The organism is Enterococcus sp. AZ009, from assembly GCF_050548785.1.
Classification (GTDB): Bacteria; Bacillota; Bacilli; order Lactobacillales; family Enterococcaceae; genus Enterococcus_D; species Enterococcus_D entomosocium.
Map to the genome: position 1 here is coordinate 1 of NZ_CP172960.1, position 57,671 is coordinate 57,671.

General features: G+C 44.3%; 54 protein-coding genes and 1 other annotated feature (1 of these 55 running past the window's edge). Of the genes, 40 read left to right on the forward strand and 14 right to left on the reverse strand.

The window, feature by feature from the left end:
* From dnaA to IGJ74_RS00070, 14 genes are all read left to right on the forward strand, one after another.
* Positions 1 to 1,338, forward strand: coding sequence for a chromosomal replication initiator protein DnaA (dnaA, locus tag IGJ74_RS00005; RefSeq protein WP_015508676.1), 1,338 nt, complete (start codon positions 1 to 3; stop codon positions 1,336 to 1,338).
* A gap of 159 nt (positions 1,339 to 1,497) precedes the next feature.
* On the forward strand, positions 1,498 to 2,628 hold the full coding sequence (dnaN, locus tag IGJ74_RS00010) for a DNA polymerase III subunit beta (RefSeq protein ID WP_005226354.1): 1,131 nt from the start codon (positions 1,498 to 1,500) through the stop codon (positions 2,626 to 2,628).
* Positions 2,629 to 2,850: 222 nt separating this feature from the next.
* Positions 2,851 to 3,090 (forward strand): S4 domain-containing protein YaaA, encoded by a 240-nt coding sequence (yaaA, locus tag IGJ74_RS00015; protein WP_008376781.1) that lies wholly within the window; start codon positions 2,851 to 2,853, stop codon positions 3,088 to 3,090.
* Positions 3,077 to 4,189 (forward strand): DNA replication/repair protein RecF, encoded by a 1,113-nt coding sequence (gene recF / locus IGJ74_RS00020; RefSeq protein WP_077453246.1) that lies wholly within the window; start codon positions 3,077 to 3,079, stop codon positions 4,187 to 4,189. The genes yaaA and recF overlap by 14 nt, the downstream gene beginning before the upstream one ends.
* Before the next feature lie 5 nt (positions 4,190 to 4,194).
* Positions 4,195 to 6,144: a DNA topoisomerase (ATP-hydrolyzing) subunit B gene (gene gyrB / locus IGJ74_RS00025; RefSeq protein ID WP_005232922.1), complete on the forward strand. Its 1,950-nt coding sequence runs from the start codon at positions 4,195 to 4,197 to the stop codon at positions 6,142 to 6,144.
* A gap of 23 nt (positions 6,145 to 6,167) precedes the next feature.
* Entirely contained in the window at positions 6,168 to 8,693 is a 2,526-nt protein-coding gene (gene gyrA, locus IGJ74_RS00030) for a DNA gyrase subunit A (protein ID WP_218193019.1), read from the forward strand.
* A 263-nt stretch (positions 8,694 to 8,956) separates the two neighbouring features.
* Positions 8,957 to 9,256 carry a 30S ribosomal protein S6 gene (rpsF, locus tag IGJ74_RS00035; RefSeq protein ID WP_005226363.1) on the forward strand — a complete coding sequence of 100 codons (300 nt, stop codon included), beginning with the start codon at positions 8,957 to 8,959 and terminating at the stop codon, positions 9,254 to 9,256.
* A gap of 43 nt (positions 9,257 to 9,299) precedes the next feature.
* The gene (gene ssb, locus IGJ74_RS00040; protein ID WP_005232920.1) at positions 9,300 to 9,824 is read left to right on the forward strand and encodes a single-stranded DNA-binding protein; all 525 of its coding nucleotides are present in this window, start codon (positions 9,300 to 9,302) and stop codon (positions 9,822 to 9,824) included.
* 23 nt (positions 9,825 to 9,847) lie between these two features.
* A complete protein-coding gene (rpsR, locus tag IGJ74_RS00045; protein ID WP_005226367.1) occupies positions 9,848 to 10,084 on the forward strand; it encodes a 30S ribosomal protein S18 in 237 nt (78 codons plus the stop codon).
* Between the two features lie 239 nt (positions 10,085 to 10,323).
* Positions 10,324 to 11,772, forward strand: a complete 1,449-nt coding sequence (locus tag IGJ74_RS00050; protein WP_005232918.1) for a DHH family phosphoesterase — start codon at positions 10,324 to 10,326, stop codon at positions 11,770 to 11,772.
* A gap of 15 nt (positions 11,773 to 11,787) precedes the next feature.
* Positions 11,788 to 12,240 carry a 50S ribosomal protein L9 gene (rplI, locus tag IGJ74_RS00055; RefSeq protein ID WP_005226371.1) on the forward strand — a complete coding sequence of 151 codons (453 nt, stop codon included), beginning with the start codon at positions 11,788 to 11,790 and terminating at the stop codon, positions 12,238 to 12,240.
* Between the two features lie 108 nt (positions 12,241 to 12,348).
* Positions 12,349 to 13,719: a replicative DNA helicase gene (dnaB, locus tag IGJ74_RS00060; protein WP_005226374.1), complete on the forward strand. Its 1,371-nt coding sequence runs from the start codon at positions 12,349 to 12,351 to the stop codon at positions 13,717 to 13,719.
* A gap of 247 nt (positions 13,720 to 13,966) precedes the next feature.
* Positions 13,967 to 15,259, forward strand: a complete 1,293-nt coding sequence (locus tag IGJ74_RS00065) for an adenylosuccinate synthase (RefSeq protein ID WP_005232916.1) — start codon at positions 13,967 to 13,969, stop codon at positions 15,257 to 15,259.
* 140 nt (positions 15,260 to 15,399) lie between these two features.
* Entirely contained in the window at positions 15,400 to 16,275 is an 876-nt protein-coding gene (locus IGJ74_RS00070; protein ID WP_086316720.1) for a DegV family protein, read from the forward strand.
* Positions 16,276 to 16,374: 99 nt separating this feature from the next.
* Here IGJ74_RS00070 and IGJ74_RS00075 read toward each other — a convergent pair whose 3' ends face one another.
* Entirely contained in the window at positions 16,375 to 17,997 is a 1,623-nt protein-coding gene (locus IGJ74_RS00075) for an ABC-F family ATP-binding cassette domain-containing protein (protein WP_005226380.1), read from the reverse strand.
* Between the two features lie 208 nt (positions 17,998 to 18,205).
* Here IGJ74_RS00075 and IGJ74_RS00080 point away from each other — a divergent pair, with 208 nt between their 5' ends.
* Positions 18,206 to 19,024, forward strand: coding sequence for a ZIP family metal transporter (locus tag IGJ74_RS00080; RefSeq protein WP_005232914.1), 819 nt, complete (start codon positions 18,206 to 18,208; stop codon positions 19,022 to 19,024).
* 57 nt (positions 19,025 to 19,081) lie between these two features.
* Here the strand turns inward: IGJ74_RS00080 and IGJ74_RS00085 are convergent, their stop codons facing one another.
* Entirely contained in the window at positions 19,082 to 19,285 is a 204-nt protein-coding gene (locus tag IGJ74_RS00085; RefSeq protein ID WP_008376766.1) for a hypothetical protein, read from the reverse strand.
* A gap of 151 nt (positions 19,286 to 19,436) precedes the next feature.
* Between IGJ74_RS00085 and IGJ74_RS00090 the strand changes: the two genes are divergently transcribed.
* Positions 19,437 to 19,838, forward strand: coding sequence for a DUF4809 family protein (locus IGJ74_RS00090; protein WP_016611671.1), 402 nt, complete (start codon positions 19,437 to 19,439; stop codon positions 19,836 to 19,838).
* 106 nt (positions 19,839 to 19,944) lie between these two features.
* Here IGJ74_RS00090 and IGJ74_RS00095 read toward each other — a convergent pair whose 3' ends face one another.
* On the reverse strand, positions 19,945 to 21,189 hold the full coding sequence (locus IGJ74_RS00095) for a glutamate-5-semialdehyde dehydrogenase (RefSeq protein ID WP_016619441.1): 1,245 nt from the start codon (positions 21,187 to 21,189) through the stop codon (positions 19,945 to 19,947).
* On the reverse strand, positions 21,186 to 22,001 hold the full coding sequence (gene proB / locus IGJ74_RS00100) for a glutamate 5-kinase (protein ID WP_218193018.1): 816 nt from the start codon (positions 21,999 to 22,001) through the stop codon (positions 21,186 to 21,188). The genes IGJ74_RS00095 and proB overlap by 4 nt, the downstream gene beginning before the upstream one ends.
* A gap of 188 nt (positions 22,002 to 22,189) precedes the next feature.
* On the opposite strand from proB, the gene IGJ74_RS00105 reads away from it, so the two are divergent.
* The 12 genes from IGJ74_RS00105 (at position 22,190) to IGJ74_RS00160 (ending at position 32,491) form a co-directional block, all read left to right on the forward strand.
* Positions 22,190 to 22,699 (forward strand): dUTP diphosphatase, encoded by a 510-nt coding sequence (locus tag IGJ74_RS00105; protein WP_005232909.1) that lies wholly within the window; start codon positions 22,190 to 22,192, stop codon positions 22,697 to 22,699.
* Positions 22,700 to 22,743: 44 nt separating this feature from the next.
* On the forward strand, positions 22,744 to 24,114 hold the full coding sequence (gene radA, locus IGJ74_RS00110; RefSeq protein WP_005226394.1) for a DNA repair protein RadA: 1,371 nt from the start codon (positions 22,744 to 22,746) through the stop codon (positions 24,112 to 24,114).
* A gap of 163 nt (positions 24,115 to 24,277) precedes the next feature.
* On the forward strand, positions 24,278 to 25,417 hold the full coding sequence (locus IGJ74_RS00115) for a PIN/TRAM domain-containing protein (protein WP_005232908.1): 1,140 nt from the start codon (positions 24,278 to 24,280) through the stop codon (positions 25,415 to 25,417).
* A gap of 169 nt (positions 25,418 to 25,586) precedes the next feature.
* Entirely contained in the window at positions 25,587 to 27,044 is a 1,458-nt protein-coding gene (gene gltX / locus IGJ74_RS00120; RefSeq protein WP_005232907.1) for a glutamate--tRNA ligase, read from the forward strand.
* Positions 27,041 to 27,239, forward strand: a binding site (T-box leader). (Overlaps the previous gene by 4 nt.)
* Before the next feature lie 65 nt (positions 27,240 to 27,304).
* The gene (gene epsC, locus IGJ74_RS00125; protein ID WP_034872105.1) at positions 27,305 to 27,841 is read left to right on the forward strand and encodes a serine O-acetyltransferase EpsC; all 537 of its coding nucleotides are present in this window, start codon (positions 27,305 to 27,307) and stop codon (positions 27,839 to 27,841) included.
* Positions 27,834 to 29,246 carry a cysteine--tRNA ligase gene (gene cysS, locus IGJ74_RS00130; RefSeq protein WP_005232905.1) on the forward strand — a complete coding sequence of 471 codons (1,413 nt, stop codon included), beginning with the start codon at positions 27,834 to 27,836 and terminating at the stop codon, positions 29,244 to 29,246. Before epsC ends, cysS begins: the two co-directional genes overlap by 8 nt.
* A complete protein-coding gene (locus IGJ74_RS00135) occupies positions 29,243 to 29,665 on the forward strand; it encodes a Mini-ribonuclease 3 (protein WP_218193017.1) in 423 nt (140 codons plus the stop codon). The genes cysS and IGJ74_RS00135 overlap by 4 nt, the downstream gene beginning before the upstream one ends.
* Positions 29,631 to 30,470, forward strand: coding sequence for a 23S rRNA (guanosine(2251)-2'-O)-methyltransferase RlmB (gene rlmB / locus IGJ74_RS00140; protein WP_005232903.1), 840 nt, complete (start codon positions 29,631 to 29,633; stop codon positions 30,468 to 30,470). The genes IGJ74_RS00135 and rlmB overlap by 35 nt, the downstream gene beginning before the upstream one ends.
* Entirely contained in the window at positions 30,467 to 30,985 is a 519-nt protein-coding gene (locus IGJ74_RS00145) for an NYN domain-containing protein (RefSeq protein WP_005232902.1), read from the forward strand. The genes rlmB and IGJ74_RS00145 overlap by 4 nt, the downstream gene beginning before the upstream one ends.
* Positions 30,986 to 31,080: 95 nt before the next feature.
* Positions 31,081 to 31,644, forward strand: coding sequence for a sigma-70 family RNA polymerase sigma factor (locus IGJ74_RS00150; protein WP_016619444.1), 564 nt, complete (start codon positions 31,081 to 31,083; stop codon positions 31,642 to 31,644).
* Between the two features lie 87 nt (positions 31,645 to 31,731).
* Positions 31,732 to 31,977 (forward strand): Veg family protein, encoded by a 246-nt coding sequence (locus IGJ74_RS00155; protein WP_005226417.1) that lies wholly within the window; start codon positions 31,732 to 31,734, stop codon positions 31,975 to 31,977.
* Positions 31,978 to 32,038: 61 nt separating this feature from the next.
* Positions 32,039 to 32,491 carry a GNAT family N-acetyltransferase gene (locus tag IGJ74_RS00160; RefSeq protein WP_005232899.1) on the forward strand — a complete coding sequence of 151 codons (453 nt, stop codon included), beginning with the start codon at positions 32,039 to 32,041 and terminating at the stop codon, positions 32,489 to 32,491.
* A 96-nt stretch (positions 32,492 to 32,587) separates the two neighbouring features.
* On the opposite strand, the gene mscL is transcribed toward IGJ74_RS00160, so the two are convergent.
* Complete coding sequence (gene mscL / locus IGJ74_RS00165; RefSeq protein ID WP_005232898.1) at positions 32,588 to 33,034, reverse strand: large conductance mechanosensitive channel protein MscL; 447 nt, start codon at positions 33,032 to 33,034, stop codon at positions 32,588 to 32,590.
* A 161-nt stretch (positions 33,035 to 33,195) separates the two neighbouring features.
* Between mscL and yfmF the strand changes: the two genes are divergently transcribed.
* The 8 genes from yfmF to IGJ74_RS00205 all read left to right on the forward strand — a co-directional run bounded on the left by yfmF (position 33,196) and on the right by IGJ74_RS00205 (position 42,404).
* A complete protein-coding gene (gene yfmF, locus IGJ74_RS00170; protein ID WP_016611660.1) occupies positions 33,196 to 34,464 on the forward strand; it encodes an EF-P 5-aminopentanol modification-associated protein YfmF in 1,269 nt (422 codons plus the stop codon).
* On the forward strand, positions 34,457 to 35,755 hold the full coding sequence (gene yfmH, locus IGJ74_RS00175) for an EF-P 5-aminopentanol modification-associated protein YfmH (RefSeq protein WP_005232896.1): 1,299 nt from the start codon (positions 34,457 to 34,459) through the stop codon (positions 35,753 to 35,755). Before yfmF ends, yfmH begins: the two co-directional genes overlap by 8 nt.
* 464 nt (positions 35,756 to 36,219) lie before the next feature.
* On the forward strand, positions 36,220 to 37,122 hold the full coding sequence (locus IGJ74_RS00180; protein ID WP_005232895.1) for a helix-turn-helix domain-containing protein: 903 nt from the start codon (positions 36,220 to 36,222) through the stop codon (positions 37,120 to 37,122).
* A 132-nt stretch (positions 37,123 to 37,254) separates the two neighbouring features.
* On the forward strand, positions 37,255 to 37,836 hold the full coding sequence (pgsA, locus tag IGJ74_RS00185) for a CDP-diacylglycerol--glycerol-3-phosphate 3-phosphatidyltransferase (RefSeq protein WP_005232894.1): 582 nt from the start codon (positions 37,255 to 37,257) through the stop codon (positions 37,834 to 37,836).
* Between the two features lie 127 nt (positions 37,837 to 37,963).
* A complete protein-coding gene (locus IGJ74_RS00190; protein WP_005232893.1) occupies positions 37,964 to 39,202 on the forward strand; it encodes a competence/damage-inducible protein A in 1,239 nt (412 codons plus the stop codon).
* Between the two features lie 102 nt (positions 39,203 to 39,304).
* Positions 39,305 to 40,348 carry a recombinase RecA gene (gene recA, locus IGJ74_RS00195; RefSeq protein WP_008376737.1) on the forward strand — a complete coding sequence of 348 codons (1,044 nt, stop codon included), beginning with the start codon at positions 39,305 to 39,307 and terminating at the stop codon, positions 40,346 to 40,348.
* Between the two features lie 242 nt (positions 40,349 to 40,590).
* Positions 40,591 to 42,165 (forward strand): ribonuclease Y, encoded by a 1,575-nt coding sequence (gene rny / locus IGJ74_RS00200; RefSeq protein ID WP_005232891.1) that lies wholly within the window; start codon positions 40,591 to 40,593, stop codon positions 42,163 to 42,165.
* A gap of 110 nt (positions 42,166 to 42,275) precedes the next feature.
* Positions 42,276 to 42,404 carry a hypothetical protein gene (locus IGJ74_RS00205; RefSeq protein WP_005232890.1) on the forward strand — a complete coding sequence of 43 codons (129 nt, stop codon included), beginning with the start codon at positions 42,276 to 42,278 and terminating at the stop codon, positions 42,402 to 42,404.
* A gap of 63 nt (positions 42,405 to 42,467) precedes the next feature.
* Here IGJ74_RS00205 and treR read toward each other — a convergent pair whose 3' ends face one another.
* The 3 genes from treR to IGJ74_RS00220 are packed head-to-tail and all read right to left on the reverse strand — an operon-like array spanning position 42,468 to position 46,531.
* The gene (treR, locus tag IGJ74_RS00210; protein WP_005226457.1) at positions 42,468 to 43,184 is read right to left on the reverse strand and encodes a trehalose operon repressor; all 717 of its coding nucleotides are present in this window, start codon (positions 43,182 to 43,184) and stop codon (positions 42,468 to 42,470) included.
* A 54-nt stretch (positions 43,185 to 43,238) separates the two neighbouring features.
* A complete protein-coding gene (gene pgmB / locus IGJ74_RS00215; protein WP_005232889.1) occupies positions 43,239 to 43,889 on the reverse strand; it encodes a beta-phosphoglucomutase in 651 nt (216 codons plus the stop codon).
* 14 nt (positions 43,890 to 43,903) lie between these two features.
* Positions 43,904 to 46,531, reverse strand: a complete 2,628-nt coding sequence (locus IGJ74_RS00220; RefSeq protein ID WP_005232888.1) for a glycoside hydrolase family 65 protein — start codon at positions 46,529 to 46,531, stop codon at positions 43,904 to 43,906.
* A 336-nt stretch (positions 46,532 to 46,867) separates the two neighbouring features.
* Between IGJ74_RS00220 and treP the strand changes: the two genes are divergently transcribed.
* Positions 46,868 to 48,868 carry a PTS system trehalose-specific EIIBC component gene (gene treP, locus IGJ74_RS00225; RefSeq protein ID WP_087664736.1) on the forward strand — a complete coding sequence of 667 codons (2,001 nt, stop codon included), beginning with the start codon at positions 46,868 to 46,870 and terminating at the stop codon, positions 48,866 to 48,868.
* Positions 48,869 to 48,993: 125 nt separating this feature from the next.
* Here the strand turns inward: treP and IGJ74_RS00230 are convergent, their stop codons facing one another.
* Positions 48,994 to 50,367 carry an MFS transporter gene (locus IGJ74_RS00230; RefSeq protein ID WP_016619499.1) on the reverse strand — a complete coding sequence of 458 codons (1,374 nt, stop codon included), beginning with the start codon at positions 50,365 to 50,367 and terminating at the stop codon, positions 48,994 to 48,996.
* 258 nt (positions 50,368 to 50,625) lie between these two features.
* Between IGJ74_RS00230 and IGJ74_RS00235 the strand changes: the two genes are divergently transcribed.
* Positions 50,626 to 51,111, forward strand: a complete 486-nt coding sequence (locus IGJ74_RS00235) for a hypothetical protein (protein ID WP_005226468.1) — start codon at positions 50,626 to 50,628, stop codon at positions 51,109 to 51,111.
* 292 nt (positions 51,112 to 51,403) lie between these two features.
* Here IGJ74_RS00235 and IGJ74_RS00240 read toward each other — a convergent pair whose 3' ends face one another.
* The 3 genes from IGJ74_RS00240 to IGJ74_RS00250 are packed head-to-tail and all read right to left on the reverse strand — an operon-like array spanning position 51,404 to position 52,468.
* Positions 51,404 to 51,568, reverse strand: coding sequence for a hypothetical protein (locus tag IGJ74_RS00240; RefSeq protein ID WP_005232885.1), 165 nt, complete (start codon positions 51,566 to 51,568; stop codon positions 51,404 to 51,406).
* Positions 51,565 to 52,155, reverse strand: coding sequence for a DUF1700 domain-containing protein (locus IGJ74_RS00245; RefSeq protein ID WP_005232884.1), 591 nt, complete (start codon positions 52,153 to 52,155; stop codon positions 51,565 to 51,567). Before IGJ74_RS00245 ends, IGJ74_RS00240 begins: the two co-directional genes overlap by 4 nt.
* On the reverse strand, positions 52,142 to 52,468 hold the full coding sequence (locus IGJ74_RS00250) for a PadR family transcriptional regulator (protein ID WP_005232883.1): 327 nt from the start codon (positions 52,466 to 52,468) through the stop codon (positions 52,142 to 52,144). The genes IGJ74_RS00245 and IGJ74_RS00250 overlap by 14 nt, the downstream gene beginning before the upstream one ends.
* A gap of 224 nt (positions 52,469 to 52,692) precedes the next feature.
* Here IGJ74_RS00250 and IGJ74_RS00255 point away from each other — a divergent pair, with 224 nt between their 5' ends.
* Positions 52,693 to 53,394, forward strand: coding sequence for a TetR/AcrR family transcriptional regulator (locus IGJ74_RS00255; protein ID WP_035006404.1), 702 nt, complete (start codon positions 52,693 to 52,695; stop codon positions 53,392 to 53,394).
* A 74-nt stretch (positions 53,395 to 53,468) separates the two neighbouring features.
* Here IGJ74_RS00255 and IGJ74_RS00260 read toward each other — a convergent pair whose 3' ends face one another.
* Both IGJ74_RS00260 and IGJ74_RS00265 read right to left on the reverse strand, forming a co-directional pair.
* On the reverse strand, positions 53,469 to 55,172 hold the full coding sequence (locus IGJ74_RS00260; protein ID WP_140405528.1) for a sensor histidine kinase: 1,704 nt from the start codon (positions 55,170 to 55,172) through the stop codon (positions 53,469 to 53,471).
* Positions 55,166 to 56,671: a response regulator transcription factor gene (locus tag IGJ74_RS00265; RefSeq protein ID WP_087664737.1), complete on the reverse strand. Its 1,506-nt coding sequence runs from the start codon at positions 56,669 to 56,671 to the stop codon at positions 55,166 to 55,168. The genes IGJ74_RS00260 and IGJ74_RS00265 overlap by 7 nt, the downstream gene beginning before the upstream one ends.
* A 205-nt stretch (positions 56,672 to 56,876) precedes the next feature.
* Here IGJ74_RS00265 and IGJ74_RS00270 point away from each other — a divergent pair, with 205 nt between their 5' ends.
* Positions 56,877 to 57,671 carry the start of an extracellular solute-binding protein gene (locus tag IGJ74_RS00270; protein WP_016611650.1) on the forward strand. The gene runs 876 nt beyond the window's last position, so 795 of the gene's 1,671 nt are visible here — the first part of the coding sequence; it begins with the start codon at positions 56,877 to 56,879; its stop codon lies beyond the right edge, outside the window.

Sequence of the window (57,671 nt, forward strand, 5' to 3'; positions counted from 1 at the left end):
ATGCCATCTGCTGATTCTATTTGGCAAGATCTTCAACGTTCCTTTAAAGAAGAGCTGAATCCGGCCAGTTATAGTGCTTGGATCGAGACTGCCAATGTCTTGTCGTTTGAAAAAAATCAGCTGCTGATCGAAGTACCCAGCGATCTTCATAAATCTTATTGGGAAAAAAATCTAGCTGCCAAAATTGTTGAAATGGGATTTATGAAAACTGGTGAAGAATTGATTCCTAGTTTTGTGACTGTCGAAGAAGCAGAAGCTTTAAAAACAGCCCCTTCTACTATTCAAACAGCTGCAGAAGAAAACGAGCGGCCGCCGAAATCGATCTTAAATGAAAAATACACATTTGATACCTTTGTCATCGGGAAAGGCAATCAGATGGCCCACGCTGCTGCTTTAGTTGTTGCAGAAGATCCTGGGTCTATTTATAATCCGCTGTTCTTCTATGGTGGCGTTGGTTTAGGGAAAACTCACTTGATGCACGCGATCGGTCATCAAATGTTGCTGAAACGTCCCAATGCCAAAATCAAGTATGTTAGTAGTGAAAATTTCACCAATGATTTCATTACTTCTATTCAAAAGAACAAAATGGAAGATTTTCGAAACGAATACCGCAATGTTGATCTTTTGCTGGTGGATGATATTCAATTCTTAGTCAATAAAGAAGGAACCCAAGAAGAATTCTTTAATACCTTCGAAGAACTGTATCGCAATAATAAACAGATCGTCCTGACAAGTGATCGTTTGCCAAATGAGATCCCGACTTTGCCGGAACGTTTGGTTTCCCGTTTTGCTTGGGGCTTATCCGTTGATATCACCCCGCCGGATCTAGAGACGCGGACTGCGATTTTGCGGAAAAAAGCCGAAGCCGAACGCTTGGAGATCCCCGACGATACCTTAAGTTATATCGCTGGGCAGATCGATTCGAATATCCGAGAACTTGAAGGAGCACTCGTGCGGGTGCAAGCTTTTGCTACGATGCAAAACTCAGACATTACAACGAGCTTGGCAGCTGAAGCCATCAAAGCCTTGAAATCAAGCCATGGCTCGACCCAAGTTTCGATTTTGCAGATCCAAGAAGAAGTCGCAAAATACTATCACATTCATGTCAATGATCTAAAAGGGAAAAAACGGGTCAAAGGCATCGTTGTCCCACGCCAGATCGCGATGTATCTCTCTCGAGAATTGACCGATAGTTCTTTACCAAAAATCGGCGGCGAATTTGGCGGCAAAGACCATACAACGGTCATTCATGCCCATGAAAAAATTCAGCATTTAGTCGAAACAGATCCCACGATCAAAAATGAGATCGCTGAAATCAAACAAATCCTCTTCAGCTGATCTGTGGATAAGAAAAGAAGAACCAAAAAAGTTGTCCACAAGTTATTCACAGGCATTTTCGTTAGTCTAATCACTCTTTTCTCGAGTTATCCACATTACTAACAAGCCTATTACTACTATTACTTTTATTTAATAACTATAAATTAAAGGAGTATCGCTATGAAGCTAACTTTAAACCGAACAGAGTTCATGCAAGAATTACAAACTGTCCAACGGGCGATTTCAACCAAAACCACCATCCCGATCTTAACCGGAGTAAAATTGTCCCTTTCAGAAAAAGGATTGACCATGACTGGGAGCAATGCCGATATTTCCATTGAAACTTTTTTAAGTGTGGAAAACGAAAAAGCGCAAATGCAAATCGAAAAAACAGGAGCAATCGTTTTACAAGCACGTTTCTTCAGCGAAATCGTTCGTCGTTTGCCTGAAAGTACCTTAACGTTAGAAGTTTTAGACAATAATCAAGTAGCGATCACTTCTGGAAAAGCTAACTTTACCGTCAACGGCTTGGATGCCGATAGTTATCCACATTTACCAGTTGTCGAAAGTCAAGATTCGATCGAGATTCCAGCGCACGTGTTGAATAAGGTTGTTAGTGAAACGGTCTTTGCGGTTTCGCAACACGAAAGCCGTCCAATCTTAACTGGGGTCCACTTTGTCTTAGAAAATCAAAAATTATTAGCTGTTGCGACGGACTCACACCGTTTGAGTCAACGGGTGATTCCCTTGGAAAGCGGGGAAACAGCCTTCAATATCGTGATTCCCGGCAAAAGCCTAACGGAACTTTCTCGTTCCTTAACAGATGAAGAAGAAGCGATCCAAATCAGCATTATGGATAACCAAGTATTGTTCCAAACGAAAACTATGAAATTCTATTCTCGTTTATTGGAAGGAACTTACCCAGATACCAACCGTCTGATCCCTTCAAGCTTCAATACTGAAATTGAATTTTCTGTGCCAGAATTGTTACAGGCTATCGAACGGGCGTCATTGCTTTCCCATGAAGGCCGTAACAACATCGTTCGTTTGGCAATCTCCGAGGAAGCTGTTGTCTTATATGGAAACTCACCAGAAATCGGGAAAGTGGAAGAAGACCTTTCTTTTGAAAAAGTGACCGGCGACCCATTAGAGATCTCTTTCAATCCTGATTATATGAAAGCTGCACTACGAGCATTTGGTGACACCAGCATCGTGATCCGCTTTATCTCAGCGATCCGTCCCTTTACGTTGGAGCCAACAGAGAGCAAAGGCAGCTTTATCCAGCTGATCACACCGGTGCGCACCAACTAGTTTTTCATGTCTTTTGAAAAAAGTTGAAACAATCATCTGAAAATGAATAAATGAGTTAAAAGGGCTTAAAATCGTTTTTAAGCCCTTTTTTCTATTTTGGCTTCTTTTTTGTCTAAAAGCAGTAAGTCTTCTGAGAATGAAAAATATGCCGATGAATTTGTTTTCTTGGCAAAAAAAGAGTATAATAGAGCTAAACGCTCTTTGATAGAATTGAGGGGAATTATGAAAATGCAAATACCGTTAGAAACGGAATATATGACACTTGGACAAATGCTCAAAGAAGTCAGTGTGATCAGCAGCGGCGGCCAAGCGAAATGGTACCTTGCAGAGCACACCGTTTTTGTCGACGGCGAGCCAGAAAATCGACGAGGGCGCAAATTGTATGCGGGAATGCGTGTTGAGCTACCTGATGAAGGTACTTTTTTTATGGTGAAGAAGGAAGACGCCGATGCGGCTGAATGAGTTGCATTTAAGCAATTATCGGAACTATGATTCGCTGACACTGACTTTTGAGAAAGGTCTGGTCATTTTTTTAGGCGAAAACGCGCAAGGAAAAACCAATATTTTAGAAAGTATCTATGTATTGGCGATGACCAAAAGCCACCGCACCTCCAGCGAGCAAGAACTTATCCGCTGGGACACAGAAGGTGCGCGGATCTCTGGCAGTGTCAGTCGGGGACGCTCAACGATCCCGTTAGAACTGTTTTTGTCAAAAAAAGGACGAAAAACGAAAGTAAACCACATTGAGCAAAAAAAGCTCAGTAGTTACATAGGGCAGTTGAATGTCATTTTATTTGCTCCAGAAGACCTCTCCCTTGTAAAAGGAAGTCCCCAAGTCCGCCGCAAATTTCTCGATATGGAAATTGGGCAGATCGATCCAATCTATCTCTATGATCTCGTTCAATACCAATCCGTTTTGAAACAGCGCAATCAATACTTAAAACAGCTGAATGAAAAAAAACAGACCGATGAGATCTATTTAGATGTTTTGACGGAACAGCTGGTGGCTTTCGGCAGTAAAATCATTTTAGCCAGACAACGGTTTGTTCAGCGCTTGGCGTATTGGGCAAATCAGCTGCACCAAAAGATCAGCCAAGGAAAAGAAACCTTGCAGATCGACTACTTATCGAATGTGCCCGGTGAGGCGAATACGCTGGAGGAGATCCAACAGCAATTTGTCAAAGCCTTGGCACAAGTCAAAGACCGTGAACGATTTCGGCAAGTCACGCTGGCAGGCCCCCATCGAGACGATCTGGATTTTTTGATCAATGAGAAAAATGTTCAGACCTTTGGTTCGCAAGGACAGCAGCGAACGACGGCCTTAAGTGTTAAATTGGCAGAAATCGATTTGATGAAAGAAGAAACGGGAGAATATCCCGTCCTTTTATTAGATGACGTCATGAGTGAGCTGGATGATTCCCGACAACTGCATTTATTGGAGACCATTGAAGGAAAAGTTCAGACCTTTCTGACAACGACGACATTAGAACATGTGAAAGACAAAATGTCTGTGGAAGCAGAGATTTTTTATGTAGAGCAAGGACATATTAAAGGAGAATAGACTGAATGACAGAAGAAGAAAAAAGCTTAGTTGAACGTGCGAAAGCCTATGATGCCAGTCAGATCCAAGTGCTGGAAGGGCTAGAAGCCGTCCGCAAACGACCTGGGATGTACATTGGTTCTACCAGTTCAGAAGGTTTGCACCACTTAGTATGGGAAATCGTCGATAACTCGATCGATGAAGCACTAGCAGGCTTTGCCTCAAGTATTCAAGTGATCATTGAACCAGATAATAGTATTACGGTCGTCGATGACGGTCGGGGGATCCCCGTTGATATCCAAGCCAAGACAGGCCGTCCAGCGGTAGAAACCGTCTTTACGATCCTGCATGCCGGCGGGAAATTTGGCGGCGGCGGCTACAAGGTTTCCGGCGGACTTCATGGGGTAGGTTCCTCCGTCGTTAATGCGTTGTCCACGACTTTAGACGTAAAAGTCTATAAAGAAGGCAAAGTGTATTATCAAGAATACCATCGTGGAGCAGTCGTTGATGACTTAAAAGTGATCGATGAAACCGACCGCCACGGAACGACCGTCCACTTTGTTCCAGATCCAGAGATCTTTACGGAAACAACGGAATTCAATTTTGATAAATTAGCGACGCGGGTTCGGGAATTAGCCTTCTTGAACCGTGGTTTAAAAATCTCGATCGAAGACAAACGGGAAGAAAAACCCGTTTTGAAAGAATATCATTACGACGGCGGGATCAAGAGCTATGTGGAGCATTTGAATGCGAGTAAAACAGTGATTTTCCCAGATCCGATCTATTTAGAAGGAGAACAACAAGGAATCACGGTTGAAGTCTCCATGCAATATACCGATAGCTACCATAGCAACCTGCTAAGTTTTGCCAACAACATCCATACCTATGAAGGCGGAACCCATGAATTCGGGTTTAAGACTGCCTTGACCCGGGTGATCAATGATTACGCCCGCAAGTCAAAATTGATGAAAGAAAACGACGAAAACCTGACCGGAGAAGATGTTCGGGAAGGATTGACGGCGGTTATCTCCATCAAGCATCCAGATCCTCAGTTTGAGGGACAAACGAAAACCAAATTAGGAAATTCCGAAGTGCGGACAGTCACTGATCGTCTCTTTTCCGAACATTTCACGAAATTCTTGATGGAAAACCCGAATGTGGGTCGTCAAGTCGTGGAAAAAGGACTTTTGGCATCAAAAGCCCGTCAAGCAGCCAAACGTGCCCGGGAAATGACTCGCAGAAAAGGTGCATTAGAAATCAGTAACTTACCTGGGAAATTAGCCGACTGTTCCAGTAATGATCCAGAAAAATGCGAATTGTTTATCGTCGAAGGAGATTCTGCCGGCGGTTCAGCAAAACAAGGCCGCAGTCGGGAATTCCAAGCGATCTTACCGATCCGTGGAAAGATCTTGAATGTCGAAAAAGCCAGCATGGACAAAATCTTAGCAAACGAAGAAATCCGTTCGCTGTTTACAGCAATGGGTACCGGGTTTGGTGCTGATTTTGATGTAGCAAAAGCCCGTTACCACAAGCTAGTCATCATGACCGATGCCGATGTCGATGGTGCCCATATCCGGACCCTACTCTTGACGCTGTTCTATCGTTATATGCGTCCCATCGTTGAAGCCGGTTATGTCTATATCGCACAACCGCCATTGTACGGTGTCAAACAAGGGAAAAATATCCATTATATCCAACCCGGCAAGAATGCCGAACAAGATTTGAAAAATACGATTGAATCACTACCTGCGACACCAAAACCAACAGTTCAACGATACAAAGGTCTAGGGGAAATGGATGACCACCAGTTATGGGAAACCACGATGGATCCTGACAATCGGATGATGCTGCGGGTCAGCGTAGATGATGCCATTGAAGCCGATCAAATTTTTGAAATGCTGATGGGGGATCGCGTCGAACCAAGACGGGCCTTTATCGAAGAAAACGCGCACTACGTGAAAAATCTTGACATCTAGCCAATCGTAGAGGAGGAAACAGCTTGAGTGAAGAAGCAAAACAAAATATTCATGACGTCAATCTGACCAGTGAAATGCGCGAGTCCTTTATCGATTATGCAATGAGTGTAATTGTTGCTAGGGCTTTACCAGATGTGCGGGATGGCTTAAAGCCGGTTCACCGCCGAATTTTATATGGAATGAATGAATTAGGGGTCACACCAGACAAGCCCCATAAAAAATCAGCCCGGATCGTCGGCGATGTCATGGGGAAATACCATCCCCATGGTGACAGTGCGATCTATGAATCAATGGTGCGGATGGCACAGCCCTTCAGCTATCGCTACATGTTAGTCGATGGCCACGGAAACTTTGGTTCAGTCGATGGTGACGGTGCCGCTGCGATGCGGTATACCGAAGCCCGCATGAGCAAACTGGCGATGGAGATGCTGCGGGACATCAACAAAGATACTGTTGATTTCCAAAGCAATTATGATGATACAGAACGAGAACCAGCGGTATTACCAGCACGCTTCCCGAACCTTTTGGTCAACGGGACGACGGGGATCGCTGTTGGGATGGCGACCAATATCCCGCCTCATAACTTGAATGAAGTTATTGCAGCCATCGATCTATTGATGGAAAATCCAGAAGTCACGACAAGTGAATTGATGGAAGTCCTGCCGGGACCAGATTTCCCAACCGGCGGGATCGTCATGGGAAAATCCGGTATTCGCCGTGCCTATGAAACAGGGAAAGGTTCGATCACTGTTCGCGGAAAAGTCGAAGTGACTGAAATGCCCAACGGTAAAGAACGGATCTTAGTGACTGAATTGCCGTATATGGTCAATAAAGCGAAGTTGATCGAGCGGATCTCTGAGCTGCACCGTGACAAACGGATCGAAGGAATCACCGATCTGCGGGATGAATCGTCTCGTGAAGGCATGCGGATCGTGATCGACGTTCGTCGCGACGTCAGTGCGTCGGTGATCTTAAACAATCTCTACAAAATGACTGCACTGCAATCTTCTTTTGGCTTTAATATGTTAGCCATTGAAAAAGGCGTGCCGAAGATTTTGAGTTTGAAACGAATTTTAGAAAATTACATCGAGCATCAACAAGAAGTGGTAACTCGTCGGACACAGTTTGATAAAAACAAAGCAGAAGCCCGTGCCCACATCTTAGAAGGGTTACGGATCGCATTGGATCATATCGATGAGATCATTGCTTTGATCCGGGCATCAAATTCTGATGATGAAGCAAAAAATAGCATGATGGAGCGCTTCAAATTGTCCGATCGCCAAGCGCAAGCAATTTTAGATATGCGTTTGCGTCGCTTGACCGGTTTGGAACGCGACAAGATCGAAAACGAGTACCAAGGTTTGTTAGAATTTATCGCTGATTTGACAGACATTTTAGCAAATCCACAACGAGTCCTAGAGATCATCCAAACGGAATTGCAAGAATTAGGCCAACGCTTTGGCGATGATCGCCGGACTGAATTATTGGTTGGGGAAGTCTTAAGTCTTGAAGATGAAGACTTGATCGAAGAAGAAGAAATCGTCATTACTTTGACGAACAATGGATACATCAAACGAGTAGCTAAGTCTGAATTCCGTGCACAACGTCGCGGCGGACGTGGCGTTCAAGGAATGGGGATCCACGATGAAGACTTCGTGAAGACGTTGATTTCTTGTTCGACTCACGACACATTACTGTTCTTCACCAATAAAGGGAAAGTTTACAAAGCCAAAGGCTATGAAATTCCTGAGTATGGTCGGGCAGCCAAAGGTATCCCTGTGATCAATCTGCTAGGGATCGATTCTAGCGAACGGATCGAAGCGATCATTTCGGCTTCTGGTGGGCCTCAAGAAGGACGCTACTTGTTCTTCACGACGCGTCTAGGTGTGGTCAAACGGACCTCAGTGACGGCCTTTTCAAATATCCGTGCCAATGGTCTGATTGCGATCGGTCTTCGGGAAAATGATGAGTTGGTTAACGTGATCGAAACCCATGGCGAAGATGTCGTGATCATCGGCACCCACGATGGCTACTCTGTGACTTTCAAAGAAGCCCTTGTTCGGGATATGGGCCGAACAGCTGCTGGTGTGCGAGGCATTCGTCTAAGAGATGGAGACTACGTCGTAGGTGCCGCTGTGATCACAGAAGACAGTGAAGTCTTGGTCATCACTGAGAATGGCTATGGCAAACGCACCAAAGGCTCTGAATACCCAATCAAAGGTCGTGGCGGAAAAGGGATCAAAACAGCCAACATTACGGTGAAAAACGGTCCATTAGCCGGCTTGACGACGGTCAGCGGTGAGGAAGACATCATGGTGATCACCAATAAAGGCGTCTTGATTCGTTTCAATGTAGCGACTGTTTCCCAAACTGGTCGGGCAACCTTAGGGGTTCGTTTGATGAAGATGGAAAACAATGCCAAAGTAGTGACGATGGCAACGGTTGAACCGGAAGTCGAAGAAGAACTAACGACTGCCGAAGAAACAGCGGGACAAGACGTGCCAGTTGTGGAAGAAACAACGGAAGACACCACGGATACACAAGAATAAGCAATACATTTTCTAGGAAGACAGCAACCTGCGAACCTGCAGCTTGCTGTCTTTTTACTCTTTTTCAAAAAATCGGCAGCAGCTGACGTATTTATCAGTGTAAGCGATTGTTTGCAGTGATGGGTAGATGCAGGGACGCAAAAAAATAGCTTGCAGTAGGGACGAAAAAAGTGTATAATAATTATTTGTGAGTAGTCTAATTAGACCACTCTCTCTGCTCCTAGAAAACTAGGGGCCAAAGTCCACAGGGAGGTGAAAAATCAATGGAAAACACGAAATATGAGATCTTATATATCATTCGTCCAAACATTGATGAAGAAGCAAAAGCCGCATTGATCGCTCGTTTTGACTCAATCTTAACTGATAACGGCGCTGAAGTTATCGAATCAAAAGATTGGCAAAAACGCCGTCTAGCGTATGAAATGGATGGATTCCGTGAGGGTATCTATCACATCGTTAAAGTTTCTTCTTCAACAACTGCAAGTGCAATCAACGAGTTTGACCGTCTTGCGAAAATCAATGATGACATTATCCGTCACATGATTGTCAAAGAAGAAGCATAATATTGTTTCACATGAAACAAAAGCGATGAGGAGATGATGAACTTTGATTAATAATGTTGTACTAGTAGGAAGACTAACCAAAGATCCTGATTTACGTTACACTTCTAATGGCACTGGTGTCGCAACCTTTACCTTGGCGGTAAATCGCAATTTTACCAACCAAAGTGGAGAGCGCGAAGCTGATTTCATCAACTGTGTTATTTGGAGAAAACCAGCGGAAACATTAGCAAACTATGCACGCAAAGGAACTTTATTAGGGGTTACTGGACGTATTCAAACCCGTTCATACGACAACCAACAAGGCCAACGTGTTTATGTAACAGAAGTCGTTGCTGACAACTTCCAATTATTAGAATCGCGAAATGCTTCCGAGCAAAGACGCACAACTGATAGCGGATCTGGCAGCAGCAATACGTATAACTCAAATAGTTCTTCTGGATTTGGTAACAATAACTCAAATCAAACTCAATCCTCTCAACCATCAGGAATGCCTAATTTTGATCGAGACAACTCCGATCCATTCGGAAACTCATCAATCGACATTTCAGACGATGATTTACCATTCTAAGAAATTGATAGGAGGGAAATAGGATGGCACAACAAAGAAGAGGCGGACGCAAACGTCGTAAAGTAGACTACATTGCTGCAAACCATATTGAACATATCGATTATAAAGATATTGAATTACTAAAACGTTTCATTTCAGAACGCGGTAAAATTTTACCACGTCGTGTAACTGGTACTGGTGCGAAAAACCAACGCAAACTTACCATTGCAATCAAACGTGCGCGTATTATGGGATTACTTCCATTCGTAGGCGAAGAATAAATCGAATGATTTTCATTGACAAGTTTCTTTTGAAGCTTGTCAATTTTTTTATCTACTGAAGAAACACTTGTTATTTTATATACAGATAAAATAACGAGTGACAGAAATTTTCCCATGATTATCTCACCAAAAAAGTTTCACGTGGAACTTTTTGCATCAATCGCCTATTTGATTGTTTTGTGGTAAAATAAGGAACAAAGCTTCAAAAAAATGGGATGATACATTGAGGGGTAAAAAAGATGGCAGCAATTGGGTTGATTTCAATTGATAATTACGATGATTTGATTGAGAAAAAAGACGACAAACAAGTTTCTTATTTGAACTCGCTGATCACGACACTGATTTCTGATTGGGCAAGTGAGAATCATGTTTTTTACAAACGAATCAATTCCGAGCGGTTTCTTTTCGTCGCGAAGTATTCAGATATTGAGCGGATGAAGGAAGAAAAATTCCAATTTTTGACTAGAGTACGGCAAGTTGCGGAAAAAAATGATCTGGCATTAACGATCAGTATGGGAATTTCCTATGGGGAAGAGTCTTTTGAAGAGATTGGTGAAGTGGCACAAAACAATCTCGACATTGCGTTAGTTCGTGGCGGCGATCAAGTCGTTTTAAAAGAAGCCAAAGAAGAAGCAAAACCGCAATTCTTTGGCGGTAATACGGATGGTACGCCGAAGAGAACGCGTGTTCGTTCTCGTGCCATGAGTACGGCGTTGAGAAAGATTTTTGCTGAAAACCAGCGGATCTTTATCATGGGACATCGTTACCCGGACATGGATGCTTTAGGTTCGGCTTTTGGGGTGGCTTACATGGCGATGATGAGCGACAAAGAATGCTACATCATTTTAAATCCGAAAGAGATCACCGCCGACATTCAGCGGGCATTGGAAGAATTGAAAAAATACCCCGAGCTGGAACGATTTGTGATCACTGGGGAAGAAGCAGTCAATTTATCAAATGAAGAAAGTGTTTTAGTGATGGTAGATTACCATAAGCCGTCGATGTCGATCTCGCAAGCGGTCTATGATGAATTTGACAAAATCGCAGTGATCGATCACCATCGTCGCGGGGATGAGTTTCCCGATAAGCCATTATTGACGTATATTGAATCTTCCGCGTCTTCAGCATCGGAACTGGTAGCAGAATTGATCCAGTATCGCGCTTCTCGCAGATCGCAAGTCCCTAAATTTATTACGACTTCTTTATTAGCGGGAATCTACGTGGATACGAAGAACTTCACGGTGCGAACCACTGGTCGGACCTTTGATATTGCTGGCTATTTGAAAAACCAAGGCGCAGATACGTCATTGGTTCAATACATGTTGAGTACGGATCTCGATTCCTATTTGATGATCAGTGAACTGGTTTCTCGCAGCCAGCATTTCCGCGAAGATATCGTGATTGCTGCAGCGGATGAAGATCGGGTGTACGATAGTGTCACCGTTGCAAAAGCGGCCGATACTCTGCTATCGATCAATGGGATCCATGCCGCATTTGTCATTACGAAACAACCAGGAGATTTGATCGGTATCAGTGCTAGAAGCACTGGTAAAGTCAATGTACAAACCTTGATGGAGGCATTAGGCGGCGGCGGACATTTTACCAACGCAGCCACGCAAATAAAGAACAGCAGCATTGGTGATGTAGAAAACCAGCTGCGAGCGGAATTAACGAAAAATGAACAATAACAAGGAGTGACCAAGATGAAAGTTATTTTCTTACAAGATGTCAAAGGCAAAGGCAAAAAAGGCGATATCAAGGAAGTCCCTAATGGCTACGCACAAAACTTTCTGATCAAAAACAACTTAGCCAAACCTGCCAACAATGAAAGCATGGCAGAATTAAAAGGCAAACAAAAAGCCAAAGAAAAACAAGATGCGGAAGTCTTAGCAGAAGCGAAAGAGTTAAAAGCACTTCTTGAAAAAGAAGAAACCGTCGTGAAGATCAATGCCAAAGCAGGGGAAGATGGCCGCTTGTTCGGTTCGATCCCATCAAAACAAATTGCCGATGCTTTGAACAAGCAATACAAAATCAAAATCGATAAACGCAAAATCGAATTGGATCAGCCGATTCGTGCATTAGGGTTTACGCAAGTACCTGTAAAATTGCACCCACAAGTAACAGCAACGATCAATGTTCATACCATTCAAGAATAAGCATTACTCCCAACAGTCACATGTTGGGGTTTTTTTCGGCAAACGTCCAAGCAATCTTGTACTTTGAATGGGAATCTTGTAGAATGAATGGACGAAGGAGCGAATGGCATGAATGAAGTTTGGCAAAATCAAGTTCCCCCACAAGATATTGAAGCGGAACAAGCGGTCCTAGGGGCAGTCTTTTTAGATGCCGATGCGATCATCGATGCAATGGAAGTAATCGCCCCAGAAGATTTTTATCGCCGCAGCCATCAAATAATTTTTCAAGCAATGATCCAGTTGAACGACCGTAGTGAATCGATCGACTTGATCACGTTGAAAGCAGAAATTGAAAAAAGCAATAGTCTTGAAGATGTTGGCGGTCTGACGTATCTGACTGAATTGAGTCAAGCTTCACCATCAGCAGCAAGTATTGCTTATTATGCGAAGATCGTTGACGACAAAGCCACGCTGCGCAATCTAATCCAAACAGCGAGTCGTATCGTAACCAAAGGCTTTGAACAAGATGAAGATGTGCAGTCGATCATTGATCAAGCAGAAAAAAGTATTTTAGAAGTATCCGAAAAGCGCAACAGTAATGGCTTCCAATCGATAGCGGAAGTCTTGAATCGGACGATCGAAACGATCGATCAATTGGCGCAAAACAATGAAGAAATCACCGGATTACCTACGGGTTATGCGGCTTTAGACAAAATGACGGCGGGGCTGCAAAAAGAAGAGCTGATTATTCTGGCTGCCCGTCCCGCGGTAGGGAAAACCGCATTTGCCTTGAATATCGCGCAAAATGTCGGAACGAAAACCGATCGTTCCGTGGCGATCTTTAGTCTGGAAATGGGGGCTGAATCATTGGTCAACCGGATGCTTTGTGCGGAAGGCTCGATTGAGGCCAGTCACTTGCGGACGGGGCAGCTCTCAGAAGAAGAGTGGCGGAATTTGATCGTTGCCATGGGCAGTCTTTCTAACGCCAATATCTATATCGATGATACCCCCGGGATCAAGATCTCTGAGATCCGGGCACGTTGTCGGAAACTCGCGCAAGAAAAAGGCAATCTCGGCTTGATTTTGATCGACTATTTGCAGTTGATTGAAGGAACGGGTCGCGAAAACCGCCAACAAGAAGTCTCTGAGATCTCTCGCCAATTAAAGAAACTGGCGAAGGAATTGAAAGTGCCGGTGATTGCACTGTCTCAGCTTTCTCGGGGTGTGGAACAGCGACAAGACAAACGTCCTGTTTTAAGTGATATCCGGGAATCAGGGTCGATCGAGCAGGATGCCGATATCGTTGCTTTCTTGTACCGAGATGACTACTACCGCAGTGAAGGCGACGATGACGATGAACCAGAAGAACAACAAAACAACAATGTGATCGAAGTCATTATTGAGAAAAACCGGAGTGGTGCCCGAGGGACCGTCGAACTTCTATTCATCAAAGAATACAATAAGTTCTCCTCGGTCTCGCCACGAGAAGAGTTCGGGTAAGGCACCAATGATTTGAGAAACAAAGGCTCCTGCTGCCGTCTGCATCGCGCTGATGGTAGTAGGGCTTTTTTTATGTGCCGACTTTATTCGTTTTTACGTGTATAAATAATTATTCCAAAGAAAATAGTTCGTTTTTTACCCCTGAAAAATGAGAATTTAAAACGATTATTCGATTTTAGATTGAAAGAGCTTGCGAATCTTGTTACAATACTTAAGGAATGCACTAATTAAAGAAAGAGGTCATTATATGTCATCTGTAGTAGTAGTAGGTACACAATGGGGCGATGAAGGTAAAGGAAAGATTACGGACTTTTTGAGTGAAAACGCGGAAGTCATTGCACGTTATCAAGGTGGAGACAATGCCGGCCATACGATTAAATTTGACGGTGTGACCTATAAACTGCATTTGATTCCTTCAGGGATCTTTTATGCAGATAAAATCAGTGTCATTGGAAACGGGGTCGTTGTGAACCCGAAATCATTAGTTAAAGAATTAGCATACTTGAAAGAAAACAATATAATAACAGAAAACTTAAAGATCTCTGATCGTGCACATGTTATTTTACCTTACCATATCCATTTGGATCAGCTGCAAGAAGATGCCAAAGGTGACAACAAGATCGGTACGACAATCAAAGGGATCGGACCAGCCTATATGGATAAAGCGGCCAGAGTCGGCATTCGGATCGCTGATCTTTTAGACAAAGAAATTTTTGAAGAACGTCTGCGTATCAACTTAGAAGAAAAAAATCGTCAATTCGTGAAAATGTTTGATGCAGAGCCAATCGCCTTTGAAGATATTTTTGAAGAGTATTACGAATATGGCCAACAAATCAAAAAATATGTGACGGATACTTCGGTGATCCTTAACGATGCCTTAGATGAAGGCAAACGAGTTTTATTTGAAGGGGCACAAGGCGTGATGCTGGATATCGACCAAGGAACCTATCCTTTCGTAACGTCATCCAACCCCGTTGCTGGAGGTGTCACCATCGGTAGTGGTGTGGGCCCTTCAAAAATCAACAAAGTCGTTGGTGTCTGCAAAGCCTACACCTCTCGGGTAGGAGATGGTCCATTCCCAACGGAACTGTTTGATGAAACAGGTGAACAAATTCGTAAGATCGGTCGTGAATACGGGACAACGACAGGACGACCTCGTCGTGTGGGCTGGTTTGATACCGTCGTGATGCGCCATTCAAAACGGGTCTCAGGGATCACGAACCTATCCCTTAACTCGATCGATGTCTTGAGCGGTTTAGAAACCGTGAAAATCTGTACCGCTTATGAACTAGACGGCGAATTGATCTATCATTATCCAGCAAGCTTGAAAGAGTTGAACCGCTGCAAACCAGTCTACGAAGAACTTCCTGGCTGGTCTGAAGACATTACTGGCTGCAAAACATTGGCAGATCTGCCAGAAAATGCACGCAATTACGTTCACCGCATCTCTGAATTAGTCGGTGTCCGCATTTCGACCTTCTCGGTAGGGCCAGACCGCAGCCAAACCAACATCTTAGAAAGTGTTTGGGCGCAAATTTAACCTGACGCGAAAGCATCAGAACAAGACAAAGAACTTCTGTGTCAGAAGCGGTCAACGATAAGTTTGGCTGCTTTTGATGAGAATTTCTTCTGTCTTGTTCTTTTTTTGCTATAATAGGGGGTAACGAGAGGGGTGAAACCATGTTTCAAATCATGACAGATTCCTGCTGTGATTTACCAGCAGCAAGATTAGCGGAGCTAGATGTCGCCTATATTCCAATGCTGATTGAATTAGATGGCAAAGAATATATCGATGATATGGGCAAAGAATTTGATACGGAATGGTTTTTAGGAAAACTAAAAGAGCATGCGCAACCGACGACTTCTCAAATCAATGTCGGACGTTATATGGAATATTTTCGGCCATATGTCGAAGCGGGCACACCGATCCTTTATTTAGGTTTTTCTTCAGGAATGAGCGGCTCATTCCAAAGTGCCGTCCAAGCCGTAGCCTTACTAAAAGAAGAATACAAAGAAGTCGCGATCACCTTGATCGATACGCGCTCTGCTAGTTTAGGCGAAGGCTTCTTAGTGGCTGAAGCAGCTCAACAAAAAGCCCAAGGGCGTTCGTTGCTGGAAGTCAGCCAATGGGTAGAAGAAAATAAACTGCGTTTAGATTCATGGGTCACCGTCGATGATTTAAAACAATTGGAACGCGGCGGCAGAATCTCTAAAACAGCCGCAGCGATCGGTGGATTGTTGAATGTGAAACCAATCATTACCGTAGATACCGCGGGAAAATTACGCAGTGTTGATCGAGTGCGGGGACGCAACAAAGCGATCCAAAAAATCGTGGATCAAACCATCGCCAATCTTCACGAATCAAAAACCAATACGGTTTATTTTGCCAATGCTGGCGATGCCGAAGCAGCGGAGAAAGTCATCAAGCGTTTGACCGAAAAAGTTCCTGACATTATTATTCATCATTATCCATTAGGTCCAACGATCTCCAGTCATACCGGCTACGGCTGCTTGGCGCTGTTTTCATTCGGCAAAGCCCGTTTAGAACAAGCGTAACCTGCCCAACATGCCCGAAGTATTAGACAAAATAAAAAGAACGCTCCAGTTGCCTGCCACCAAGGCTGCAACTGGAGCGTTCTTTTTTGTAGAAGCAGCTTATTGATTCATTTCTGCTACGCGTTTTTGGACATCTTTGTTTTCTAAGAATTCATCGTAGGTCGTTTCGGCACGATCCACCACGCCTTTGCTAGAGACCGCAATGATACGGTTCGCAAGGGTTTGAATAAATTGGTGGTCATGAGAAGCAAACAACAATGAGCCGGTGAAGGCCATCAAACCATCGTTTAATGCGGTGATCGATTCTAAGTCCAAGTGATTGGTTGGATCATCCAACACCAATACGTTGGCTTTTGAAAGCATCATTTTCGACAACATACAGCGAACTTTTTCGCCCCCGGAAAGAACGTTGACGGGTTTTAATACTTCATCACCAGAGAATAACATGCGACCTAGGAAGCTGCGCAAGAAGGTATTGTCGTCTTCTTCTTTGCTTGCGTATTGACGCAGCCAATCAACGATCGGGGTATCCGTATCGAATTCGCTGGTCGTATCTTTTGGCAAGTAGGCATGCTGCGTGGTGACGCCCCAACGAACACTACCTGTATCAGGAGTGATTTCCCCCATGATGACTTTGAATAGCGTCGTGGTGGTGATATCGCTATTGGCAACAAAAGCGACTTTGTCGTCTTTATTCAAGGTGAAAGAGATATTGTCTAAAATCTTTTTGCCGTCGATCGTCACACTGACATTGTCGACTTGCAGCAAGTCATTCCCGATTTCACGTTCTGGTTTAAAACCAACAAACGGATAACGGCGGGACGAAGGTTGAATATCATCAAGGGTGATTTTATCCAACATTTTTTTCCGAGACGTTGCTTGTTTGGATTTTGATGCATTGGCACTAAAGCGTGCGATAAAGTCTTGCAGTTCTTTGATCTGCTCTTCTTTTTTGGCATTTGATTGGGATTGTAATTTCGCCGCTAATTGGCTTGATTCCAACCAGAAATCATAGTTGCCGACAAACAATTTGATTTTGCCGAAGTCTAGATCGGCCATATGGGTACAAACTTTATTTAAGAAGTGGCGGTCATGGGAAACAACGATGACAGTGTTGTCAAAGTTGATTAGAAATTCTTCTAACCAGTTGATAGATTGGATATCCAATCCGTTGGTAGGCTCATCTAGGAGCAAGACGTCTGGCTTACCGAAAAGGGCTTGTGCGAGTAAGACTTTTACCCGTTGACCAGCAGTTAGATCTTTCATCAAGACATGATGCAATTCATCGGGAATGTTCAGGCCTTGCAAAAGAACGGCTGCTTCTGGCTCTGCTTCCCAACCATCAAGTTCCGCAAATTCGCCTTCTAGTTCGGCGGCACGAATCCCATCTTCATCAGAAAAGTCTTCCTTCATGTAGATCGCGTCTTTTTCTTTCATCACTTCGTAGAGACGTTTATGGCCCATGATGACCGTTTCGATCACTGGAAACTCTTCGTAATCATAGTGGTTCTGTTTCAAGACAGCCATCCGTTCATCAGGACCTAAAGAAACGTTCCCGGTCGAAGGTTGGATCTCACCAGATAAAATTTTTAAAAAAGTTGATTTACCAGCACCATTTGCACCAATCAAACCATAACAATTACCAGGCGTAAACTTAATATTAACATCATCAAACAGTTTGCGGTCTGAAAAATGCAAACTTACATCACTTACTGTAATCAATTCTTTTCCTCACTTTATATAAATTGACATGGAGTCTCCTAGCATTATAGCGATGAATGTTGAAACTTTCAAGTAAAGCCGAGGATTTCATCGGGAAAGGCTTAGGGCTGGTGAAAGAAAAATTTTGGCTGCTGCTGCCTTCCTAGTAGAACCTGACGGCTTCCTATGCTAGAGTATTGGTAGAATAGTCAGACAAAGGAGCAGACGAATGGTGGATTGGTTGGTTGGATTGTCGCCATGGCAGCAAGCGCTGGCGGGGACGATCTTTACGTATGGTATGACGGCGCTTGGGGCAGCGCTAGTCTTTTTCTTCAAAGAAATCAATAAAAATGTCCTGAATACAATGCTGGGGTTTGCCTCTGGAGTGATGATCGCCGCTAGTTTCTGGTCGTTATTAGATCCTGCGATCGCACGAGCCGAAGAAAATGGCGACATTCCGTGGCTGGTGGTCAGTATCGGGTTTGGTTTGGGCGGTTTGTTTCTTTATGCAGCAGATAAGACACTCCCACATATGCATTTTGGTCCGAATCATGAAACAGAAGGATTGCCTAGTCATTTGAAGCGAACGATCTTGCTGGTTTTTTCCATCACACTACATAATATCCCGGAAGGCTTGGCGGTAGGGGTAGCGTTTGGGGCGGCGGCTAGTGCTGATGATCCGCGAGCTGCGATCTTAGCAGCACTTTCGGTAGCGATCGGGATCGGGATCCAGAATTTTCCAGAAGGCGCAGCCGTTTCGATCCCCTTGCGCCAAGAAGGGTTAAGCCGAACCAAAGCCTTTATGTATGGGCAAGCATCTGGGATCGTTGAACCGATCGCGGGTGTGATCGGGGCTTTGTTGGTAACGAGTATGTCCGCTGTCTTGCCGTATGCGTTGGCTTTTGCAGCGGGTGCTATGATTTATGTGGTGGTGGAAGAATTGATTCCAGAAGCGCAGCAAACCTTGACGAGTCGCCGCCATTTTGCGGTTTTTGGCGTCATGTTAGGCTTTATCTTAATGATGGTTCTAGATGTCGCATTAGGCTGATGGATAGAAAAAACCACCTGACTGTTGGAAAGTCAGGTGGTTTTGGTTTTCCTGCAATTAACGATAATATTTTCTTGGTTTTTGGCGAATCGAGGTTAACCAGCGAACGATCAAAACGGCCAGCAGTAAAGGAATCCCGAAACGGAAGATCAATCCGATCAACCCACCAACAATGCCTAATACGACAGATAAAACAAGAGATGCTGCGATTAAAACTGCCACGACAGTAACGATTCTTCCTAATAAACTTTCTGTATTCATAGCGACTCCTCCTAGACTTTTTTTCTTATCCTTAGCATAGCAAGAAGGAAGAAGAAAAACATCCAACTTAAGGCGGAATAATTGCTCCGCCGTGGGCCATAGGTTTTGTGATAAACTAAACATGAAGCATTCATGAAAGGAGACGAAACGAATGAACGTAGAAATCCTCACGAGCCAAGTCATCACAGAAGGAGGGTGTAATGCTTGTTTGCCTTATGAACTCAATACCTTCATGCTGCAGCTGCCAGATGGTCGTTGTTTTTCGTTAGAAAACTTGGATGTTGCTTCCTTGGTGATGCCCATCGCCCAAATCAATCAGTGGCAAACTCGCTTATTATTGGAAGAAGACGAAGGGCTGATCTATCGCAAGGGAACACAAGAAGTGATTTTCGTAGAAGGCAGCCGCCAGGATACGTTTTCCAGCAAAGGACAGACGATTGCTTGTCCGAAAAAGAGTTGTGAAGCAGACGTTTTTGCCACAACCAATCGGGTGCTGACAGAATTGTTTGGCATCGACCCGCTTTCCTTCGTTTTGCGGGCTGCACAAGCATAAGAAGACACAAAAACAACCCCTTGCACGGGTGTACCGACCTCCAAAAGTTCGCTTTTGATCGAACTTTTTGGGGGACACTACAGCAGGGGGCTGTTTTTGCATATCGTTACTTACGGATCTGTCCTTCGCCATAAATAATGTATTTGGTGGAAGTCAGTGCTTCTAACCCCATTGGCCCACGGGCATGTAGTTTTTGCGTCGAGATGCCGATCTCGGCACCAAAGCCAAACATAAAGCCATCGGTGAAACGGGTCGAGGCATTGACGTAAACCGCCGCCGCATCAACTTCTTTCAAGAAGCGTTGGGAAGCGAAATAATCATCGGTGATGATCGCTTCAGAGTGCTTCGTATTGTAGCGATTGATGTGAGCAATGGCTTCTTCTAACGAAGCCACCACTTTGATCGCTAAGATATAGTCTAAAAACTCGGTTGCCCAGTCTTCTTCAGTGGCAAGCTGTGCATTGTTTAAAAACGCCAACGCTTTTTCATCTCCTCGCAATTCGACTTGATTGGCAAATTGCTGTTCTACCATTGGCAAAAATTCCGCTGCCACTGCTTCATGGACGAGGATCGTTTCGATGGCATTGCAGACAGAAGGGCGTTGCGTTTTTGCATTCGTGACGATCGCCAGTGCCATCGGCAGCTGGGCGGCTTGATCGATGTAGATATGATTGTTGCCAGTGCCGGTTTCGATCACTGGTACTGTGGCGGTCTCTTTGACGCGACGAATCAAGCCGGCGCCCCCACGGGGGATCAAAACATCCAAGTAATCCGTCAGACGCATTAGTTCAGCCGCTGTTTCGTGGCTCGTGTCTTCGATAAACTGGATCGCATGGCGGGAGTGTCCATTGGCAGCTAATGCCTCTTGTAAAATAGTCACGAGGACTTGATTGGAGTGGAAGGCTTCTTTTCCACCACGCAAAATCACGGCATTTCCTGATTTGAAACACAGACTAGCGGCGTCAGTGGTGACATTAGGACGAGCTTCGTAGATGATGCCGATGACCCCTAAGGGCACCCGCTGTTGACCAATCAAAAGATCGTCAGCATTGCGCCACATTTTATCCACGGCACCGATTGGATCGGGCAATTGGGCGACTTCTCGGATGCCGTTAGCCATCTCTGTGATCCGTTGTTCTGACAGCAACAGTCGATCCAGCATCGTTTGGCTGGTTCCTTTGGCTTTTGCGGCAGCTAGGTCTTGTTGATTAGCAGCTAAAATCATCTCAGTAGCTTTTTCTAAAGCATCGGCCATCGCTACCAGTAGGTGATTTTTTTCACTGGCACTCAGTAAGCTTAATGTCTGGGCGCTTGCTTGAGCTTGTTGACCGATCGTTTGCAAGTTGCTCATTGCTCATCCTCCGTTCGTTGATAAAAGTGGGTGCCGACAGGTTCCCCTGCGAGCAAGTCAAAAATAATTTTCGGCTGCTTGCCGTTAGCCAGCAGCATGTGACTGTTCACGTCTAAGATACGTTGAGCGGCTTTTAATTTGCTGGTCATACCGCCGGTTCCATAAGGACTGCCTTTTCCCGTAGCTTGTTCTAAAAGTTCCGGGGTGATTTCATTGATCTCGGAATACAAAACAGCCTCAGGATCATTTAGCGGATTGGCGGAATAAAAGCCGTCGATATCAGAAAGCATGATCAAAAGCTCGGCTTTCGTCAACTGAGCGACGATCGCTGACAACTGATCATTGTCGCCAAATTTGGTGAGATGGTCCAATTCATCTACTGCCACCGTGTCGTTTTCATTAATGATCGGGATGATCCCCATCGTAAGTAGTTGCTCTAAGGTGTTGCTAACGTTTTGACGGCTTTGGGGAAATTCGATGATGTCTCTGGTCAGCAGGATTTGTGCAGTCTGCTGGCTATAGCTTTGAAAACGCTGGTTGTAGATCGTCATCAGTTCCGATTGGCCAACGGCTGCCACGGCTTGCTGCTGTGGGATCTCCACGGGTCGTTCTTTCAAATTTAACTTGTTCATGCCAACACCGATCGCCCCGGAAGAAACTAAGATGATTTCTTTGCCTTGGTTTTGCAAAGCTGCTAAGACAAAGGCTAATTCATCGATGCCAGCTAGATTGATGGCACCATTGGGATAAATCAACGAGCTGGTGCCGATTTTTACAACGATTCGGTTTTTGTTTGAAAGATCTGCGCGCATATGCCACCGCCTATTTTTTGATATTTTTTCTATTGTACTCGCAAACGGGCGTTTCGTCATGCTCTTTTTTCTTTTTGAGCTATTTTAAACGAAGAAATTGTAAAGACTTTTCGATAATTGTGTTTTCCATGAAGAAAATAGTTCTTCCTATGCTAAAATAGCTATATGTTTTATTATTGGAGGAACCCATGAAATTACGAGGATTTGAAATTATTACATCATATAAAGAAAAAAGCATCACCTTGCCTCAACGTGCCACCCATCATGCGGCTGGTTATGACTTTGAAGCCGCGGAAGAAATCGTGGTGCCAAGCATTTGGAAAGCGGGCGTGATCGATGGGGTCAAAGCGCTTTTTGCGAAAGAGACCGCAAAACAGTTGAAGCCAACCTTGATTCCCACTGGGATCAAAGCCTATATGGGGGAAGACGAGTATTTGCAGCTGACAAATCGTTCCAGCAATCCTTTGAAACGTTTCTTAGTCTTGACGAATGGTGTCGGCGTCATCGACAGCGATTACTATGACAATCCAGATAATGAAGGGCATATTATGTTCCAGTTTACTAATTTCGGCCCCACAGATGTCGTCATTAAAAAAGGCGAGCGGATCGGCCAAGGAATTTTCTTGCCGTTCTTAAAAGCTGATCAAGATACAACCACTGCCAGCCGAACCGGCGGCTTTGGCTCCTCGAATCAGTAAATCCTGCCTGGGGGTCTGTTTGATAGAAGTAGTGGAGGAGATCAATGGCAAAAAAAGCAAAAAGTCAATTTGTCTGTCAAAATTGCGGGTATAGTTCCCCTAAATATTTAGGAAAATGCCCCAATTGCGGCAGCTGGAATTCAATGGTAGAAGAAGTGATCCAAGAAACCGCTGATCGTCGTGTACGTACGACATTGACGGGGCAAAAGATGCAGCCGACGAAAATTGCCGATGTCGTACCGAAAAAAGAACCGCGGGTCCAAACGAAACTCGCTGAGTTGAATCGCGTCTTAGGCGGCGGCGTGGTCCCAGGTTCCTTAATTTTGATCGGTGGGGATCCCGGGATCGGAAAATCGACGCTGCTCTTGCAAGTTTCCCAGCAATTAGCAGCGATCGGCGGAACGGTCTTGTATGTGTCAGGAGAAGAAAGTGCCGAGCAGATCAAAATGCGGGCGCAGCGCTTAGGCGCCATCGACACGGAATTTTATCTCTATGGGGAAACGGACATGTCAGAGATCAGTAAAGCGATCGAAAACATCCGCCCAGATTATGTGATCATCGATTCGATCCAAACCATGACCCAACCGGATATCACCAGTGTGGCAGGCAGTGTCAGCCAAGTGCGAGAAACGACCGCAGAATTGCTGAAAATCGCTAAAACCAATGGCATCGCCATCTTTATCGTTGGCCACGTGACGAAGGAAGGCTCGATCGCAGGACCGCGGATGCTGGAGCACATGGTGGATACCGTCTTGTATTTCGAAGGCGAAAAGCACCACAGCTTTCGGATTTTGCGGGCCGTCAAAAACCGCTTTGGGTCCACCAATGAGATCGGGATTTTTGAAATGGAAGAAGGCGGGTTGAAAGAAGTCGCCAATCCGTCACAAGTCTTTTTGGAAGAACGCTTAGAAGGCGCAACTGGATCGGCGATCGTAGTGGCAATGGAAGGCAGTCGGCCAATCTTGGTGGAGATCCAAGCATTGGTCACGCCAACGATGTTCGGCAATGCCAAACGCACGACGACGGGGCTAGACTTCAACCGGGTCTCGCTGATCATGGCGGTTTTAGAAAAACGGGCAGGTTTGCTGCTGCAAAATCAAGATGCCTACTTAAAAGCAGCCGGCGGGGTCAAATTAAATGAACCCGCGATCGATCTAGCGATCGCTGTTAGTATCGCCTCCAGCTATAAAGAAAAAGGCACCAGCCCGACGGAGTGTTTTATCGGTGAAATTGGCTTGACGGGTGAGATTCGCCGAGTCAATGCGATCGAACAACGGGTCAAAGAGGTGCAGAAACTGGGCTTTACAAAAGTTTATTTGCCTAAAAACAATCTGACTGGTTGGCAGCCGCCAAAAGGCATCGAAGTCGAAGGCGTGTCTACCTTAGCCGAAACCTTACGGAAAGTCTTCCGTTAAAGTGGAGTCACTGCAAGAGCAAGGGGCAATCTCCCTTCCTCTTGCCCTGACGCTGCTGGTTCATTCATTGAACCAACCGACAGCCGCTGACTGGTGGAAGGAGTCAGTTTGGCAGCACGGATTTTTGAACAAAAGAAACCTACTGGAGTATGGAGGAACATGTATGCAGAAACGAGTCATTACCGCACTAATGGTACTTGCCGGAGCAAGTCTAGGGATCTCACTGATGCCCATCGCATGGCAAGCCATTGGGCAAACCCAAAATGAATGGCTGAATAATAACATCACTAATAGTTTGCTTGGAGCCCTTATTTTCTTTTTATTATCTTTACTATTAGCGAAATATATTGCAGCCGGTATTCGCAAAATTGAAGAAAAACTAAGTGAATTGAGCTTAACCTATCTCTTGTTTGGCGCAATTGGTTCGATCATCGGTCTGATGATCGGTGTGATTGTGTCGATTCCTTTTTACAATTGGGATATTCCTTTTATCAACGGGATCGCCCCAATCTTAGTGATGGTCCTGTTAGGGTATCTCGGTTTTCAGATCGGGACGACACGGATCGATGAATGGAAAAAAGTCTTTGCCCCGAAAAACAAAAAGGCAGAGCCGCAAGAGCAAGATGAACAGCAGATGCTAGAAAGAAAAATCGCGGACCATTTCCACAAATACAAAATTTTGGATACCAGCGTGATCATTGATGGCCGGATCTATGATATTGCCAAAACTGGCTTTTTAGAAGGCGTCCTGCTGATCCCGAATTTCGTTTTGTATGAATTGCAATACATCGCAGATTCTGGCGATAGTTTGAAACGGGTCCGAGGCCGTCGCGGCTTGGATATTTTGAATGCTTTGCAAAAAGAAGAAGGCATCGCAGTTGAGATGTACGAAGGCGATTTTGAAGACATTTCCGAAGTCGACAGCAAGCTGATCAAGTTAGCGAAATTGCTGGATGGTGTCGTTGTGACTAATGACTACAATTTAAACAAAGTTTCTGAATTTCAAAATGTGCCGGTCTTGAATATCAATGCGTTGGCCAATGCGGTCAAACCAGTGGTGATTCCAGGAGAAAGCATGCACGTCTTAGTAGTGAAAGCTGGCACGGAGCGGCAGCAAGGGGTCGCTTATCTAGATGACGGGACGATGGTTGTGGTGGAAGATGGCCAGCATTACATGAACGAACACATCGAAGTGATCGTAACCAGCGCCTTGCAAACGGCAGCTGGGCGGATGATTTTTGCCAAACCAGCCCATTCTGGTCGCGGCATCGACAACAAAGAAGGATCAAAATCAGAGAAATAATCCTCGGCAGCTGGCGTAAAATATGCCAGCTGCCTTTACTAATTGGGTTATTGATTGTACAATTCAACTTGAGGGTTCTGTTTTTTACGCGGGTCTTTCCCACTAAACTGAACAATAAGCCCCAAGCAGCTTGGCTGGCTTGGAAATCAGATGAAGGAAGAGGAAAACAATGACAAAAGTACGTGTACGTTACGCGCCAAGTCCAACAGGACATTTACACATCGGGAATGCTCGGACGGCTTTATTCAATTATTTGTTTGCTCGTCACAATGACGGTGAATTTATTATCCGAATCGAAGACACCGATCAAAAAAGAAACATTGAAGATGGTGAAAAAAGCCAGCTTGAAAACTTGCAATGGTTAGGGATGGATTGGGACGAATCACCTGAAAATCCAGGGGAATATGGGCCGTATCGTCAATCAGAACGCGGCGATATCTACCAACCACTGATCGATCAATTGCTCGCAAGCAATCGTGCGTATAAGTGTTATTGTACGGAAGAAGAGTTGGAAGCCGAACGCGAAGGCCAAAGAACGCGTGGCGAAATGCCTCATTATGCAGGGAAATGTGCCAACTTAACACCGGAAGAGCAAGCCGAAAAAGAAGCACAAGGCTTGAAACCAGTGATTCGTTTCCGTGTCTCTCGCAATACTGAATACAAATTCCATGACATGGTCAAAGGCGAGATCGTTTTTGAATCAGATAATGTCGGTGGCGATTTTGTCATCCAAAAACGTGATGGCATGCCGACCTACAACTTTGCAGTAGCAGTGGATGACCATCATATGAAAATCACCCATGTGTTGCGTGGAGATGACCACATCGCCAACACACCAAAACAGTTGATGATCTATGAAGCATTTGGCTGGCAAGCACCGGAATTCGGTCACATGACATTGATCATCAATAGCGAAACTGGGAAAAAATTAAGCAAACGGGACGAATCGATTCTGCAATTCATCGAGCAATACCGTGAATTGGGCTATTTGCCAGATGCTATGTTCAATTTTATTGCACTTTTAGGCTGGTCACCAGTTGGGGAGGAAGAAATTTTCTCTCAAGAAGAATTGATCAAAATCTTTGATCCTGAACGGTTGAGCAAATCACCAGCTGCCTTCGATGCCAAGAAATTGGAATGGGTCAATAACCAGTACATGAAACAAATGGATTTGGATGAATTGACGGCAATGTGCGTTCCTTACTTGGTAAAAGCTGGCCGCATCGAAGAAACATTGACCGAAGAAAAAGCTGCTTGGTTGAAAAAAATCGTTTCCTTGTATCAACCACAAATGAGTTTTGCGGCTCAAATCGTCGATCTTTCGGAATTGTTCTTCGAAGAACATCCTGAATTAGATGATGCAGCCAAAGAAGTCTTGGCAGGGGAAACCGTACCGACGGTTTTAACAGCCTTTAAAGAAAAATTGCTGGCGATGCCAGTTGTTGAAGCTGCAGCAGTCAAAGCAGCTATCAAGGAGATCCAAAAAGAAACAGGCATCAAAGGCAAGAATTTATTCATGCCGATCCGCGTGGCGGTCTCAGGCCAAACCCATGGACCAGAACTACCGGATACCGTTGAATTATTAGGGAAAGAAAAAGCCCTTGATCATTTGAATAACGTGTTATAAACACAGCGAATAGACGAAGTACTAGCCGATTTTTTTCAGAGAGGCCACGGAAGGTGAGAGTGGTCAAAAAAGGCTAGGAAATGCACCTAGGAGTGGCTTTGGCGCAAGTCAAAGACGAAGCAGCGGACGTTACCCGCTTGAAGGCAGTGCCGAACTGCGAACAAAAGTGGGACCACGCAAAAAAGCGTCTTTTGAATAAGGAAACTTATTTGAAAGACGCTTTTTTCGTATCAAGAAGTTTGGATAAAGCAGGTGAGAAGATGACTTGGTTCAAAAAAGCAATTGCGGCAACAAAAAAACACGATCCGTCGGTGCGATCAACGTTGGAGATCATCATCACGTATCCGGGATTCCATGCCTTATTTTGGCATCGTTGGGCGCACTTTTTGTTTCAGCATCGCTGGTATTTTTTGGCAAAACTGACGGCCCAGTTTTGGCGTTTCTTGACCGGGATCGAGATTCATCCTGGTGCCCAGATCGGCCAAGGGGTCTTTATCGATCATGGGATGGGGGTCGTGATTGGGGAAACGGCGATCATTGAAGATGATGTCGTCTTGTTTCACGGAGTCACCCTGGGGGGAACCGGCAAAGAGCGGGGCAAGCGTCATCCCACGGTTAAAACCGGTGCGTTTCTCTCAGCCCATGCGCAGATCTTAGGTCCTGTCACGATCGGTGAATATGCAAAGATCGGCGCCAATGCAGTGGTTTTGAAGGATATCCCCGCAGAAGCAACTGCTGTCGGCATCCCGGCAAAGATCGTTCGAATCAAAGGAAAGAAGGTTACCCACGATGATTAAAATCTATAATACGCTGACACGAGAAAAAGAAGTGTTTCAGCCATTGGAAGAAAAGAAAGTAAAAATGTATGTTTGCGGACCCACCGTCTATAACTATATCCATATCGGGAATGGCCGCAGTACTGTTTCATTTGATACCGTACGTCGTTATTTCGAATACCGCGGCTATACAGTGGACTATTTGATGAATTTTACCGATGTCGATGATAAAATCATTCGTGCAGCAAAAGAATTAGGTACGACGGCCCCAGAAGTGGCAGAGCGTTTTATCAACGCCTTCAATGAAGATACTGCAGCGCTGAATGTCAAACCTGCTACGATGAATCCTCGTGTGATGGATCATATTGAAGACATCATTGCCTTTATTGCTGCTCTTGTAGAAAAAGGCTATGCCTATCCAGTCAATGGCGATGTTTATTACCGTACCCGTAAATTTGCTCACTATGGGCAATTAAGCGACCAATCCATCGACGAGCTGGAAGTCGGCGCAAGCCAGCGAACCGGTGAAGAACAAAAAATCAAGGAAGATCCGTTGGATTTTGCTTTGTGGAAAGCGGCAAAAGGCGATGAGATCGCTTGGGAATCTCCTTGGGGAGCCGGCCGTCCCGGCTGGCATATCGAATGCTCGGTGATGGCGACCAAACACCTAGGCGAGACCATCGATATTCATGGAGGCGGACAAGACTTGACCTTCCCTCATCATGAAAATGAGATCGCCCAAAGCGAGGCAAAAACCGGCAAGACCTTTGCCAACTATTGGATGCATAATGGCTATGTGACGATCGGTGAAGACGAAGAAAAAATGAGTAAGTCGCTGGGCAACTTCGTCACGGTGCATGAGATGGTCAAAAAAGTTGATCCACAGGTGCTGCGTTTCTTTTTGGCAACGACTCAGTACCGCCGACCAATCAAATACAGCGAGACTACCTTGCATGAAGCACAAACCAATCTGCAAAAATTGCGTACGACCTATGAAAATGCCAAATTCCGCTTGAATAGCAGTCACTATCAAGCCAGCGATGAGGAAGTCAATGCACCGGTTCTGGAAGAATTTGAAGAACGTTTCATCAAAGAAATGGACGATGATTTCAACGCGGCTAATGGGATCACAGTGGTCTATGAATTGGCGAAGTGGCTGAACTTAGCTAGCGAAGACCCAGAAACAGACTTGGCTTTATTAACCGCTGGATTAGCCAAGTTCAGCGAATGGCTGACGATTTTCGGGATTTATTTTGTATCAGAAGAATTGCTAGATGAAGAAATCGAACAGCTGATCAATGAACGAATCGCCGCCCGCAAAGCCAAAGATTTTGCCCGCAGCGACCAAATCCGTGATGAGTTGAAAGAACAAGGGATCATCTTAGAAGATACCCCGCAAGGAACCCGATGGAGACGAGAAGTATGAGAGATTATAAACAATTGAATGGTTTGGCATTGGCCTATGTGGGGGATGCGGTCTATGAAGTCTATATTCGCGATTATTTAGTCGCCAAAGGCCAAACCCGACCAAACCAACTGCACCATATGGCGACCCACTATGTATCTGCCAAGGCCCAAGCAGCGTTGATCCAAAAGATGTTGGATGAAGAGATCTTGACCGAAGAAGAACATGATTTTTATCGTCGCGGCCGTAATAGTAAAAGTCATACGGGTGCCAAAAATGCCGATGTCACGACGTATCGCATCGCTACTGGCTTTGAATCGCTGATCGGGTATTTGCACCTCACGCAGCAAAAAGAACGCTTAGACGAGCTGGTAGACTGGTGTATAAAGAAAGTAGGAGAAGAAGATGCGAGAAAAACCGCAAAGAAAGCGTCCAAATAAAAAAACAGCTGGCCAATCAGAAGCTAGAAAAGAAAATAGACCGGATCGCCGCAAAGAAGCCGAGGGAGAAGCCATCGAAGATAATTTTGTCTTTGGCTATCATGCGGTTGCTGAAGCCTTGAAAGAAGGGCGAGGCAACAAGCTGTTTCTTTCTGAAGAGGCAAGGGGAGAAAAGATCGATCGTCTGAAAGAAATGGCACGGGAACAGGCAGTTCCTGTCAAATGGGTGCCAAAACAAAAGCTGGATACGATGAGTGACCAAGGGGTCCATCAAGGCATGATCTTGGCGATCACCCCTTACCAGTATTTGACCTTGGATGAATTGTTGGCCCAAACGAAAGAACAGCCGCTGTATCTGATTTTAGATAATCTAGAAGATCCCCATAATTTCGGCTCCATCATGCGAACCGCTGATGCCAGCGGCGTAGACGGGATCATCATTCCGAAACACCGTGCGGTGGGGATCACGCCGATCGTGGTGAAAACATCGACCGGCGCAGTGGAACATATCCCTGTGGCTCGAGTGACCAACTTGACCCAAGCAGTCCAGCAGCTGAAAAAAGCTGGTTTTTGGATCTTCGGTACTGATATGAGTGGCAGTGATTACCGCACATGGAATGCCCAAGGGGCGGTCGGTTTGATCATCGGTAACGAAGGTCGCGGCATGGGGGAAGGTTTGAAAAAAGAAGTGGATCAAATGCTGACGATCCCAATGACCGGGCACGTGCAGAGCTTGAACGCCAGTGTGGCGGCAGGCTTGTTGATGTATCAGGCCTTTACTAGCCGAAATGGGGCATCCCAATGAAAACCCCTTTGCTGATCGTGGATGGCTACAATATGATTGGCGCTTGGCCGGAGCTGGTTCTTTTGAAAAATCAGGACCGTTTAGAAGATGCGAGAGAAGCTTTGCTGAACCGGCTATCGAATTATGCAAAATATGAAGGCTTGAGAATCATCGTTGTTTTTGATGCCCAACTGGTGCCTGGTGTGACACAAAGTTACACCAAATATCAGCTGGAAGTTATTTTTACCGAAGAAGGAGAGACCGCCGACAGCTACATTGAACGAATCGCTGGTGAGTTAAACAATCGATTGACGCAAGTCACCGTCGCTACCAGCGATTTAGCCGAACAGTGGGTGATCTTCTCTCAAGGTGCCTTACGAACTTCGGCACGGGAATTGTACAAAAGCGTGGAAAAAACGGAAAAAGACATCCACGAGCATCAAACCGATTTGCGGTTTGAAAATTTCCGGCGCAATTCCCCTTGGTCACCGGAACAATTAGCTGAACTTGAAAAGAAATTGCGCGACCTTAGTTAGGGACAAAGTTGGTCTGGTAAATTAGAAGATGTCCCAGCCATTTATGATACGCTCCTTTTGTAGCAAATGAAGCAAAAACAAAAGGAGTGATATCGATGCGCAGGGAAGAAGGACAAGTATCACACCCTTCTGATAGATTTGAAGAGTTGTTCAGAAAATATCGACCGATCGTTGAGATTTTGCATAAAAAATATTATCTGCGGGATTATGACTTAGATGATTGGCTGCAAGAAGGTCGGATCGTTTTTAATAAGTGTCTAAAGACTTACGATCAGGACAAAGGAACGACGCTGGGTATCTTGTTTAAGCGATCCTTTGAAAACCGTATCTGCAGCTTGTTGCGGGCGCAGCATGCCCAAAAACGCAAAGCCCAAGTCGATGCCTGCTCGCTGGAAGAAAAGCTTTCACAGGAAGGCAATCGGTTTTTGACCGATCATAATCGCTGCGCGGAAACTGCAGAGACCTATTTGTTTGTTAATGAATCGTTGGTAGAGTATCCGAAAAGTTTATCGTCTTTAGAAAGAATGGTTATAATGAATTATTTAAAAGGATTAGAACTTGATCAGATTGCGGCTCAAGAAAAGCTGTCTTACGAAAAAATAAAAAGCGCTTTCAGTCGCGGACGGACAAAGTTGATAGCGCTTATCAAGGGTGTTTAACAAAAATCTTATTGAAAGTAGAATTATTTTATGGTAAACTTGAAATTTTCTGCATTTCGTGGTATAATGATGCTCGAGGTGAATGCGATGCCAACAACTTTAGCTACAATCAAGAAAGATTTAGAAGGCCGTATCGGTAGTGAGATTATGCTAGTTGCTCAGACTGGACGTAAGCGTCAAACTGAACGTCGCGGCGTTTTGACAGAAACTTATCCTTCAGTTTTTGTTGTAGATTTGGATCCAAACGAGAATTCATTCGAGCGGGTTTCTTATAGTTATTCAGATATTTTAACCAGAACTGTTGAGATTGAATTTTTATCGGAAGCTGTTTGAAACAAGAAGAGTTGACACTTTGTTGACTCTTTTTTGGTTCAACAAGATAAGGAGTGATGGGATGGCGTTTTTTCTAAAAGAGTTAGGGGAAATGACTGGGGTGGAGTTTTATCAACTTGCCCGTTTGCGCACAGCAGTTTTTGTGGTGGAACAAGCGTGTGCGTATCAGGAGATCGATGCGATCGATGCACAGGCCAAACATTTATGGGCCCTTGATGAGGACGGGCAGGTCGTTTCGTATGCCCGTATTTTCCAGCAGGAACAAACGGTGCATTTTGGTCGGATCATTGTGGCACCGGCATACCGGGGGCAAAAAGAAGGCCATCGTCTGATCAAAGAAGTTTTGCATCGCATTGAGCAGTGTTATCCGGCTTTGCCTATTGAGATCGAAGCACAAGCCCACTTAGAAAAATTCTACGGCCAGTATGGCTTTAAAACCATTACACCGCCTTTTTATGAAGACGGGATCCTGCATGTCGGGATGAAAAAAGAAGCAAGCACAGCGACTCTCTAGAGAGGTTCGCCGTGCTTGCTTCTTTTAGTGCTATGATTGATGGATCGGATGAATCCGAATTGCTTCTTTTGTCCTTAATGACAAAGAGCCGGTTTCTTATCTGATCGTATCGTCCAATGATGTTGGACGTGGATCAACGGTGTTGGCAGTAGGCGTTTGCGCTTTTAAAAGATCACGAATCTCTTCTAAATAATCCTCTGCAGTGATTTCTGGTACTTCGTCTTCCTCAGGTTGTTGTTTCAGATTGCGTAATTTGTTCACTGCTTTGACAATCAAGAACAAGACAAATGCGGTAATCAAGAACGTAATAATGGCAGTGATGACGCGGCCAAAATCAAAGACTACATTTTTGGCGGGTTCAAAGACCAAGCCAGAAAAGGCATCGGCGTTACCGAAGAGTGATAAGATCCATGAAACCAATGGTGTCAGCAATCCTTCAACTAAACTAGTGACGATTGCGGTGAAGGCACTCCCGATTACGACCCCGATCGCCAAGTCAATGACGTTTCCTCGTAAAATAAATTCTTTAAATTCTTTAATCATCCTGTATCCTCCCTTCTAAATCTTACTGACAGTATAGCGAAAAATGCAAGATTTATAAAAAAAAACGCTCGCTGCAGCAGGTTTGATCAATGAGCCAAGGAGAAAGTTTGTCAGCTATGCTATAATTGAAGAGATAATTTTGCTTCTAGAAGGGGTGTCACATGTCTATTGAATTAAAAAAAGGTGTTCGGTTAACGGTGCTGCCGACCAAAAAGTATAAAACGATCCGTTTTTTCGTTCGGTTCACTGCACCATTGCAGGCCGAAATGACCGCCAAACGGACTTTATTGACTAGTTTATTAGAAACGACTAGTTTGGCTTATCCGACGCAGACCGCATTTAGCAGTCAACTGGCGGAGCTTTACGGTGCCAGCTTCGGAATGAATGTCAACAAACGGGGCAATCTGCATCAAATCAATGCAGCGATGTCCTTTGTCAACGGGAAGTATGTGTCAGATGAAGCAGTCTTGCCGCAAGCAGCCGCTTTTTTAGCAGAAGTTTTGTTCCATCCGAATGCCCACGAGGAGCAATTTGAGGAAAAGAACTTTACCATCGAAAAGCACAACTTGATCGCCTATATGAACAGCGTGGCAGAAGATAAGCAAGCATTGGCTTCTTTAGGGCTGCAAGAGTTGTATTTCGAAAACGATCAGAATCAGAAGTATCCGAGCTTTGGCCGTCCCCAAGACTTAGAAGCTGTGACCGCAAAAGAGCTTTACCAAACCTATCGCTCAATGATGGACAATGACCAAATCGATCTTTTTGTGATCGGCGATGTGGTTGAAGCAGAAGTCGCGGAGATTTTCCAGAACATGGCCTTTACCGATCGGCCAGACCAAGCAATACCGGTCTTTTATCAGCAAGCGGCGGAAAATATCATTCGCGAGAAAATCTTGCGGGAACCAATCATTCAAGCCAAATTGAACTTAGGCTATCATACTGGCGTGTATTATGACCAAGCCGAGCGGATCGCCTTTATGGTCTTCAACGGGTTGTTTGGCGGATTCCCTCATTCAAAACTGTTTATGAATGTCCGAGAGAAAGAAAGTTTGGCTTATTATGCTTCCAGCAGTATCGATACGTTTCGCGGGTACTTGTCGGTCCAAACAGGAATCGACGGCAAAAACCGCAACAAGGTCTTCAAATTGATCGAACAACAGCTGCAAAGCTTGCAGCGTGGCGAAGTCACAGCGGAAGAACTGGCACAAACAAAAGCGATGTTGAAAAACCAGTACTTGCTTTCGTTGGATAACCCACAAGCACTGATCGAAACAGCCTATCTGAATCAGTGGGTACCGAATACGAAAATGACGGAAGATGAATTTATGCAGAAATTGGCTCAAGTGACCGTAGCAGATGTCCAAGCATTGGCCAAAAACGTGTCCTTGCAAGCTGTATTCTTCCTGGATAAGGAGACGACCCATGAATAAAAAAGTCTATCAGCAAATCAATGAGACCCTTTATGAAGAAGTATTGCCAAACGGCTTGAAAGTTTATTTGCTGCCAAAAGCCGATTTCCATAAAACTTACGGACTTTTCAGTACGAACTATGGCTCTGTCGACAATCATTTCGGGTTTTCACCCGAAGCATTGCATCAAGTTCCAGATGGCATTGCCCATTTTCTAGAGCACAAACTGTTTGAAAAAGAAGACGGCGATGTCTTTCAAACCTTTGGTCAGCAGGGGGCTTCTGCCAATGCCTTTACCAGTTTCACGAAAACCAGCTACCTTTTTTCGGCAACCGATCAAATCAAGCTGAACCTTGAAACGTTGATCGATTTCGTTCAAGCCCCGTATTTCACAGAAGAAACCGTCGAAAAAGAAAAAGGGATCATTGGCCAAGAAATCCAAATGTATGATGACGATCCGAACTGGCAGCAGTTTTTCGGCATCATCAAAAATTTGTATCCGAAGCACCCCCTGCATATCGATATCGCTGGTACGGTGGAAAGCATTGCGCAGATCACCGCAGAAGACTTGTATCTTTGCTACAATACCTTCTATCACCCAAGCAACATGACACTTTTTGTGGTAGGCAACATCGATCCGGAAGAAACGATGGCGTGGATTCGGACCAATCAAGCGGCCAAGACCTTTCCAGAAACGCAAGCGATCATTCGCCAGTTTCCTGAAGAAACCTTTGCCGATATTCAAGCAGAATCAAGTCTTACCATGCCAGTGACACGTGCTAAAGGCGTGTTAGGGATCAAAGGGGACTTGAACAAACTGCCGGAATCAGGAAGAGAGCTCTTACGCTTCAAAAATGCGTTGAACCTTTTCTGCCAATTGGTTTTGGGCAATACTTCCGCCAATTATTTGCGTCTGTATGATCAAGGCATCATCGATGACACGTTTGGATTTGAAGTGAACTTGGATCGCGGCTTTTACTTTGCCGATTTCTCGGGGGATTCTGAAGAGCCAAAAGAAATGTTGGCAGAGATCGAAGCGATCTTAATGAATTTCCAGCACGACCCAGAGATTAATGAAGAAAACTTGACGTTATTGAAGAAGAAAATGCTAGGGAAATATTTCCAATCACTGAACTCATTGGAGTTTATTGCAAACCAGTTTACCCAAAGCTTATTCGGTGAAACGACGCTCTTTGATCTGCCAGAGGTGATCCAATCGATCACTTTGGAAGATGTCCAGCAAGCGGCTCGTTCCTTTATCGATCCTAAAGCGTTTAGCCGTTTTTACATGTATCCAACGGAAAAAGCCTAAGCGAAGGCTGGTTTTGTCAAACAGCTGTCATTTAAGCGACACTGAATGATTCAAGGAGGAAGGCCCAACAGCTCAAGGGCTGCCCACCTCCTAGATCATTCAGTGTTTTCTTTTTGCGTCAAAGGGTGGTTTTTTCTTGCATTTTGATGCCAATTTGGCGAAAAGTATTAAAATTTGTTTGCGAGTTGTGGTTAGGCTATCCTCAGACTTTTTCTTTTATGGTATTCTTTAATTATTGAAGCAAAATCTTTTTTTGTTTTTTTGCAAAAAATCACGGAAAAAATGTTATATTTAGTAGACGGCGCGCCCAGATGGAAATCGGCGTGACGGAGTTTTTTTTATTGACTGATACAGGGAACCCCTGTTTTAAAATGATAGAGCAGCTTTGCTGACCTTACGACAAGCAGCGAAGCGATTTTAGGGCTTTTTTTAAAGATGAATAAAAGACTGGAGTAGATGATCGAGTGGCCAACGAAACAACGATTGGAGCAAAATTACGGCAAGCCCGTTTAGATAAGAACATTTCATTGATTGAATTACAACAAATGACAAAGATCCAAAAACGCTATTTAGAAGCAATTGAAGCGGAGCGTTTTGATCAATTGCCAGGCACTTTTTATGTCCGCGCGTTTATTCGCCAATATGCAGCAGCGGTTGGAGAAGACGGCGACAAATTGGTGGCCGTTTTTGATGGCAAAGATACGTTAGACGCCCCCTTACCAAAAAGACCGCAGCCTGAAACCGTCAGCGGCTCACGAAAAGCACAGCACGTAGAAGAAAAAAGCGGCTCATTTGTCGTCCGCTATTTGCCGATGATTCTATTAGGCCTGGTTGCCATTACGATCGTGAGTATCGTGGGCTACATGGCTTGGCAAGACCGTAATACAACACCAATGATCCAAGGGAGTTCTTCTCTCGTGGTAGAAAATTCGGCGTCTACAGCTTCCACCACGACAAGTACGGAAGAAACCAGTACTTCGAGTGAAGCGACGGAGTCATCAAGTACGACGGAATCCAGCGAAGCGAAAATGACGATGACTGCCAGTGATTCGACGCAATCGTCGATCACGATCACGATGAAAGATGCGGAAAACCCTATTGAATTAGCATTTACTGGGCTAGATGCTTCTTGTTGGGTCGGTGTACAAGTTGACAACGCTTATGTGTACCAATACACTCTACAAGCGGGGGAAACGCAATCGATGACGCTGCCAGAAGGCGCCACGAATGCAACTTTGACCCTGGGAGCAAGCCAAAATATCTCCATCAAGGCCAATGGACAGGAAGTGGACTTTTCTGATCCACAATTTGAATTGTTACAAAAGACGGTCCGTCTCGTGATTGAATACCAAGACGATGCGGCATAAATCTGACAAATGCGCCTTATTGAGGTATCATTAGCTAAAAAGTTATCTGTTGCACCCGACTGGTGAAAAGCAGAAGTAGTGGCATGATTTGCCGTTATTTCGTACAATAGTCGGCAGAGAGGAGTCTATTTCGTGAATTTACCCAATCAATTAACTGTATTACGGATCATTATGATCCCCATCTTTATTTTGGTCTTGGTTTTGCCGATCGATCTTGGCACGATGACCGTTGGTACGACACAATTAGAAAACACGCACCTTATTGCAGCGATCCTTTTTGCGGCAGCCAGCATTACGGACTGGCTAGATGGCAAGATCGCTCGTTCCAGAGGCCTTGTTACCAACTTCGGGAAGTTTGCTGACCCGTTAGCAGATAAAATGCTCGTCATGACGGCTTTTATCATGCTGGTCGAATTAGACAAAGCCCCAGGCTGGGTAGTTTCGATCATCGTTTGCCGTGAGTTGGCAGTGACAGGTTTACGCTTGTTGTTAGTGGAACAAAGTGGCGAAGTCATGGCTGCTGCGTGGCCGGGGAAAATCAAAACCGCGACACAAATGGTTGCGATCATTTTCTTGTTCTTGAACAACATTCCCTTTTCAATGATCGGTTTACCTGTCGATCAAATCATGTTGTATCTATGCCTGATCTTCACGATCTATTCCGGGGTCGATTATTTCATAAAAAATACGAATGTTTTTAAAGATTCTATGTAAAAGTTCTAGATCTAGATAAAGAAGCGATAAAAACAAGGATACAAGTCACGAAAGTTCAGAAGTTTTCTGGACTTTTTTTGTCAATATGAAAGACTTTTACGTATCTGATAAATGAAGGAGTAAAAGAATGAAAGCAGAAATTATTGCAGTCGGGACCGAATTACTTTTAGGACAGGTGGTGAATACGAACGCGACCTTCTTGTCAGAAGAACTGGCAAGTCTAGGGATCGATGTTTTTTATCATAGTGTTGTCGGGGACAACCCCAATCGCTTAGAGGAATTGCTGACGATCGCCGACAAACGCAGCGACTTGATCGTGCTGTGCGGCGGCTTAGGGCCCACCGACGATGACTTGACGAAACAAGTCACTGCCCGCCATGTGGGACAGGAATTAGTGCGAGATGAACCAGGTTATCACCAATTGAAAGCCTTCTTTGAAAACAGTCAACGGAGGATGACGGAAAACAATTTGCGGCAGACCTTAGTCTTCAAAGACGGTGTGTCTTTGCCAAATCCCAATGGACTAGCGATCGGGATTTTTTATCAGACAGCCGCTACCAGTTATTTGCTGCTGCCAGGACCGCCAAGTGAACTGCAGGCGATGTTTCTTACCCACGCAAAACCACTTCTGTTAGAGCAGTTTCCCCAAGAAGAAGTCTTGCTTTCTCGCGTTTTGCGCTATTACGGGATCGGGGAATCGGCGTTGGTCACAGAATTGGCCGATTTGATCGAGAACCAAGTCAATCCCACCATCGCCCCTTATGCCAAACCCAATGAGGTCACATTGCGTCTGACGGTCAAAACCGCAGATGAGGCGCAAGGAATCAAACAATTGGATGCATTAGAAGAAACCGTCCAAGCACGGGTCGGTGCGTATTTCTATGGATATGGGGAACAAAATTCGCTGGCAGAAACAGTCGTCGATCTACTAATCGAGAAAAAGAAAACCGTCACCGCAGCGGAAAGTTTGACCGCTGGTTTGTTTCAAGCGACCTTAGGAGGGATTCCTGGCGTCTCTGAGGTGTTTCCCGGTGGGTTCGTGACATATTCTGCTGGAACAAAAAGCAAGCTCTTAGGCATCGATTCAGCGCTTTTAGAAAGCTATGGGACTGTTAGTCAGGAGTGTGCGGAAGCAATGGCCGTCTATGCCCGCAAACAAGCAGAGACCGATTATGCGGTGGCCTTCACCGGTGTTGCTGGTCCAGACGAACTAGAAGGCCAGCCCAAAGGCACTGTTTGGATCGCCTTAGCTTCTGACAAAGGCGTCTCAAGCCAGCTGTATCACTTCAACCGCGACCGCGCCTATATTCGGCATAGTGCTGTCATGGCAGGCTTAAATCAAATACGTAAGGAATTATTAAATTAATGCGAATGTTTGTTCGTTTTTTCTTGCAATTTCCCTTCAGAAGGACTATTATTATCTTATGAACGACACACGAAAGTGATGAATATAAGGAGGATTATCCGTTTGGCAGATGATCGTAAAGCAGCCTTAGATGCTGCACTAAAGAAGATTGAAAAGAACTATGGTAAAGGTGCCATCATGAAGCTTGGCGAAAAAGTTGATCAACAAATTTCAACGATCCCAAGTGGTTCATTGGCCTTGGATGTTGCATTAGGTGTAGGTGGTTACCCACGAGGACGGATCGTAGAAGTTTACGGCCCAGAAAGTTCTGGTAAAACGACAGTTGCTTTACATGCCATTGCGGAAGTCCAAAAAAATGGCGGAACAGCAGCATTTATCGATGCCGAACATGCGTTAGATCCTCAGTATGCGCAAAAATTAGGTGTAAATATCGATGATCTTTTGTTATCACAACCAGATACAGGGGAACAAGGATTAGAGATCGCTGACGCCTTAGTTTCAAGTGGTGCGGTTGATATCGTAGTTATTGACTCGGTAGCAGCTTTAGTCCCACGGGCGGAGATCGATGGTGAAATGGGTGATACCCACGTTGGTTTGCAAGCTCGTTTGATGTCACAAGCATTACGGAAACTTTCTGGTTCCATCAACAAAACGAAAACGATCGCGATCTTTATCAACCAAATTCGCGAAAAAGTTGGGATCATGTTTGGGAATCCAGAAACGACACCTGGTGGACGTGCGTTGAAATTCTATTCAACCATCCGTTTGGAAGTACGTCGTGCTGAGCAATTGAAATCCGGTACAGATATCATAGGGAACCGCACGAAGATCAAAGTAGTCAAAAACAAAGTAGCGCCACCATTTAAAGTAGCGGAAGTCGACATGATGTATGGTCTAGGTATTTCACAAGAAGGTGAATTATTGGATATGGCCGTGGAACAAGACATCGTTGATAAAAGCGGTGCGTGGTATGCCTATAAAGGGGATCGCATCGGTCAAGGTCGTGAAAACGCCAAAAACTATATGCGTGAACACCAAGAAATGATGCTAGAAGTTTCTGCTCGCGTCCGCGATGCTTACGGGATTGGAACAGGAGAGACCGTAACCCTCGAGGAAGCGCAAGAAGAATTACCATTAGACGAATAAGTCTTGAAAAGCCAAACAACGAGGTTGTTTGGCTTTTTTGTGGCTTTTTGCTAGATTCATCTATTGTTGAAAAAACATCCGTAAAAAGGAAGGGTTGCGAAAGTTTACTTTATTATTTAAAGTTGACACTCTTGTGTTCAAACATTAGAATAAACGTATGTGGATTTCCACATAAGAAGTAGCGAATTGATAATTTTGTTATCCTTTGTTAATCAAAATTACAAAATATTTAAAAAGATAGTATGGAGGTGGATTCATTGGAACTACTTTACATTCTCCTCGCTATCATCGGTTTAATTGTCGGTCTTGGATTAGGAGTTTATGTGACGAAATCTCGTCATGAGAAAGAAATCAACGGCGCCCAAAATTCTGCAGCTGGAATTATCGAAAGCGCTAAGAAAGAAGCAGAAACTCTTAAAAAAGAAGCATTGTTAGAAGCTAAGGAAGAAAATCAGAAGTATCGGTCAGAGATTGAAAGTGAGTTGAAAGAAAGCAAACTTGATTTAAAATCACAAGAAAATCGTTTACTCCAAAGAGAACAAGTACTTGATCGTAAGGACGATTCTTTGGAAAAACGAGAACGCTCACTTGAAGATAAAGAAGGCAGACTTAGTGAGAAACAACAATTAATTGACGAGCGAGAAAAAGAAGTAGAAAACTTAATCGATGGACAACAGAAAGAATTAGAGCGCATCGCCGCGCTGTCTAGAGATGAAGCAAAAGAGTTGATCATGAAATCAACGGAAGAGGAATTGAACCATGAATTAACGATCATGGTCAAAGAATCTGAACAGCGTGCGAAGGAAGAAGCAGATCGAAAAGCAAAAAATCTCTTGTCCCTAGCAATCCAACGTTGTGCCGCAGACCAAGTGTCTGAAACCACGGTATCGGTCGTATCATTACCAAATGATGAGATGAAAGGTCGAATCATCGGAAGAGAAGGTCGGAACATTCGGACCCTTGAAACATTGACAGGGATCGATTTGATCATCGATGACACGCCAGAAGCAGTCGTCTTATCAGGATTTGATCCGATTCGCCGTGAAATTGCTCGTATGACCCTTGAAAAACTGATTCAAGACGGCCGGATCCATCCAGCTCGAATTGAAGAAATGGTCGAAAAATCTCGGAAAGAAATGGATGAGCATATTCGTGAATATGGGGAACAAGCAGCCTTTGAAGTCGGTGCTCACACCCTTCATCCAGACTTGATCAAGATTTTAGGTCGTTTGCGTTTCCGTACCAGCTACGGACAAAACGTCTTGAACCACTCGATCGAAGTCGCAAAACTAACCGGTGTTCTTGCCGCAGAATTAGGTGAAGATATCCAGTTAGCCAAACGTGCCGGACTCTTGCATGATATTGGGAAAGCCCTTGACCATGAAATCGAAGGCTCTCACGTTGAGATCGGGGCTGAGTTAGCTGCCAAATACAAAGAAAATGGTGTGGTGATCAATGCGATCGCTTCTCACCATGGAGATGTTGAAGCAACATCGGTTATCTCTGTTTTAGTTGCAGCCGCAGATGCCTTGTCAGCAGCCCGTCCAGGTGCCCGCAGCGAATCATTGGAAAATTATATTCGCCGCTTGCAAAACCTAGAAAATATCGCCAACGGCTTCAAAGGTGTCGATTCCAGTTTTGCCGTCCAAGCCGGACGTGAAGTCCGTGTAATGGTCAAACCAGAAGAGATTTCTGATTTGGATGCTGTACGATTGGTTCGCGACATCCGCAAGAAGATCGAAGACGATTTGGATTACCCAGGTCATATCAAAGTAACCGTTATTCGCGAGACCCGCGCAACGGATTACGCCAAATAGCAAGCAAAAGCAGTATCCTCTCAGAGGGTACTGCTTTTTTTGTGTGGCTGACTGTTAATAAGGACGACTGAGTTGTTCAAAATCAACTGTGCTTTTCATCAGTCCCATAAATGATTGAGCCTTTTTTGTTCGTCGGCAGCCAAACGCCGGGAAAGCAAAAGGATGAATCGTTAGCGACAGAGGCGAAAAGAGGAAGGATCGATCCAGCATCATCTCGAGAGGGGGGGATTGAAACATAAAAAAGACCCAGACTTCTCGGTGAAGTCTAGGTCTGTTTTGTCTTTTTCACGTCTATACGTCCATCAAATCTTGCGTCGACGGGCAAAGTCCACAAAGCGGAATTTATCCAGTCGGTGGATCGATTCGGTGTATTCAAAACAGCGCGTGTCTTCTAGATACACGAGGCTGCGAACCGTAACGACATGCTGATCTTCAGGACGCAGATCCATTAGATCCCGCAATTCTTTGTTGACGGGGTCAACAGTGATTTCTTTTTGTGCATAAGCGATCTCAAGGCCAAGATCATTTTCAAAGTAATCAAAAATCGATACTTTCGCTCGGTTTTCTGGCAACTCTTCGATGATAGAAGCATCAAGGTAATCTTTATCCAAAATCACCACTTCTCCATCGATTCTCCGCTGACGGATCAGTTTCCATGCCTCAGAAGCGACAGGCCAACCAGTGGTCTCGTGCAGCTTTGGCGAAACGGCGATCTTACGGATCTCGACAACCTTTGTTTCACTAGGAATGCGTTGGGTATCTTGCAGCTCACGAAAACTCGTCAAGCCGGAAATCGGGAAATCAAAGCGATTCAAGTCTAGGACGATTGAACCTTTCCCTTGTTTCTTTTGGATATAACCAGCATCCCGCAATAAATTCAATGCCTTACGGACAGTCTCGCGGGAGACACCATAAGTTTTGATCAATTGGTTTTCGCTAGGCAGCAAAGAATGCGGAGGGTATTCGTTTGCTAGAATTTTTTGTTCTAAATCTAAAAATATCTCTTTGAACTTGTTCATCGGATTGCCCCCTCTTTGGCTATTATAGCGAGGCCAATTTGGAAATGCAATCGACTATTTCGCCAAAAGTTCGTCAATGTTTAGATCCGTCAATTTTTCAACGATCACATCGGCACCGTGTAGTTCTTCTCCTGAATAAACGCCTACCGCGTACATACCAGCAGCTTTGATGCCGTCGATCCCTGCTTGAGCATCTTCAAACCCAACTGCTTCTGCCGGTTCAATGCCTAGTGCTAGCGCTGCTTGGATAAAGATTTCTGGATCTGGTTTGCCTTTTTTCAAGGTTGCTGGGTCAACGATCGTATCAAAGTCTTGCATGACACCTAGTTTGTCCAAAATAAACGGCGCATTCTTGGATGCCGAAGCGATGGCACAAGGAATATTTTTTGCTTTGGCTTCATCAAGGAACGTCTTTACCCCCGGCAATAGATCATCAGGAGTCAAGCTTTGTAATAATTGTACATAGTGGGTATTTTTCTTCGTCGCTAAGGCTTCTTTTTCGACTTCTGTGTAGGCATCATTTTTGTTGCCTAGTGTTAAGATTCGCTCTAAAGAATCCATGCGGCTAATGCCTTTTAACTGCTCATTGAATTTCAAATCGATCTCGATCCCAATCTCCGCAGCTAATTCTTTCCATGCGATGTAGTGGTATTTAGCTGTATCCGTGATAACGCCGTCTAAATCAAAAACAAATCCTTTTTTCATGTGTAACACTCCTTTTAGTAAGTAATCGTTGCTTCTTTCTTTGCTTCTAGAGAAACTTGCTGCCCATTCACTAAGATCGTGACTGGCTGATCAGCGGTGATCGTCAATGTTTCATGTGTAACATTCAATGCAAAGCGGGTGCCGCGAACTTCTAGCTGAAAGGCTAAGCTGTCCCAAGCTTTTGGTAAGTTTGGTGTGATCTGCAGTTGCTCTTCTCGAATATCAATCCCAGCAAAAGTGGTTAACGGAATAAACAACGTAGCGGCCATGACACCGGCGTGAATGCCTTCTGCCGTGGTCCCGCCTTGGATATCACGATAATCAGAAGAGAGGGCTTCTTGGTATAACGACCAAGCCAATTCCTGATCATCCACCATTGCCGCTAACTGAGCGTGAACGATCCGCGACAAAGTCGAGCCGTGGGAGGTGCGAGCCAAATAATAATGGAGATTTTTTTCAATATAGTCTGTTGGCAGTTGGTAAGAAAGATCCGCCAAAATTTGATTGACTTGCTCTTTTGAGAAATTATAGAAAATCATCAAACTATCGGCTTGTTTCGCGACTTTGTAGCTGTCAGCACTCTTGCCTTCAGCGTTTAGGATGCGATCCATCCGATAAATGTTGCCATATTTCTCTTTGTAGTGAGCCCAATCCAGATCTTCCAACTGGAAGTACCCTTCAAACTGTGCGATGATGCCTTCGTGATCGATCTCTAAGCCTAATTTGGTACGAATATCTGCCATAGCAGCAATATCCGCTGGGGTTAAAGCCGTTTTCTCCAATACTGCTTGGAAGCTCTCTGCTGATAGTTGTTGTTGGAGGTTCTCGATCTCTTCAAACAACCATACTACCATCATATTGGTATAGGCGTTGTTTTTCAAGCCGCCTTGTTCACTATTTGGGTAGCTTTCATGAAATTCATCTGGTCCCATGACTTTATCGATAAAGTAACGTTGAGCAGTATCATCCCAGGTGGCAGCACTTTGCCAGAAATGGGCGACTTCTAACATCAATTCTAATCCATATTGTTCCATAAAGGGACGGTCTTGTGTGTTGTGCCAATATTGCCAAATGTTATAAGCGATCGCTAAGGAGACGTGGCGCTGCAAGCGACTGTGGTCTTCTTTCCATTCGCCGCTGATAGGATTCAAATGCAGTTCTTGGGATTGCTCACTGCCATCCAAGCCTGATTGCCATGGGAACATGGCGCCTTGGTAACCGGCTTTTTGGGCGTCTTTTTTGGCAGCAGCTAAGCGGCGGTAGCGATACAGCAAAATTTCTTTGGCGGTGTCAGGAAAATGTAGAATGTAAAAGGGTAAGATAAACAGTTCATCCCAGAAAATATGACCGCGATAGGCTTCACCATGTAGGCCACGGGCAGTGATACTGGCATCTAAGGACTCCTGATAAGCATTCGGTGCTGCGGAGACCAGCAGATGATACGTATGCAGATTCAGCATTTTTTGTGACATCAAGTCACCAGTGACTTCGATGGCCGCTTTCGCCCATAATTCAGCCCAGGCTTGTTTTGAGGCGGTATACATCGTCGCAAAATCAGGTAATGCTAAGGAAGAAAACGTAAATGCCGGTTGCGGATCCTCTTGGCGATAAGCGGTAGCAGTGACTGATTTTTCGACCCGATAAGTTTGTCCCTCCGTCACCTCAAGAGCTACTTGCTGACGGACGAGCTGGTCGTTTGTTTCAGCGTGCAGCTCAGCCAATGGCAGGTCCTGTGAAAACAGTTCAGAGGATTGGACAACGGTAATCTGTGATTGGTTAGTGGTGACCACTAAATGCGCTTTGTTTTGTTCAGCTGCTGTCTCTTTCACGGTCAAATGCTGGTTGGTTAAGCTACGGTAACGAGCGACGTTATAGTTATAAACCGATCCGTCGGCTTCACTGACGAAGGTAACGGGACCGGAAAAGTTCAGCGGGGTAAACTGATAGACCAAGCTATATTGGTGAACGTCTTGCATATTGGCGATTTTCTTCGTTTCGATTCGCAGACGCTTTTGTTTTTTTGTTTCAATTTCTGCCACTGATTGGAACAAGCCGGTCTTCAGATCTAATGTCCGTTTAAAGGAAAGAAGCTGATTGTTGGCAATGTCGATCACTTCATCATCGATCTTCACGTACATTTTTTGCAGATTCGGTGCATTGACGAAGTCTTCATTGCTGATGGTATGACCAGAAACATCCGATTCTACCGTATTGTAAAGACTTGCTAAATACAGCCCTGGATAGTTCGCTTCACAAATGGTCATCTCAGGCGTCGTGCCTCGCAGCCCTAGATAGCCGTTGCCGACGGTTAAAAGTGACTCCACCGAGTATTCATCTTTACCAGGGGTGTAGCCATAGTATTCGAGGTTCCAAGGAATTTCAGCACTTTTTTCTTCATACTGTTCTTTCGTGGTGCAAACAAAGGGACGATTCAATTTTTCTGTCAACCATTGGTCCAGTGAAAAAGTCCCTTCTTCATTCGTAAACACCAGCGATTCAGAGACGATCCCGCCACCTTCCATTTTCTGCAGCTGCGCGGTCAGTGCAGCAACTCGTTCACTGTCTGTCCCAGAAAACGGATAGGTCGTACCGGTTTGATCCGTTAACAGCCATTCTTCCTTAGACAATATAATCGTATTCACAATAGTTGTCCTCCTTTAAACTTGTCTATACATGCAAAATGATTATAACGTAAGTTGTAAGCTATTTCAATTTATCTCACCTGTTTTTTTATTCTTTTTTGTCGAGGGGACAGTAAATAAAGTTGTTACCGATATTATTTTATAGCAATGAGTAATTTTAAAAATCGTTTATTTATCAAGGTTTTAATACGGTCCCTTTTTTATTCACTTGTATTGTTTATGGAAAAAGTTGAAAAAGTTGGTTTGAAACGCTTGCATTCTTAAATGTATCCAGTTATGATTAGTGCGTAATTAAAACATATATATACAAGTGTATATGAAAGGGGTTTATCAATTATGGGGAAGTATCGTGATGATGCTGAGAAGCTGCTGGAGTACGTCGGCGGCAAAGAAAATATCGCTGCAGTAACACATTGTGCGACACGGATGCGTTTTGTTTTGAACGATCAGTCAAGGGCAGATGAGAAGGCAATCGAAGAGATTCCAAGTGTCAAAGGGATGTTTACGAATGCGGGACAATTCCAAGTCATTATTGGCAATGATGTCTCAACGTTTTACAATGACTTCAGCGCAGTCTCAGGAATTGAAGGCGTTTCGAAGGATGAAGGAAAAGCGATAGCGAAGAAAAACCAGAATCCGCTCCAACGGGCGATCGCTGTTTTGGCCGAGATCTTCACACCGATTATTCCAGCAATTATTGTAGGGGGACTTATTTTAGGGTTCCGAAATGTATTAGGTGAAATTGATTTTGGTAATGGGACGATCGTTTCAAATTCTGTTTTTTGGAATGGCGTCAACGATTTCTTATGGTTGCCGGGAGAAGCGATTTTCCACTTCCTACCAGTGGGAATCACCTGGAGTATCACGCGTAAGATGGGAACGACGCAAATCTTAGGGATCATTTTAGGGATCACATTGGTTTCTCCTCAGCTGCTGAATGCCTATGCGGTTGCAACGACGGCACCTGGCGATATTCCATTCTGGGATTTCGGGTTTGCCCAAATCGATAAGATCGGTTACCAAGCGCAAGTCATTCCTGCCATGTTAGCCGGATTTATGTTGGCGTATCTGGAGATCTTCTTTAGAAAATATATTCCAGAAGCTGTGTCAATGATTTTTGTGCCGCTATTCTCACTGTTGCCAACGATTTTTGCAGCCCACGTGATTTTAGGGCCGATCGGTTGGTGGTTAGGGGATATTATTTCAAACTTTGTAAATACAGGATTGACCTCTTCTGTTAGCTGGTTATTCAGTCTCCTCTTCGGGGCCTTTTATGCACCATTAGTAATCACCGGCTTGCATCATATGACCAATGCGATCGATATGCAGTTGATTTCTTCTTTCGGTACGACCAATCTATGGCCGATGATCGCTCTATCAAACATCGCGCAAGGTTCAGCTGTTTTAGCTGTGATCTTCTTGCACCGTGGGAACGAAAAAGAAGAGCAAGTTTCTATCCCAGCAACGATCTCTTGTTACTTAGGGGTTACAGAACCTGCTATGTTCGGGATCAACTTGAAATATGTCTATCCATTTGTAGCGGCAATGGTGGGTTCAGGTCTTGCAGGCATGTTCAATAATTTGATGGGCGTACGTGCCAATGCCATTGGTGTGGGTGGTCTGCCAGGGATTTTAGCGATCAACGGAACAGAAGGCGGCGGTTGGTTAGCCTTTGGTATCGCGATGCTGATTGCGATCGTGGTTCCTTTCATCTTGACGATCGTATTCCGCCGTCAAGGGATCTTTAATAAGATTGATCCAGCAACACCAGCAACGGACGCTGGGTATGCCACTGGGTTAGCAACAGCTGGTGCTGGAGCTAATGGAACTGCTGCATCGGTTGAACCAATGACTTCCACTGGAACTACTGCAACAGCGACAGAAGAAACCCTTTATGCCCCAGCTGATGGGAAAGTAGTTGCCATCACTGAAGTTTCTGATCCTGTCTTTTCTCAAAAAATGATGGGTGACGGCTTTGCTGTTCAGCCAACGAACGGAACGATTTATGCTCCTGTTGCAGGTACGATCTCTAGCATTTTTGAAACGAAACATGCAATCGGGATTTTAACGCCTGGTGGCGCGGAAGTTCTCGTCCACATGGGCTTGGATACTGTAGAACTAAAAGGTGCGCCATTTGAGGTTCTTGTTTCTGAAGGTGATACGGTCACACCAGAAACGAAGCTTGCAGTGATGGATCTAGATGCCGTTATCGCAGCTGGCAAACAGACAGATGTTTTGACGGTCATCACGAATGCCGAAAAAGTGCGTCAGCTTTCATTGACGACTACAGGCACAGTGACAGCCAAAACAGCGGTTGGTTCAGCTGAATTAAACTAAAAAAAATAATCCGTTTCCGAGAGCGCCCTTTGACTAAGAAGGGGGATCGGAAGCGGATTTTTTTATGGGCCGTCCTCAAGGGAGGGCGGCTTTTTTTCGTTGTTTTTCAATGGGAAAAGCCGCAGTTAGCTGACAGCTTTTTTGTCGGTGTTTTTGCGGAAGTAGTTGATCGTTAATAGGAAAGTCAGTAAGACTAGGGCCCACAAAAAGAATAAGGCGATTTGAGAGCCGATGACCGTCCCTTGGGTGTAATCGGTCGTCGCATTTTGTGCCAAATTGATAATGGTCGCCACCACAGCCGTCGCCACTGCACCAGAAAATTGCTGCAGCGTATTAAAGATCGCATTACCGTCCGCGTACAACGCAGGAGTCAGCTTGTTTAAGCCGGTGGTCATCATATTGCTGTAGGCTAAGCCGATCCCGATCATGTAAAAGACATGTCCGGCAACTAGGCTCCAAATGAAAGGCGAACGCAAAACAAGGGCTAAGGCAAGCCAACCAATGGCAATCAAAGTCAAACCAGACAGGATCGGTTTTTTCGGTCCAACTTTATCCAGCAACCGACCAGAGATCGGCGCAAGGACCGCCCCGATGGCCGCCCCAGGAAGCATAACTAATCCTGCAGTAAAGGCATCTTTTCCCAAGACGAGTTGGACAAAGTTCGGCAAGACAAAGGAAATGCCCAGTAAAAGGAACTGACAAACGAGAAAGCCGAAAAGAAACAAACTGAAACTGCGGTTTTTCAAAACAGCCAAACGAATCAAAGGGTTTGGACCTTTTGAACGTTGATAAAACAAGCCAGCACCAATGAAACCGAAAAGCAGCGGCAGTAGACTCGCTAAGGTGCCTACTTGATTCAAGAACAATAAGAAGCCGCTGAACATCAAGACGATTCCTAATACACTCAGTAAATCCAGGGAAGTGTCTTTTGCCCCAGCCGTTTTAGGGATCGAGTAAAGGCCGAGTACTAGGGAGATCAGCAAGACTGGGATCAAGAAAAGAAAGATCGCATTCCAAGACCAATGGGCGGTCAATAAGCCCCCATATGTCGGTCCGATCGCTGGAGCGATGGAAGTGGTCAAATTCCCTAAGCCGATTGCCGCTCCCCGTTTTTCAAAGGGGGAGTAAGTCAAAATGATGTGGAACATCAAAGGCAGTGCGATCCCTGTGCTGGCACCTTGGAAAAAGCGGCCAATCAGCAAAATGGCAAACGTCGGCGATAAAAAGTCGATCACCAAGCCAACAAGGAAGAAGGCGTTGGCAGCTAGAAACAAGGTTCTCAATGAGAAGCGTTTCAAAAGGTAGGTCGATATTGGGACAATGATGGAGATGACCAGTAAGTAGATGGTCGTCACCCATTGGACATCGGATGTTGAAAGCGTAAATTGATCGATCAATGTCGGAAACGTTACATTCATGGCTGTTTCAATCAGCACGCCTGCAAATGACATCAATCCGGTTGCGAGGATCGCCCCCACGAGTTTTTTGTTGTTTTCCATATTCTCACCTCTAAAAATTCGCAAAAAAAGAGACCGTTTCTATTCTCATAGAAACCGCCTCTCTCTCGACAAGCGAACCCGCTTGTTATCTGTACGATTTAATCTATCGCTATTCTACTGACTTCATAAGAAAGTGTCAAGAGAAGTGGATAAAAAAATAGCAAAAAACTTTTTTGAAAGTTTTCAAACTTTTACTTACACGAAAAATTTTCTTCTGCTAGAATAGTCGAGTACGAAAAAGAGAAAGGAAGTTGTAACATGCCCATCAACAAAAAAGAAAGTTTGATCTATACGACACTTATGTGTATTTTCATGGTGTATTTTATGAGTGTTTACAACCTCATGTTCCAAGTCGGTGTTTCTGCATTGGCATTCCAATTGGCGTGGAATGAATTGCCATTAGCCCTTTGTGTCGCCTTTATTTTGGATTGGTTCATTGTTTCGGGTCCAGCAAAAGGTTTGGCATTTCGATTTTTGGACCATCAATCAGCTACTTGGAAAAAAATCGGTTTGATTTCTTCATTGATGATCGCCGGCATGGTGATCTGTATGTCACTCTTTGGTGCGTTGATGCATCCAAACCCTGATCACTCGGTGTTCGTCAATTGGCTAAGCAACATTGGGAAAAATGTGATTGTCGCATTGCCGTTGCAATTGTTCATTGCAGGCCCAATCGTTCGCCGGGTGTTTCGCGCCTTGTTTCCTATTGGCACTGTGCAAGAACAGCCAGTACTAGGGGAATAATCGAGCATTAGAAAAAACGTACTGCAGACAGGCTCTACCAAGGTTAGCTAAAAATAGCTGGCTTGGCGATAACTGGACTTGCGGCACGTTTTTTTGCTTTTATAAACAACAAAAAAACCCATAGGATGGTATGGGTTTTTCTGGTTACCCTATGAAATAGGATACAGGATGTACCTATATAGTAATATGGTGAGGTCAAAAAGGAAAGTTCAATTTTTTCATCAATACATGAAATTAATGCAAATCACTTGTTTTTCTGACGAAAAAAGCAACTTATAATTGTTTTTGCCGATTAGTCTGTGTAGAAACCAATCAGTTGATACCAACGACGATGCTCAATATGGTAGGCATCAGGTGAGTACCCTGACATTGAAAAACCGATAAAGGTGATGACCAGTCCGAGAATAATAAACAACAGACTGAGAAAAACGAAAAAGCGCTTATTGATTTTGATCATAGGACTGCCTTCTTTCGATAGTTTTGAACAAATGATTTTGGCCAAACGACAAGGGAGTGGGTAAGACGTGAAAAAGGTCGGCTCATACTATAAGTGGCGATCAGACAAAGAAGCCCTAAACCAAATAAGAAAATCCCCACGCCTAACTGACTTAAAAAGAGATAGAAACCATCCGCCATCAGCATGGGACTTAAGACAACGCTAGCAATCCCACCGATAAACGTAGTGACACCAATCATGCCAGTGGTGAAAGGCACACACCAGATGATTATTAAAAAGCTTAGGATCAGCAAAGCGGCACTTAACAATAAGCTGCCCCACAATGGAAAGCCTAGCACTAAGATCAAGAGCAAAAAGGGATGAAAGCGGCGAGGAATCTCTACCACGACCTCTTCTGTTTCTGTGACTGTTTGGATCAGTTCTTTTGGGGAGCCAAGGCGTGCCACGGCTTCTTCTTCAGTGTATCCTTCTTCCATCAAATCTTCGATCATCTCGTCATAATAGTTGATCAGCTGATGAATCTCGCTAGGTCTGACTTTTTCAGATAATTCTGCAGCCAATGCCTTGATAAAATCAACTCTGTTCATCTAGTGTTCCTCCTTTAATAAATCGCTGGATCAATGTCAATTGGGGCCAGTCGTTGGTTAAAAAATCGTCGATCCGCTGTTTGCCAAGTTTGGTCAAGCGGTAATATTTTCGGGTCCGTCCTTGATGACTCTTGTTGTAAGTCTCAACCGCTCGGCTGGCTTCTAAGCGCTTCAAGATAGGGTAGAGGGTGGATTCTGAGATTGGTAGTAAAGGAGAAATATTTTTGACTAATTCATAGCCATAAGAGTCCCCGTGCTGCAAATAGGCTAAAACACAAATTTCCAATAATCCTTTTTTTAATTGGGCATCCAAAGGCTCTCCTCCTGTTCATATCCATACTATACATTACATAGTATCATTTCACAAGTAGTATCAAAAAAATCAGTCTTAAGACTTAGCCGAGGAAAACAGGAAGGTTTTTAGAAAAATGGTCAAAAATATAAAACAAAATTAAGAAATTCGGCAGAAAGTATATGTTAACGTTCTCTTTTTTGTTAAAGTAGAAGTATGCAGATTACTTTCAGTAAGAAAATTGGGTGTTGGTGGTGTTTCACTGGAAGAAAGCAAGTGAGAGTAGAGGAGCGTTAGCGAGAGCTGATCGCCTCAAGAAAGGAAGGGGTATTATGAGAAAAGCAACGATTACGAAAAAATATTTGATCAACTGTTTAAAAAAATATCTGGTGGAATATCTTTATCGGCCAATCACTGTCCGCGACATTGCTAAATATGCACGAACATCGACCCAACCAATCTATTTGAATTTTTCAAACATGCAAAATTATAAACAGGCAATGGTCGATGATGTCTTCCATGACATTCATGAAGCAAAAAAAGAGACGGTGATGACACTGGATCCTCTATACTGTTTTTGGCATGACTATTACGTGTTCGCCAGTCGCAATCGAGCCCTCTTTTTTGCATTATTTTTAAATGATATTGGTTGTGGTCCCTACATAAAAGAGTGTTCTTTTGCATATTTTCAAGAAGCAATCGCTGAATCAGCTGTTTTTCAATGTGAGCAAGAAAACGATCTGAGGAAATACCATGAAGAAGCCTTGATTTTTTTTAGCGGTTTGGTATTGCTGTTTATTCGTGAAGGGTGTACTGACGGCAACAAGGATTTTATAAAAGATACCATGGAGTATTGGGAACGAATGTTAAAGAAAGCAAAAGGCGTGACGCGAGACCAGGGTCGGCAAGGATTATTAGAGGTTGGTGCGTTTGCTGTAGAGGAATAGGTACTTGAAATCAAGCATTAAAATAAATATCTGAATATTTTGACACCAAAAAACCGTTAGTGATTAAACATTCTTCACTGACGGTTTTTTTGAGGAGGTAAGTCTTGCGGTATGAGTAGAACAATTGTGGTGTTTTCACCTTTTACTGATTGAATCGATAAGGAAGCTTGCGTGCCATAGTACAATGCTAGCCGCTGGCGTACATTGTTGATACCATAATGTTGATCAGAAGGTTCCTCCAGTTGTTTTAGCTGTTCAGGATCAATCCCGGGACCATTGTCTTGAATCTCAAACCGTAGCCATTGTCCTTCTTTGAGGCAGCGGATCGTCAATACCCCTCTGCGGTCATCTTCAATATGATCAAGCCCATGAAAGACGGCATTTTCGACAAACGGCTGCAAGAGCAGATGGATCATCGGATACTCATCGATATCTGAGTCAATTTCGAGGACTAAATCAAAGGAATGGTGATGCATTTTTTGCTGGATTTTAGCATAGGTGATTGTTAGATCGAGTTCTTTGGTGATGGATAGCCGGTTGGATCCTTGGTTTAGGCTGAGACGGTAGAATCGAGACAGCAGCTGAGCCATCTCACGGATCTCGTGATTGCCGTTTAGTGTGGCAGTATTGCTGATCAGTGCTAAGGAATTATAAAAGAAATGCGGATTGATCTGGGCTTGCAGAGCCCGCAATTCGTATTCTTTTTGTTTCAATTCGGCTTCATATACTTCATTGATCAGCTCAGCGATTTTATCTAGCATTTTTTGAAAATTGGTGTATAACTGTCCGACTTCATCTTTTGAAGAATATGTGTGCTGGATTTTGAATTGATCCATTGATAAAGAGGCCATTTGCTGGGTCAAAGAGTTGATCGGCTGTACCACGGTTTTAGCCAACCACCAGCTGGATAAAACCAATATCATTAATACAAAACCAAAGATAATAAGTGCCGCACCAACTAGATACAGTAAACTGCTGAAAAATGACTGTGCGGTTTTAACAAAAACGATTTGCCAATGATTATCCAGCAGTACAGGTGCCTCTTCAATAACTGCGTTTCCAACCAGCCACTGTTTTTGAGTACGTTGCTGCTTCGTCAAATAATCAATGCGGTAAAGCGTCTGCCCGGTCTCTGACTGAATCGTCAAATCATAAGGCTCCTCAGTGACTGCATCAAGATTCGTGAACAATGCTGCTCGATCGATGGTTAAAACGATGTAGTTTAAGGAATCTGCGGTATGGCCTTTTAAAAAAAGGTTGGTATAAAAAGAAAGTTCCTCCCGTTCTTTGTCAAAATACGTTCGAATCTCGGTCGAAGGTTTTTCTTTTAGAAAAGGCAGTGCTGTATCAGCCGTGATTTTTTTGACGTATTGCCCATGATCATAAAGATCGATCGTGGTGTATAGCGTGATGCCTTTAATATCTGCTTGCGGAAAACGAACACTGTGAAACAAAGGCACGATCGTATTTTGAAAGAGATTGTATTGATCAAAGTTTGAGAAGCGTTGACTAGAAAGCTCTTGCGTCAAGGCGGTATTGTTGGCTAAAAAGAGCAGGCTGTCCCGATAGGTGTGGATCTTGCTTTCTAACTGATAGCTGATACTTTTGAGATTATCGGAGTAAGCACTTTTTTCCTGCTGTTGGATAAAGGCTCGGATGATAGATACCCCGACAAAGGTCAAAACGATCAGAGGAACAATGCTTGAAAGAATTGAAATAAGGGCGATCTTTTTTTGAAAACGAAAATTTTTAACACAATCGTGGACTTTTCTTAACAAAAGGGACCTCTCTTTCTATACGCATCCGGCGTCATTCCGACAATTTCTCGGAACGTTTTGCAAAAATAGGAATAATGATTAAAGCCAACTTGTTTGGAGATAGTTCGAATGCTGCAGTTCGAGTTCTTTAAACGCTTCTGAGCCTGTTTGATACGGTAAGACTTGATGTATTTGGTGATACCCATGCCTTCAGAAGTACTGAATAATTCGCTTAGGTAGTTAGGATTGATATTGACTTCCTTTGCTAACCGATCCAAGCTCAACTCTTGGTGAAAATGAGCGAATATATAGGATTTTACTTGGCGCACATAGTCATTTGACTGGCTCCCGTTGATTTGAAGCAATGCATCATGGATATAATGGAAGAGGGCATCAAAAATATCCGCAATTAGTTGCAGACTTGGCGCTTCCAGTATTTTTCCAATCTGATTAGCGCCACACTCCGCATCAAAAGTGATCGTGCACTGATCGAGGATTGTTTGATAAAAGGTCGCAAAATAAAACTTGGCATTGGTTGGTTCCTCACGTCCATTTGTTTCAAAGCAGTCGAAAACTGTTTTCACAAGCGCGTGGGCTTTTTTACTTTCGTATTGATTCACATACGAAACGGTTTTTTCGAAAAGCGCTTTCTTGACGATGTAGTGATCTCCCGGAAGCAGCTGGCAGATTTTCCCTTTGTTTTGCTGATAAAAAGACCGCTGACTGGTTCTCAGTAAGTCATGATAGGTGCCATACACCCCTGAATGGTGGGGAACTGGTCCGCTGTCAAAAAGTGTTATTTTTTGCTGAAACTGTTTGGAAAAATAGGTAGTTAAGTTGTTTTTTCGCTCTTCGATTTCCCTTTTTGGCAAAGGTTCGTTAAAAAAGAGCAGTTGTGCTGGAGCTAAAAACAAACTGAACATTTCAGGAAATGCAGCAGATAGCGAAGGGACAAAATCCGGCGCATTCCAAGAATCCAGCGGCCAAGTAACGAGAAAAAAAGAGGGATGAGTCTTAAAAAAATCTTGTGCAATCGATTGCTCTTCCTTCGGCAGTGAATGCCAAGGATAGCCATAAAAAAGTTTACTCAAAATCTCTTTCAAGTAATGGGTTTGTGCGATTGTTTTTGTGTAAGCGCGCTGCTTTTGTTGATCAATAAAAAGAATGATTTTATTTATTTGTTCATAAAAATCATCAGGGTCGATTGGTTTTAAGAGGTAGTCAACCGCTTGTAACTGTATGGCTTTTTTTACATAATGAAAATCTTCAAAGCCGCTGATAAACATCACAGGAATTTCAGGAACTGCTTCTTTGATTCTCGCTACTAGGGCATGTCCATCCATAAAGGGCATCTTTACGTCGGTAATTATCAAGTCAAAGGGCTGTTTCTGAAAAAGCTGCCAGGCTTCGCGGCCATTTTTGGCTTCTTCGATCAGCCATTCTTTTTCATGCTGACTCAAGAAGTATTTGATCACTTCTCTTTGATCGTAGCTGTCATCAGCAAGCAGCAGTCGGTACATGGTTTTCGCCGTCCTTTCGTATAGAGAAAATTACGCAGTCGCTTCTTCTTTCTATAGTAAGCGATAAACAAAAAAAGCAACAGAGCGAATTTGTAAACGTTTTATTTTTCTGGAAATCGTGCTATGAATCTGAAAAAAGTGCTATATTTTCTGTGGAAGCGATTGCGTATAATAAGGATATCAAAAAAGTTTGAGGAGGAAAACAATGAAATTTAGGCGGGGGACAGCAATGTTAACAGCAGTTGCTTCAGCACTTATTATGACAGGATGCAGTTCAGAAGAAGCAAAGACCAATGAAAATGGGGATACCGTGATTACGATCGGACGCCAGACCGCACCGAACTCGAAACTGCCTGAGGGGGATTCTTACAGCAATAACGCATATACTCGATTGATTCAAGAACGCTTGGGCATCGAGCTGGAGAGTGCCTTTGAAGCCCATGGGGAAGACTATGATCGTCAAGTATCGCTAGCGATCGCTTCAGGGGAACTACCGGATACGATGATTGTCGGTTCAAGAGATGAATTGGAAGAATTAGTTAACAATGATTTAGTGGAAGACTTGACCGAAGTATTTGAGGAGCATGCCGACGATTTTCTAAAAGACATCTATGATTCGTTTGATGGGATTCAGTTAGAAGCAGCCACGTTTGATGATCGCTTGATGGCGATCCCATCTACTAGCGATGACTTCGGGCCCAATCTTGTCTGGTTGCGCCAGGACTGGCTAGATGAGCTAGGTATTGAACTGGATAAAGATGGCAATCGCTCAATTACATTGGATGAGTTGAAGGAAACAGCGATTGCTTTTCAAGAAAATGATTTAGCCAATACCGGAAAAGCAGTTGGTTTGCCATTGGCCTTCTGGTTGTCTTCGCCAAATCATGGCGGCACGGCATATACCGGAACAGCCATCATGAATGCGTTTGGAGCCTACCCAAAATCGTATCTCCAAGATGAGAATGGGCAGATGTTTTATGGATCCAATACGCCAGAAATG

Coding starts and splice junctions, on each gene's coding strand:
- IGJ74_RS00090 (WP_016611671.1), top strand. CDS start 19,437: ATGAACGTAGAAATCCTCACGAGCCAAGTCATCACAGAAGGAGGGTGT.
- rpsF (WP_005226363.1), top strand. CDS start 8,957: ATGGAAAACACGAAATATGAGATCTTATATATCATTCGTCCAAACATT.
- IGJ74_RS00205 (WP_005232890.1), top strand. CDS start 42,276: ATGATTGAGCCTTTTTTGTTCGTCGGCAGCCAAACGCCGGGAAAGCAA.
- IGJ74_RS00160 (WP_005232899.1), top strand. CDS start 32,039: ATGGCGTTTTTTCTAAAAGAGTTAGGGGAAATGACTGGGGTGGAGTTT.
- radA (WP_005226394.1), top strand. CDS start 22,744: ATGGCAAAAAAAGCAAAAAGTCAATTTGTCTGTCAAAATTGCGGGTAT.
- yaaA (WP_008376781.1), top strand. CDS start 2,851: ATGAAAATGCAAATACCGTTAGAAACGGAATATATGACACTTGGACAA.
- IGJ74_RS00245 (WP_005232884.1), bottom strand. CDS start 52,155: ATGAACAGAGTTGATTTTATCAAGGCATTGGCTGCAGAATTATCTGAA.
- recF (WP_077453246.1), top strand. CDS start 3,077: ATGCGGCTGAATGAGTTGCATTTAAGCAATTATCGGAACTATGATTCG.
- IGJ74_RS00240 (WP_005232885.1), bottom strand. CDS start 51,568: ATGATCAAAATCAATAAGCGCTTTTTCGTTTTTCTCAGTCTGTTGTTT.
- IGJ74_RS00085 (WP_008376766.1), bottom strand. CDS start 19,285: ATGAATACAGAAAGTTTATTAGGAAGAATCGTTACTGTCGTGGCAGTT.
- yfmF (WP_016611660.1), top strand. CDS start 33,196: ATGTCTATTGAATTAAAAAAAGGTGTTCGGTTAACGGTGCTGCCGACC.
- IGJ74_RS00145 (WP_005232902.1), top strand. CDS start 30,467: ATGAAAACCCCTTTGCTGATCGTGGATGGCTACAATATGATTGGCGCT.
- IGJ74_RS00135 (WP_218193017.1), top strand. CDS start 29,243: ATGAGAGATTATAAACAATTGAATGGTTTGGCATTGGCCTATGTGGGG.
- rny (WP_005232891.1), top strand. CDS start 40,591: ATGGAGGTGGATTCATTGGAACTACTTTACATTCTCCTCGCTATCATC.
- dnaA (WP_015508676.1), top strand. CDS start 1: ATGCCATCTGCTGATTCTATTTGGCAAGATCTTCAACGTTCCTTTAAA.
- rplI (WP_005226371.1), top strand. CDS start 11,788: ATGAAAGTTATTTTCTTACAAGATGTCAAAGGCAAAGGCAAAAAAGGC.
- gyrB (WP_005232922.1), top strand. CDS start 4,195: ATGACAGAAGAAGAAAAAAGCTTAGTTGAACGTGCGAAAGCCTATGAT.
- rpsR (WP_005226367.1), top strand. CDS start 9,848: ATGGCACAACAAAGAAGAGGCGGACGCAAACGTCGTAAAGTAGACTAC.
- gltX (WP_005232907.1), top strand. CDS start 25,587: ATGACAAAAGTACGTGTACGTTACGCGCCAAGTCCAACAGGACATTTA.
- yfmH (WP_005232896.1), top strand. CDS start 34,457: ATGAATAAAAAAGTCTATCAGCAAATCAATGAGACCCTTTATGAAGAA.
- IGJ74_RS00080 (WP_005232914.1), top strand. CDS start 18,206: ATGGTGGATTGGTTGGTTGGATTGTCGCCATGGCAGCAAGCGCTGGCG.
- IGJ74_RS00265 (WP_087664737.1), bottom strand. CDS start 56,671: ATGTACCGACTGCTGCTTGCTGATGACAGCTACGATCAAAGAGAAGTG.
- IGJ74_RS00105 (WP_005232909.1), top strand. CDS start 22,190: ATGAAATTACGAGGATTTGAAATTATTACATCATATAAAGAAAAAAGC.
- IGJ74_RS00150 (WP_016619444.1), top strand. CDS start 31,081: ATGCGCAGGGAAGAAGGACAAGTATCACACCCTTCTGATAGATTTGAA.
- cysS (WP_005232905.1), top strand. CDS start 27,834: ATGATTAAAATCTATAATACGCTGACACGAGAAAAAGAAGTGTTTCAG.
- IGJ74_RS00115 (WP_005232908.1), top strand. CDS start 24,278: ATGCAGAAACGAGTCATTACCGCACTAATGGTACTTGCCGGAGCAAGT.
- dnaB (WP_005226374.1), top strand. CDS start 12,349: ATGAATGAAGTTTGGCAAAATCAAGTTCCCCCACAAGATATTGAAGCG.
- proB (WP_218193018.1), bottom strand. CDS start 22,001: ATGCGCGCAGATCTTTCAAACAAAAACCGAATCGTTGTAAAAATCGGC.
- rlmB (WP_005232903.1), top strand. CDS start 29,631: ATGCGAGAAAAACCGCAAAGAAAGCGTCCAAATAAAAAAACAGCTGGC.
- pgmB (WP_005232889.1), bottom strand. CDS start 43,889: ATGAAAAAAGGATTTGTTTTTGATTTAGACGGCGTTATCACGGATACA.
- IGJ74_RS00235 (WP_005226468.1), top strand. CDS start 50,626: ATGCCCATCAACAAAAAAGAAAGTTTGATCTATACGACACTTATGTGT.
- epsC (WP_034872105.1), top strand. CDS start 27,305: ATGACTTGGTTCAAAAAAGCAATTGCGGCAACAAAAAAACACGATCCG.
- dnaN (WP_005226354.1), top strand. CDS start 1,498: ATGAAGCTAACTTTAAACCGAACAGAGTTCATGCAAGAATTACAAACT.
- mscL (WP_005232898.1), bottom strand. CDS start 33,034: ATGATTAAAGAATTTAAAGAATTTATTTTACGAGGAAACGTCATTGAC.
- IGJ74_RS00190 (WP_005232893.1), top strand. CDS start 37,964: ATGAAAGCAGAAATTATTGCAGTCGGGACCGAATTACTTTTAGGACAG.
- IGJ74_RS00070 (WP_086316720.1), top strand. CDS start 15,400: ATGTTTCAAATCATGACAGATTCCTGCTGTGATTTACCAGCAGCAAGA.
- treP (WP_087664736.1), top strand. CDS start 46,868: ATGGGGAAGTATCGTGATGATGCTGAGAAGCTGCTGGAGTACGTCGGC.
- treR (WP_005226457.1), bottom strand. CDS start 43,184: ATGAACAAGTTCAAAGAGATATTTTTAGATTTAGAACAAAAAATTCTA.
- IGJ74_RS00095 (WP_016619441.1), bottom strand. CDS start 21,189: ATGAGCAACTTGCAAACGATCGGTCAACAAGCTCAAGCAAGCGCCCAG.
- IGJ74_RS00050 (WP_005232918.1), top strand. CDS start 10,324: ATGGCAGCAATTGGGTTGATTTCAATTGATAATTACGATGATTTGATT.
- IGJ74_RS00230 (WP_016619499.1), bottom strand. CDS start 50,367: ATGGAAAACAACAAAAAACTCGTGGGGGCGATCCTCGCAACCGGATTG.
- IGJ74_RS00065 (WP_005232916.1), top strand. CDS start 13,967: ATGTCATCTGTAGTAGTAGTAGGTACACAATGGGGCGATGAAGGTAAA.
- IGJ74_RS00155 (WP_005226417.1), top strand. CDS start 31,732: ATGCCAACAACTTTAGCTACAATCAAGAAAGATTTAGAAGGCCGTATC.